Genomic DNA, 41,476 nt, shown 5'->3' on the forward strand with positions numbered 1-41,476 from the left:
AAGGCTAAAACAAGGGAATTAACATCAAGGGAATTGTTAACCAACAAAGACCGAAAAGACCTTCTGTACCATTTTGTCGCCACGACCAATATCCCCGCAGCCGTACTACAATACAAATATTTGCAGCAAAGCCCTGATGTTTTCACTACTGAAATGGATCGCTATGTGAGCGATTTTCTGAAAAAGAGACTCTCGGGCAATAATGAATATTTTTCACTGGCGGTTCCCTTGGCCTTTAAAAAGAAACTCAATACAATAGAGCCCATAGACAATATGCAGGATATGGCGTTGCTTTCCAAATACTACCCTTCCTTTGTTACAGATTTTAAAACCCATCCTGAAATTATAGAAAAGGTGATGAATTCTGAAGTATTAAAGAAAAGCGATTCACTCACCAAAGAGGCCGTAGCGAGCAATGATCTTTCAAAGCTCTATGAATTCTTGAACAGTGAGGAGTATATGGAAGAAGACTATGATGCGCAATGGAAAATATGGTTTGAGACAAATTTTCCTTCAAAGTCGGATATGGCAAGATATTCTCTGTGGGAAATGAGGAATTTACAGATTTCAGCAAATATTATGGACGTGGTAGCAAGATACCCCAATAAGCGAATCTTGGTAATAATAGGCTCCTCCCATAAAAGTTTCTTGGAGAAATACCTCAAGCAGATAGAAAGTCTGAATTTGCTTAGTTATTGAAATAGTACACAAAGCACAAATGGGTTAAAAATATTTGTGCAGAGGATATTTTAACTTACTCATACAGCAAATACTTGCTGCGCATTTTTTTATAGTCTTTCAATCCGTTTTGCCAGGTTTTCCGTATCTCGCGGTAGGTGTAACCCTCTTCAATTTGTTGTTGTAGTTTTTTGGTCCCAGCCAGTTTGGTAAAGAATGGGTTAAAAAAATCTTTCTTTTTTCCGTTGGCAACATAGGCCTCTATAAGCCAATCTAGGTTTAACTGCTCCATTTTCGGAAAGTTGCGCAGGTCCTTCCCGTTACAAGTCTCACCTTTAAATTTAGGATGTTTTGCCCCCTCATTGGCTTGCGGTGTAAATTTAAAGCCATAGAAACGTTCCGGTAGTGAAGGTGCTCCAAAAACTTGGAACTGCATATCTGTACCTCGTCCGGCACTTACAAACGTCCCTTCAAAAAAACAAAGGCTGGGATAGAGGGAGATCGCAACATCGTTGGGAAGATTTGGAGAGGGTTTAATGGGTAGGGAGTAATCTGCGGTATGGGTATACCCTTCATTCTTAACGATGCTAATGGTACATTTCACACCATTGGACAACCATTTTTCACCATTGATCATTTGTGCGTATTCCCCAATGGTCATCCCATGCACCACGGGAATGGGGTGCATCCCCACAAAACTTTTATGTTCGGGTTCCAAGATTGGACCATCTACATAGTGTCCGTTGGGATTGGGACGATCCAGAATAAGGAGCGGAATGTCTTGTTCTGCACAAGCCTCCATTACGTAATGAAGGGTTGATATGTACGTATAAAACCGTGCCCCAACATCCTGAATGTCAAAAACCATCATGTCAATCCCCTGCAATTGGGCTTTCGAGGGTTTTTTGTTATTGCCGTATAACGAAATAATTGGGATGCCCGTTTTGGTGTCCACGCCGTCCTTTACCAATTCCCCAGCATCTGCAGTGCCTCGAAAGCCGTGTTCGGGCGCAAACACCTTTGTTACCTGTATGGCATTGTCTCGTAAAAAGTCTACAAGGTGAATCTCGGTTTCAGTCTTGTCTGGTGTTGCAGTGAGCACGCTGGTCTGGTTGGCAACTACTCCCACATTTTTGTTTGCTAACTGTGTAAGGTATTGGTCGGGTCGTTCGGCTCCTGTAACAATTTTATTGTTTGCATTTCCTACTTCTTCAAGAGAACCCACCTGCATTTGTGTGGTGTTGTTTTCTTCGGCTCTGTCTTTATCGCGTTGGGCGTCGGCAGTAATGGCTTCTCCGGCTTGTATGAGATTGTTCAGGGAGCCGTCGTCGGGTTCGTTCTTCTCGTTGTTGGTACTTCCGCAGGAAAAAACAGCGAGGGAAAGGATTAATATGGTATTTTTGAAAAGTACAAACCGCATAATATTCTTTGTGAATTTCGAATTTTTCATCGCCAAGCGCATTATTGCTGCCAAGGATTATAAAAGTAGTATTTCAGGGCCAATAATAAAAATTGCCATCACTGCAATTGCATTGGGTATTATTATGATGCTGGTGAGCGTGGCCACGAGTATGGGGCTGCAAAAAAAGATTCGTGAAAAAGTTTCAGCCTTTAATGGTGATGTAATTATAACCAACTACGATACCAACCAAAGCAACGACTCCCAGATTCCCATAAGCAAAGAACAGGACTTTTACCCAGATTTCAATCAAGTAGAAGGTATTAAGCACATACAGATTACTGCAGCCAAGGGAGCCGTGATACGTACCCAAGATGACTTTGAAGGTATAGTGGTAAAAGGCGTGGGAACCGATTACAACTGGCAATATTTCAAGGATTTCTTGCGCCAGGGACGCCTTCCAAAGTATACTGAAGACAACTTGAACGAAGAGGTGCTCATCTCAGAATACCTCGCCAAGCGTCTAGGACTAAAACTGAACGACAAAGTAGTGACCTTTTTCCTCCAAGAGGGCAAGAACCAAAAGGCCCGTAGTCGTGGGTTTGATATCGTGGGAATCTACAACAGTGGATTCCAGCAATTTGACGAACAATACCTCATTGCCGATATTCGGCACATTCAGTTCCTGAACAAATGGGAGGACGACCAGATTGGCGCCTTCGAGGTTTTCGTGGACGATTTTGATAGTATCGATGCCGTAGGAGCGCAGGTATACCAAACCATTGGTAGCGACCTGGATGCTGTGACCATTAGGCAAAAATACGGTTCCATTTTTGAGTGGATCGATCTGTTCGATTTTAACACCTATCTCATCATTGGCATTATGATCCTGGTGGCGGGCATTAATATGATCACTGCCCTGCTGGTGCTTATTTTAGAACGCACACAAATGATAGGGATCCTAAAAGCCATGGGGAGTAGCGATTGGAGTGTGCGCAAAGTGTTTTTGTACAACGCTATGTATCTAATTTTGGTAGGCTTGTTTTGGGGAAATGTAATAGGCCTGGGACTGCTCTTGGCACAAAAGTATTTTAAGCTCTTTCCGTTAAATCCAGACACCTACTATGTTACCGAAGCCCCAGTATTTTTGGATATTGGCTATATCTTGGCGCTTAACATAGGCACTTTTGTACTATGCCTTGTTATGCTCATTGTACCCAGTTATATCATTTCAAAGATTTCTCCAGTGAAGGCGATTCGGTTTGAGTAAAACCCTTGTACTTCCACAAGGTTAGTTGTACCTTTGCGCCCTATGAAATACGCAAAAAATATCTTAGAGACCATAGGGGATACGCCCTTAGTGAAAATAAATAAGTTGGCCGAAGACATCCCCGCCCTCGTCCTTGCCAAGTATGAAACCTTTAACCCAGGGAACTCGGTAAAGGACCGCATGGCCGTACAGATGATCGAGGATGCCGAAGCAGACGGCCGTCTTAAACCTGGTGGAACCATTATTGAAGGTACTTCCGGAAATACAGGGATGGGATTGGCACTTGCGGCAATCGTGAAAGGCTACAAAATGGTATGCGTAATAAGCGACAAGCAGAGCAAGGAAAAAATAGATGTTTTAAAGGCCGTGGGTAGCAAGGTGATTGTTTGTCCTACAAATGTAGCGCCCGAAGATCCACGTAGTTATTACTCAACTTCCAAGCGCTTGGCAGAAGAGACCCCCAACAGTTGGTATGTAAACCAGTATGACAACCCCAGCAATGCCAAGGCACACTACTTGAGTACAGGTCCTGAAATTTGGGAACAGACCAATGGTAAGGTAACCCACTTTGTAGTAGGCGTTGGTACCGGAGGCACCATTAGCGGGGTAGGGAAGTACCTAAAAGAACAAAACCCCGACGTAAAAGTTTGGGGAATAGATACCTACGGGAGCGTATTTAAAAAATATCACGAAACGGGTATTTTCGACGAGAACGAGATCTACCCCTACATCACCGAAGGGATTGGTGAGGATATCCTTCCCAAAAATGTAGATTTCTCGGTGATCGATGGTTTTACCAAAGTGACCGATAAAGATGCGGCTATCTATACCCAAAAACTGTCCCGGGAAGAAGGGATGTTCTTGGGGAACTCTGCTGGAGCAGCGATGAAGGGAATCTTGCAGTTAAAGGAACATTTTAGCAAGGATGATGTGGTGGTGGTGCTTTTCCACGATCACGGAAGCCGCTATGTAGGTAAAATGTACAACGACGAGTGGATGCGCGAGCGCGGTTTTGTAGAGGACACGGTTACCGTTGCCAGCGACCTCATTAAAAACCATGCAGATAAGCCATTGGTTACCGTACGTACCGAAGAATTGGTAAGCCACGCCATTGAGCGCATGAAAACCTATAAAATCTCACAAATCCCCGTGGAAGATACCAACGGATTTGTAGGCGCCCTCGACGAAACCGATTTGCTGCGAAAGTACCTGGACAATAAAGACGTTGCAAACCTGCCCATAAAGGACGTAATGCATGAGCCATTTCCAATTGTACAAAAAAATACATCTATCGAAGAAGTCTCAAAACTCATCCACAAGCACAACAATGCTGTTTTGGTAGACTTGGGAGATGGAAAATACCACATTATCACCAAGCACGATGTGATAAGTGCATTGTAGGGTTTTACTATTTTGTTCTGAAATTTAAGCCTATAGCTAGAAGTGATGCCTTTTGTTTTTGGCTAATTTTTCTATATTTGAAGTGCTGGAAATCTTTCAGTTACAGCTCCCCGCTTTTTTGTTACTATGAAAGAAGACTTTCTACATTATGTATGGAAGTATCAAAAAATCGACACGCTACATTTGGCCACGGTAACCGGTGAAACAGTGCTCGTGATACATCCAGGGCAGCATAATTATAATTCGGGACCAGATTTTTTCAACGCACAGGTCAAGATAGATGGGCAGCTTTGGGCAGGCAATGTTGAGATTCATCTGAAATCCAGTGATTGGTACGCCCACGGCCACGAGGCAGACCCTGCCTATGACAATACCATCCTTCACGTGGTCTGGGAACACGATACCGAGGTGTATAGCAAAAATCAAAAGCCCATTGATACATTGGAGTTGAAGGATGTAGTGGACAATTCGGCATTAAAAAAATACAGATATCTTTTTTCAGCACAACAACGGTGGATAAATTGTGAGAGGCAATATAGCTCTGTAGATCCATTCGTTCTCCAAAACTGGCTGGAACGCCTATACTTGGAAAGGCTTCAGCAAAAATCCGAAGTTATCCTCAAACTTTTGGAACAGAACAACAACCATTGGGAAGCGGTGTTGTTTCAGATGCTCGCAAAAAATTTCGGTTTAAAGGTGAATGGCGAATCGTTCTTCAGCATTGCCAGTTCGGTACCCTTTTCAATAGTGCAAAAATGCAGGTATATCCTAGAGGACTTGGAAGCATTACTGTATGGACAAGCTGGTTTGTTGCCCGAACCCACTACCGATGCTTACGTAGCTAATCTTCAGCAAAAATATACGTATCTGGCACACAAGTTCAAGTTGGACAACAGTACCGTGATTGCCCCAAAATTTTTCAGGCTTCGGCCGCCCAACTTTCCTACCATTCGCTTATCGCAATTGGCAATGCTCTACCATGGGAATACACATTTATTTTCAGCAATTATAGAGGCAGGCACCAAAGAAACCTTTTACGGGATATTGCGATGCAAGGCGTCCAGCTATTGGGATACGCATTACAATTTTGGGGTGGAGGGTTCAAAAAGAGCAAAAAAACTCACCAACAATTTTATGGACCTGTTGCTCATAAACACCATCTTGCCGATTAAATTCTGCTATGCGCAGGGTATGGGGAAAGATATTTCAGAAACACTTCTACAGCTTACTGCTTCTGTACAAAAGGAAGAGAACACTATTGTGAAGCGGTTCAACAAACTGAAACCCATGGCCAACAATGCAATGGACAGCCAAGCCCTGTTACAGCTCAAAAAGTATTATTGTGACCAAAATAAATGCTTGGATTGTGCTGTGGGCAACTCCATCTTAAAAAATTGAATGTTCTTACTACACATAAATTGCTTAATTTGCAACTATGCTGAAGCTGGTCTATACATTAAGGCATTATTTTGAAAAACACGGATTTTACGTTTCCTCACGTCTGGCCGACAGGCTTGGGATGCGGGTGAAGAGCGTTCGGTTGTTTTTCATATATGTTTCTTTTGCAACCCTTGGAGTTTGGTTTGCCGTATACTTGACCCTTGCTTTTTGGCTAAAATTGAAAGATTTAATCTATACCAAAAGAACCTCGGTATTCGACTTATGAGAAGGATATTCAACTCAAAACTAACCTTTGCCCTTTTCCTGCTCATTGTGGTGTTTTCAATTGGGGTTTTCGGTTATAAGTTATTGTCTGGCTATACATGGGTGGATGCGTTCTATATGACGGTTATTACCATAACCACCGTGGGTTACGGAACACTGAAAGTACTTACCCCGGCTGAAAAGATTTTCACTTCTATATTGATACTTTCCAGTATTTTTATTGTGGGATATGCCATTAGCGTTATTACCGAATATTTATTGAGCAAGAACAACATAGGGAATTTTAAAAGAAAAAAAGTGAAACACGAAATAGACCTGATAAAAGATCACGTAATAGTGTGCGGCTATGGCCGAAACGGCAGGCAGGCCGTTTTAAAGTTGGAAGCTTACAATAAGGAATATGTGGTCATAGAATTGGATGAGGATGTTGTGGAGCACGAATTGGAAGACGGTAAGTTGTTTGTGGAAGGCAATGCAGTAGAGGACGAGGTTCTCCTGCAAGCAGGCCTTGAAAGAGCAAGTACATTGATTTGCGCACTGCCAAGCGATGCAGATAACCTCTTCGTGGTGCTCTCGGCAAGACAACTCAATAAGGGATTAAAGATAATAAGCCGTGCAACCGAGGAGACCAGTTTCCAAAAGCTGAAACTAGCGGGGGCCGATAACGTGATACTTCCTGATAAAATTGGGGGAGATCATATGGCAAATCTCGTAGTGACGCCGGACTTGGTGGAATTTTTGGATAACCTATCGGTTTCTGGAAATGCAGATAGTATAAATGTAGAGCAAATCCCTTTTGAGAAAGTATGCTCCAACGGGAAAGAACTGGCCATCCACCAATTGGATATCCGCAAAAAAACGGGTTGTAGTATTATTGGTTATAAAAAGCCCAATGGAGACTATGTTGTAAACCCCGAGCCCTCATTGGTAGTACGAAAAGATTCAAAATTGATATTGATAGGACGCCCGGAACAAATTGAAAGTCTCAAGAATTTATACGATGTTTAAGAAAAGGTTAACTTTTTAACGGCTAAAATTTGAAAGCTGCCATTTTTTTTAGCATCTTGCTCCTTTGTAAATTTTAAACTCATCAAAAACCAAATTATGAAGAAATTTCTTCTCTGCCTATTTACAATTCTAACCCCCTTATTAACATTTGCACAAGAGACCGAAGAAGTAGGTCTCGATCAAAAGATAGACCAGGCATTTGCGCCTATTTCAGATTTTTTCTCTGCCATAATATTTTTTGAGGTAGCTCCCAATACGCCTTTTGTGATCGTTTTGCTGGTAGGAAGTGCCGCGTTTTTTACCCTGTATTTTGGTTTTCCCAACATCCGTTTTTTCGGAAAAGCCATTAATACCGTTCGTGGAAAATATGAGGATATTGAGAAGTATGGAGCAAAAGAGCTTTATGGAGAGGGCGGTATTGCCCAAGGACAGGATATGACAAAGGTGGACAGTTTAGATAAACACCTTGAAACAGTTGACGAATTAGCAGTAGATGGCGATATAGTAGACACCATTCGAGACGAAAGTAGCGACGGGGAAGTGTCCCACTTCCAGGCGTTAGCTACAGCGGTATCTGGAACGGTAGGTAATGGAAATATTGCAGGAGTCGCCTTGGCTATTGCATTGGGAGGTCCCGGAGCCACTTTCTGGATGATTGTGTGTGGCTTGTTAGGGATGAGTACAAAATTCGTGGAGTGTACCCTTGGAGTCCAATATAGAGATGTAGGGCCCGACGGAACCGTGTACGGAGGTCCTATGTACTATTTAAGCAAGGGTCTCAAAGAAAGAGGTTTTAAGACACTCGGTAAAATTGCAGCAGCACTCTTTGCTGTTTTTTGTATTGGAGGTTCTTTTGGTGGAGGTAACGCAGCCCAAAGTAACCAAGCAACAATCGTGATCAAAGAAATGTTTAACTGGGAAAGTACAGCTGCAGGAGCTATTGTAGGTGTGGTGCTGGCTATCTTGGTTGGAATAATCATTATTGGTGGTATTAAGCGTATTGCTTCTGTAACCGAAAAGGTAGTGCCACTTATGGCAGTATTATACATTCTTTGTTGTTTGTTTATCATATTCAGCAATTTTTCATTGATAGATGATGCAATAGGTCTTATCGTACAAGAAGCCTTTAACCCAACCGCAATTGGTGTTGGTAGTGTAATAGGTGTTTTATTGGTAGGGTTTAAAAGAGCAGCGTTTTCCAACGAGGCAGGGGCAGGTTCGGCATCTATTGCCCACTCTGCAGTAAAAACCAAATATTCAGCCTCTGAAGGATTAGTTGCACTGTTGGAGCCTTTTATCGATACCGTAGTGATTTGTACAATGACGGCCCTTGTAATTATTATATTCAACTTTGGAGGGTATTTCAATTACGGTGGCGATGGTACTGGTGCCGTGTTTATCGATGGAATGTCCTATGAAGGTGCAGGTATCACTTCCATGGCATTTGCAAAATACATCCCATACTCAGATGTGTTTCTTACCATTGCGGTAGTATTGTTCGCAGTATCTACTATGATTTCTTGGTCCTATTACGGCCTACAGTCGTGGAAATATCTATTTGGGAGAGGGAAAGCGGCTGATATGACGTATAAACTATTGTTCCTAACATTTGTTGTAATTGGTGCTGCAGCGAGTATGAAATCTATTTGGGACTTTTCGGATGCAATGATATTTGCTATGGTATTCCCTAATATGATTGGATTGTACTTCCTCTTCCCGGTTGTGAAAAAGCAATTGAACCGTTACTTGGACGCCATAAAAATGAAACGTAACGCTGTAGAGGAATAAGCGAAAAAACTAACTCCCCTTTTATTAAATTTTAAAAGGAGAGATATGTTTAAAAATAACCTAAAGAAATCCTACCTAAACATTGCCAAGAGCGATCAGGGTGGGATTTTACTTTTAACAGCGCTCATACTACTATTGCTGGGAGTGTATTTTTTTGTTGAAATTGAGACTGAAGAGCATCTGGATATTTCCTCAACCGAAATACTACTGGGACAACGACAAATAGTTTCCCTCCAACAAGCCGAAATAGAGCGAAGAAAACCGAAACTATACCCCTTCAACCCAAATTTCATAACCGATTACAAATCCTATACCCTCGGGATGCCTACCGAAGCTTACGATAAGCTGAAAGCATTTAGGGAAAAGGACAAGTGGATAAACAGTGTTTCAGATTTCCAAAGAGTAACCGGTGTTTCAGATGTTTGGCTGGATAGTATTTCGCCCTATTTTAAATTCCCGGAATGGGTAACGAACCCAAAGCCAAAATTCAGTAAAAATTCAAATTATATAGATTTCAATAAGGAGAGGCCCTATGCCCAAAAAATAGACCTGAATACTGCAACACCTGAACAACTCCAAAAAGTATCTGGGATAGGGGAGGCATTGAGCCAGCGTATCGTTAACTATAGGGGCAAGCTGGGCGGTTTTACCAGCGATGTGCAACTGGGCGAGGTTTATGGGCTCTCCTCACAAGTGGTGGAAAGGACCAAAAATCTTTTCACGGTAAAAACACCCAAGCATATCGACAAGATCAACATAAATACCGCAACCGCATCAGATTTGTCCACCATTCCTGGGATTGGTTTTGAGATGGCAAAAAAGATATGGGAATTCGTAAAACTACGCGAGGGGATAGCCGCTCTTTCCGAACTGGAAAAAATTGACGGAATCTCAGCCAACAAAATAAAGCGATTTCAACTATATTTGTCTGTTGAATAATTCTATTCCTTAACAAGTAACGCTAACCTAAGCCATAGTTCTAGGATTATTTTACTTTAAAATATAAACAAACGTAACCTAGCTTCACATGTTTGGGCAGGTTATAATATCCCAAATAGCACAATGAGCGTATATTTTACCGAAGAGCACGATTTTTTCAGAAAGAGTTTTCAGGATTTCCTTCAAAAGGAAGTGGTTCCCCATATCGAAAAGTGGGAAGAGACTGGCCATATAGAACGTTTTATATGGGAAAAATTTGGTGAGATGGGCTATTTTGGTATCAACTACCCAGAGCAATACGGTGGGATGGACCTGGATTTATTTTATACCGTTATCTTTTTGGAAGAACTCCAAAAGGTACAGTCCGGTGGATTTGCAGCCGCAATGTGGGCCCACGCATACCTTGCAATGACACACCTTAACAAAGAAGGCAACCATGAACAAAAGGAAAAATACCTTGCACCCAGCATCACCGGTGAGAAAATAGGATGCCTTTGCATCACCGAACCCTTTGGGGGAAGCGATGTCTCTGGGATGCGAAGTACTGCAGTAAAAAAAGGTGACAAGTATATTATCAATGGATCCAAAACATTTATCACAAACGGCGTGTACAGTGACTATTTAATAGTGGCCGCCAAGACCGCCCCAGAGCTCGGGAACAAAGGAATAAGTATTTTTGTTATAGATAGGGATGCTCCCGGTGTTTCTGCCACTAAGCTGGATAAATTAGGATGGAGGGCAAGCGATACGGGTGAGATCGCTTTTGATAATGTAGAAATCCCAGCCGAAAATCTAATGGGCGAAGAAAACAAAGGCTTTCCCTACATCATGCAACACTTCGCCCTGGAACGGCTCATTATGGGCATTAATGCCCACGCCCGAAGCGAATGGGCGTTGGACTACACTATCGAGTATATGAAAGAGCGTGTAGCCTTTGGTAAATCAATTTCAAAATTCCAGGCATTGAGACACAAGGTAGCCCAAATGGCTGCTGAAGTAGAAGTGTGCAAAACTTTCAATTACGTAACGGCACAACGCCTGGATCAAGGCGAATATGTAGTGAAAGAAGCTACCATGTCCAAATTGATCTCTACCAAAATGGCCGATGAGGTAGCCTATGACTGCCTTCAAATGTTGGGAGGTTATGGTTACATGGAAGAATACCCACTAGCTCGTAACTTGCGTGATAGCAGGTTGGGTCCCATAGGTGGCGGAACTTCAGAAATACTGCGAGAGATTATCGCCAAGATGGTCATTGAGGGGAAAAACTATAAGCCCGCAACCTAGTAGGGGAAGTCTTAACCTGGCTCGATTCATGCATTAACTTTGTACATAAAAGTAGCGATTCTATGAAATTTCAATATTTTAAATTTTTCTGTATAGCAAGTATTGTATTGTTTGTTAACAGTGTTTCCGCCCAAACAGAAATCACCAATACTGTGGTCGATTTTTCTACACAAATGCCCATTGAGAGTGCCAGTGTGTATATTGAGAACACTACCATAGGTACGGTAACCAATACCGATGGTAAGTTCTTGCTCTCGGTACCGGACGAGCATATTAATGATACACTTGTTATATCCTCTATCGGGTACAAAAGCTTCAGGACACCAATCAATAATTTTGATGAAAGTTTCAGCATTTACTTGGAAGAAGACGTTGCCTCGCTCGACGAAGTATTGATTGTTGCAGAGACACGTCCCAAAACGGGAAATGAAATAGTAGTACGTGCCTTAGAGGAACTGGAGGACAACCTGCCCAACAATGCATACCTCCAAAAAGGTTTTTTGCGCCACAAGGAACGCAACAAAAAGGAATACAAATGGCTCATAGAAAGTGCCATAACCTTATACGATTCCAGTTATGCCACCAAGGCTGAGGAATTCCTGAAAGTAAACGTAGACGAAAACCGAAAAAGCTACGACCTGCGCGATGTAGACAGTGTGTTTACATACTATTCCTATTTAAAGAACAACAACCGAAACTTTAAGATGAAGTCTAGCGACCTTCGTAAACAGGACATTAAGACCGAGTCCTTAATAAAGGCCATTAAATGGAACGACGAACGGATAAATGGCTTAGAAAACCTGTTCAAGACTAGGCTGAACCTGGTGCGTAACTCTAACACCGTGGGTGCGCTCTTCGGGAAAAATGTTTTGGAGAAACATCAGTTTAAGTTGGATACCGTGTTAGTGGATGATGGCCGAAAGATTTACAAAATTGAGATAGACAAAGGGGAGGATTTTGTTGGTTTGAATACGCCGGGAGTTTACAACGAAGGCTTTGCCCCCAAGGGATGGATTTATATTTATTGGGACAATTTTGCCATAAAGAAGGTTGAGTACGAACTGGTAGCGGCCTCTGACGTACAGAAAAAAAGGAGCAAGAGCCTCTTTGGTACTACTTTAAACCATAAACTGGTACTCACCTACAAAGAGTTTCAGGATGAGATGTACCCTAGCTATATTTACTACGAAACGCCCAAGCTGGTAAATGTGGGCGATAGGTCTTCAGATAAACTATACAAGGACAGCGACAAGGTGAAAGAGGAAGAGGAAGAGCAGTTTTATTATACCACACAGGAGATCCTCTTTACTGAAATTATCCAGGAACCACAACTCGTCCAAGAAGAATTAAAAACCTCCCAGTGGTCCGAGGATATCTTTCTGCCAAGGCCCTACAACAAGGAATTCTGGAAAAATTACAACGTCCTGCTGGAAAGTGAAGAAGAGGAAAAACTTATCATGGATTTAAGCCAGCGAGCAGAATTGTTTAAACAGTAGCTTGGATTTATGATATACGATTTTAGGGGTACGATGTGAGAGCAAAGCAATTGGACTTTGATCTTTCAGCACGACAAACAGGTTCATTATTTTTTTTATTACGTACTTCGTAATTCTAAATTTAATATTATATTTGCCGTCCAAAAGAGAGGAGGTTAAGACACTATGTTAATAATACCAGTAAAAGACGGAGAAAATATAGATAGGGCATTGAAGCGTTTCAAACGTAAGTTCGATCGTACAGGAACTATGCGCCAGCTACGTGCACGTCAGGCATTTACAAAGCCATCTGTTGCCAGAAGAAAAGAAATCCAGAAAGCACAGTACATCCAGAATCTTAGAGATCAAGAAGAGATATAGACATTTCTTTATTCAGATATTGTTACATCCGTTGGACATCACGTTCAACGGATTTTTTTGTTTACTCCAGTTTTCTGCGTTCAAAAAATATTTAACTATCTTACATTTTGTAACACGTACTTCAGCACATGTCTTTTGTCCCTTTCATAGACTATCTTTCACTCGAGAAAAAATATTCCCAACATACGGTCACTGCCTATAAAAAGGATTTGGAAGACTTTCAAATGTTTGCGCAGGAAGCGTTTGGCTACAAGGAAATTTCCGGGGCAAACTATTCTGTGATACGTAGCTGGATAGTATCCATGGTAGATTCGGGCATTGCAAACAGGAGTATCAATAGGAAAGTCTCATCATTGAAAACCTACTATAAATTTCTGCTGAAAACAAAACAGATCGAGGCCACGCCCCTAGCACAGCACAAAGCTCTAAAAACAGCCAAAAAGGTACAGGTCCCCTTTTCAGAAAAAGAAATACAGGAAGCACTGCAATTGCTCAACGAAGAAGGAGAAGGTTTTGAGCCGGCAAGGAACAAGTTAATAGTAGAACTGTTCTATGCAACAGGTATGCGTAGGGCGGAGCTGGTAAGCCTAAGGCTGAAGGATGTTTCCATGCAGAACAAAACTTTGAAAGTGCTGGGGAAGCGAAACAAGGAGCGGGTCATTCCGTTACTGGATTCGGTAGTGGTAACCCTAAGTACATATTTACAGGAGAGAGAGAGAATTGATGTGGTAGATAATGAATTTTTGCTGCTCACGAACAAAGGCGTTAAAATTTATGAAACCCTTGTTTATAGAATTGTAAATAGCTATTTTAGTAAAGCATCTGTAAAGGTTAAAAAGAGCCCGCACATATTGCGCCACTCTTTTGCAACCCACCTCTTAAATGAAGGAGCAGACCTGAACGCGGTAAAAGAACTGCTGGGGCACGCTAGTTTGGCATCCACACAAGTGTATACGCACAATAGCATAGCACAATTAAAAAAGGTATACCATAACGCCCACCCCAGGAATTCAAAATAGTACTAATATAAAACCAGAGCCTATGAAAGTAAATGTGCAAGCCCCTAATTTTGCGGTAAAAGAACCTTTGTTGGATTTCATCGAAAAGCGACTGCAAAAACTCGAACAGTTTTACGATAAAATAGTAGCGGCCGATGTTTTTTTAAAGATCCAAAAAACAAGTGAAAAGGAGAATAAAATCACTGAAATCTTATTGAGCGTTCCCGGTAGTGACCTCATTTGCAAGAAAGAAAGCAAGACGTTCGAGGCAGCCGTGGATGAATGTGTACAGTCGCTCCAGAGACAACTAAAAAAACGCAAACAGAAACAACGTGTATTTGCATGAAAATTTTTTAAAAAAAGTTTTGCAGAAATAATAAATCGTATATCTTTGCAGTCCGTTAGAAATAGCGGACTTTTTTATGCTGAAATTTCAACATAAAAAATGCTAAAAGCCGATGTAGCTCAGCTGGCTAGAGCAGCTGATTTGTAATCAGCAGGTCGTGGGTTCGAGTCCCTCCATCGGCTCAAAAGAAGAGATGGATTTTGTTTCTTTTTTAAAAGAAAATAGAGTGCGGTACACTGAGCGTAGTCGAAGTGCCATCGGCTCTTGAAATATTGAAAGTTTAATGTTGGAATTGGAATTATTGATGTTCTAAATTCCAATGGTCAAGGGGAGATACTCAAGCGGCCAACGAGGGCAGACTGTAAATCTGCTGACTATGTCTTCGCAGGTTCGAATCCTGCTCTCCCCACTATAATTTGTAAATAAGCAAGCGTCAAAAGCTCGCTTTTGTAAGGTTGTGTTTTACAAATTATGTGAAGGGTCCCCCTTCACGGATCACGAGCGACAGCGAGTAATCCAATAAGGTCATTAAAATGTAAACTATACCAAGCAAGCGTCAAAAGCTCGCTTTTGTAAGGTTGTGTTTTACAAATTATGTGAAGGGTCCCCCCTTCACGGATCACGAGCGACAGCGAGTAATCCAAACGTTCTCTGAATGAAGAATGTATTTAAGATTTAAAAAGGTCCTCTTCTGTAAGAGCTCTTTTTTAAATCCTAGTTCGGGGCCGCCCTCAAATGGTGGTCTAAACAAATCGCAAAGAGCGCTATGTTTTCAGAAAAGAATTCATTATCTTTGCACCCCGATTTCGAGCGGTAAATCTTGAAAAAATTGAAATAGTGATTTGTTCCTTGTTTTAAACGTTCCTTTTCGGGATTTGTTTTAATCTGGAATCTAATAAATAAGCGGGAGTAGCTCAGTTGGTAGAGCGTCAGCCTTCCAAGCTGAATGTCGCCAGTTCGAACCTGGTCTCCCGCTCTAAAGTTTCCCTGCGAAGGCAGGTTCTTTTTCTTTTAAATGTAATGCCTCTTTGAGGCTTTTGGGGGTTAAAGAAATAAACACTTTACGCCGGTGTAGCTCAGGGGTAGAGCGTTTCCTTGGTAAGGAAGAGGTCACGAGTTCAAATCTCGTCATTGGCTCAATATAGTATACAATTGAACACTAATATATAACTAAGAATTAAATTAATACAAAATGGCAAAAGAAACATATGATCGTTCGAAACCCCACTTAAATGTAGGTACTATTGGACACGTAGATCACGGTAAAACAACTTTAACTGCTGCGATTACTAAAGTATTGGCAGATGCAGGTTATTCAGAAGCTTCTGCTTTTGATCAAATTGATAACGCTCCTGAAGAAAAGGAAAGAGGTATTACAATTAACTCTTCTCACGTAGAGTACGCAACAGCAAACCGTCACTACGCACACGTTGACTGTCCGGGTCACGCCGATTACGTAAAGAACATGGTAACTGGTGCTGCGCAAATGGACGGTGCTATCTTGGTGGTAGCCGCTACAGATGGTCCAATGCCACAAACTCGTGAGCACATCCTTTTGGGACGTCAGGTAGGTATTCCGCGTATCGTTGTATTTATGAACAAAGTAGATATGGTGGACGATGAGGAGTTACTTGAGTTGGTAGAAATGGAAATTAGAGATCTACTTTCTTTCTACGAGTACGATGGTGACAATGGTCCTGTAATCGCTGGTTCTGCACTTGGTGCTTTGAACGGTGAGCAAAAATGGGTTGACACAGTTCTTGAATTGATGGAAGCTGTAGATACTTGGATCGAAGAGCCACAGCGTGAGATCGATAAGCCTTTCTTGATGCCAATCGAGGACGTATTCTCAATTACAGGTCGTGGAACTGTTGCAACAGGACGTATTGAAACAGGTATCGCAAACACTGGGGATCCAGTTGAGATCATCGGTATGGGAGCTGAGAAATTGACTTCTACTATTACAGGTATCGAGATGTTCCGTCAAATCCTTGACAGGGGTGAGGCTGGAGATAACGCAGGTATCCTATTAAGAGGTATCGAGAAAACCCAAATCTCTAGAGGTATGGTTATCACGAAGCCTGGTTCTGTAACGCCACACGCTAAGTTTAAAGCTGAGGTTTACGTTCTTAAAAAAGAAGAAGGTGGTCGTCACACACCATTCCACAATAACTACCGTCCGCAGTTCTACGTTCGTACAACTGACGTAACAGGAAACATTAACCTTCCTGATGGTGTTGAAATGGTAATGCCTGGAGATAACCTTACAATTACTGTAGACCTTATCCAACCAATCGCATTGAACGTTGGATTACGTTTTGCGATCCGTGAGGGTGGTAGAACAGTAGGTGCAGGTCAGGTTACTGAAATCCTAGACTAATTCAAGCATATAAATACAAGGAAAAGGTGTTCCGTTTTAACGGGACGCCTTGCCTTTTATAACGGGTAAGCATAGTAAATACTATAAAAACCCACAAACGGGTTTAGCTCAGTTGGTAGAGCACTGGTCTCCAAAACCAGGTGTCGTGAGTTCGAGTCTCGCAACCCGTGCAAAACGAAACAAATGTGTGGCTTCGAGACGAGAAGTTTATGCTGAGTAGGTTTTCTTTTTCTGAAAACCATATCGAAGTAAGTCTCTCAACCCGTGCAAAACTCTGGAATACAAATTTCTAGAAAAAGATATAAAACCCATTACAATGGTAAACTATATTAAAGAATCCTATAACGAATTGACAAAACACGTGTCTTGGACACCGTGGGGCGAAGCGCAAAAACTTACGGTAATAGTAGCTGTTTTTTCAGTAGTCTTGGCTTTGGCAGTATTTGGTGTAGACCAAGTATTCAGTAGTGTTATAGAGCAATATTTTAAATGGATTAAGTCGTAAGCATGACTGAAACAACAAGTGCAAAAAGGTGGTATGTGGTCCGTTCGGTCAGTGGCCAGGAAAACAAGATAAAATCTGCAATAGACAGGGAGATTACCCGTCTCGAGCTACAGGATTATATCGAGCAAGTTCTGGTTCCAACCGAAAAAGTGATTCAAATTCGCAATGGGAAGAAAACCAATAAAGAACGTGTTTATTTCCCAGGGTATATCATGATCCAGGCCAGTTTGGCAGGAGAGGTGCCGCACATCATAAAATCGATTAATGGAGTGATTGGCTTCTTGGGTGAGACAAAAGGTGGTGACCCAGTTCCATTACGACAGTCTGAGGTAAATAGAATGCTAGGTAAGGTCGATGAGCTTTCGGTTCAAGACGAGAACGTAAACATTCCATTTACTATTGGTGAAACTATCAAAGTAATTGATGGTCCGTTCAACGGTTTCAACGGGACTGTTGAAAAAATTAACGAAGAAAAGCGTAAGCTAGAGGTGATGGTAAAGATTTTCGGAAGAAAAACCCCATTGGAACTAAGCTATATGCAAGTTGAAAAAGTATAATTGTTACACGCTATAAATAGGTTTTTCTTAGGCTTCCACTGTAGAAAAATCAAATTTTTAAACTAAAACAATGGCAAAAGAAGTAGATAAAGTAGTAAAACTGCAAGTTCGCGGAGGAGCGGCAAACCCGTCTCCACCAGTTGGACCAGCATTGGGTGCTGCCGGTGTGAATATCATGGAGTTCTGTAAGCAATTTAACGGAAGAACCCAAGATAAGCAAGGAAAAGTATTGCCTGTACAGATTACGGTGTATAAAGATAAATCTTTCGAGTTTGTTATCAAGACACCTCCTGCAGCAGTACAGATCCTCGAGGCTGCCAAGGCCAAAAAAGGCTCTGGCGAACCTCACATCAACAAAGTGGCAACCATTACTTGGGACCAAGTAAAAGCTATTGCAGAAGACAAAATGCCAGATCTTAATGCATTTACCGTAGAGTCTGCCATGAAAATGGTAGCCGGAACTGCAAGATCTATGGGAGTTAAAGTAAAAGGAGCAGCTCCTTTTTAATCCAAAAAAAGAATCTATAACATGGCAAGATTAACAAAAAAGCAAAAAGAAGCGCTTCAAAAGGTGGAGGACAAGACCTACACTGTTGCTGAAGCCTCTGCTTTAATAAAAGAGATCACCAACGTAAATTTTGATGCCTCTGTAGACCTTGCGGTACGCCTTAACGTGGATCCACGTAAAGCGAACCAAATGGTACGTGGTGTTGTTACCCTTCCACACGGTACGGGTAAGGATGTAAAGGTGTTGGCATTGGTTACTCCAGACAAGGAGGCCGAAGCTAAAGAAGCCGGAGCAGACTACGTAGGACTAGACGAGTACCTCGACAAGATAAAAGGAGGTTGGACAGATGTTGACGTAATTGTAACAATGCCTAGCGTAATGGGTAAATTAGGTCCCTTAGGACGTGTTTTAGGTCCCCGAGGCCTAATGCCTAACCCAAAGACAGGTACGGTAACAATGGACGTTGCTAAAGCAGTTTCAGACGTGAAAGCTGGTAAAATCGACTTTAAAGTTGACAAGACCGGTATCATCCACGCAGCAATAGGAAAAGCATCTTTCGATGCTGAGAAAATTGCAGGAAACGCAAGAGAATTATTAACCACATTGGTAAAGTTGAAGCCTCAAGCAGCTAAGGGAGTTTACATACAGAGCATTTATATGTCCTCTACAATGTCCCCTTCGGTTGAAATTGATACTAAAAGATTTACTGAGCAGTAATTATTTAAGATATGACTAGAGAAGAAAAATCACAAGTAATTGAAACATTGACTGCACAGTTATCTGAAAACACAAATATCTATTTAGCTGATATTTCAGGTCTTGATGCAGGAACTACCTCAAATCTTCGTCGTGCGTGCTTTAAAGCAGGCGTGAAGTTGAACGTGGTAAAAAATACATTGCTCGCAAAAGCAATGGAAGCTTCAGAAAAAGATTTTGGAGAATTAAACAATGTACTTAAAGGAAACACATCCTTGATGGTTTCTGAAACAGGTAACGCACCTGCAAAAGTTATTAAAGAATTCAGAAAAAAATCTGATAGACCTCTATTGAAGGGAGCTTTTATTGAAGAAGCAATTTTTGTGGGAGACGATAAGCTAGAAACACTTGTAGACATCAAGTCTAGAGAAGAGCTTATTGGAGAAATCGTTGGATTACTTCAATCTCCTGCCAAAAATGTTATCTCTGCACTTAAGAGTAGCGGCGGTACCATAGCGGGCATCGTAAAAACCCTTTCTGAAAGAGAAGGATAAAATTAAGCACTAATTACAAACAATAAATACAATTTTTAAAAACGATAGAAAATGGCAGATTTAAAAGATTTCGCAGAACAATTAGTTAACTTAACCGTAAAAGAGGTTAATGAATTAGCTACTATATTAAAAGATGAGTACGGTATCGAGCCTGCTGCTGCAGCTGTAGCTGTTGCTGCTGGTGGAGGTGCTGGTGGCGGAGAAGCCGCTGAAGAGCAATCAGAATTCGACGTAATTCTTAAAGCTCCAGGAGGATCTAAGCTTGCAGTAGTAAAACTTGTAAAAGAACTTACTGGATTAGGTCTTAAGGATGCTAAAGGATTAGTAGATGGTGCACCATCTCCAATCAAGGAAGGTGTAGCAAAAGATGAAGCCGAGGCTCTTAAATCTCAATTAGAAGAAGCTGGAGCAGAGGTTGAGCTTAAGTAAGCCAACCACATATCCAAACCTTTAGGTTTAGGTCTTCCCGCAAGCCGGGAAAGACCTAAACCATTTTGCGTATATAAAGGTTATCATAAAAAAGTATACGCAAACACTGTTTTTTTAATTAAAATTCCGTCCATAGATGTCAGCAACGCAAACTGAAAGATTGAATTTTTCCTCTGTACAGAACAAGCCGGACTATCCGGACTTTTTGGACATACAGATCAAATCCTTCCAGGATTTTTTCCAGTTGGAAACCAAGTCAGAAGAAAGAGGTCAAGAAGGGTTATACAAGACCTTCCTAGAAAATTTCCCGATTACAGATACCCGTAATCAATTTGTATTAGAATTTTTAGATTATTTCGTAGATCCGCCAAGATACTCCATCCAGGAATGTATCGAGCGTGGTCTTACCTACAGCGTGCCCTTAAAGGCTAGACTCAAGCTGTATTGTACAGACGACGAGCACGAAGATTTCGAAACCATCGTTCAGGATGTGTACCTAGGTACCATTCCTTACATGACACCTTCTGGAACCTTCTGTATCAATGGTGCAGAACGTGTGGTAGTGTCTCAGTTACACCGTTCACCTGGTGTGTTCTTTGGACAATCCTTCCACGCAAACGGAACCAAATTATATTCAGCTCGTGTCATTCCTTTCAAGGGATCGTGGATTGAATTTGCTACCGATATCAACAGCGTTATGTACGCGTATATCGATAGAAAGAAAAAATTACCTGTTACAACGCTTTTCCGTGCTATTGGTTTTGAGAGAGACAAGGATATCCTTGAAATCTTCGACCTTGCCGAAGAAATAAAAGCAACCAAGACAGGCCTCAAAAAACAATTGGGCCGTAAACTGGCTGCCCGTGTACTTAAAACCTGGCACGAGGATTTTGTTGATGAAGACACCGGAGAGGTGGTTTCTATTGAGCGTAACGAGATCGTTCTAGACCGTGATACCGTGCTGGAAAAAGAGCATATCGAGGAAATTTTGGACTCAGGTTCAAAAACTATCTTGTTGCACAAGGAGGATAATCAACAAGCAGATTATGCGATTATCCACAACACATTACAAAAAGATCCTACCAATTCAGAAAAAGAAGCGGTAGAACATATCTATAGACAATTACGTAACGCCGAACCGCCAGACGAGGAAACTGCTCGTGGTATCATCAACAAGTTGTTCTTCTCGGACCAACGATACAACCTGGGTGAGGTAGGACGTTACCGTATGAACAAAAAATTAGGTCTTGATATCGAGATGGACAAGCAGGTCTTGACCAAGCAGGATATCATTACCATTGTCAAGTACTTGATCGAGCTTATCAACTCCAAAGCGGAGATTGATGATATTGACCACCTTAGTAACCGTCGTGTACGTACCGTAGGTGAGCAGTTGTCATCTCAGTTTGGTGTAGGGCTTGCCCGTATGGCGCGTACCATCCGTGAGCGTATGAACGTTCGTGACAACGAGGTGTTTACCCCAATAGATTTGATTAATGCGAAGACGTTGTCTTCAGTAATCAACTCTTTCTTTGGTACCAACCAGCTGTCTCAATTTATGGACCAGACCAACCCGCTGGCCGAGATTACGCACAAGCGTCGTCTTTCGGCATTGGGACCAGGAGGTCTGTCACGAGAAAGAGCAGGATTCGAGGTTCGTGATGTTCACTACACACACTATGGAAGGTTATGTCCTATTGAAACCCCTGAGGGACCAAACATTGGTCTTATCTCCTCACTTTCGGTATATGCCAAGGTGAACAACCTAGGATTCATTGAGACGCCTTATAGAAAAGTTGAAGATGGTAAAATCGACTTCAAGAATGAAGCACAGTACCTTTCAGCTGAAGAAGAAGAAGGACAATTAATTGCTCAGGCAAATATTCCTTTAACTGATAAAGGAAAAATCGATACAGATCGTGTGATTGCACGTATGGAAGGTGATTTCCCGGTAGTAGATCCAACAACGGTAAACTATGCCGATGTTGCTCCTAACCAGATTTCATCTATCTCTGCATCTTTGATTCCGTTCTTGGAGCATGATGATGCAAACCGTGCCCTGATGGGAAGTAATATGATGCGCCAGGCAGTACCATTGTTGCGCGCAGACTCTCCAATCGTAGGAACAGGTCTAGAGCGCCAAGTAGCCAGTGACTCCCGTGTATTGATCAATGCCGAAGGAGACGGAGTTGTGGAATATGTAGACGCAAACGAAATTACCATTAAGTACGACCGTACCGAAGAAGAGCGTATGGTAAGCTTTGATGGTGATAGTAAGACATATCAACTGGTAAAATTCAGAAAGACAAACCAAAGTACTTCCATCAACCTGAAACCTATCGTTAGCAAAGGCGATAGAGTTTCAAAAGGACAGGTACTGTGCCAAGGATACGCTACCGAAAAAGGTGAGCTGGCCCTTGGACGAAATATGAAGGTAGCCTTTATGCCTTGGAAAGGGTATAACTTTGAGGATGCAATCGTGATTTCTGAGAAAGTAGTTCGTGACGATATCTTCACCTCTATACATATAGATGAATATTCACTCGAAGTACGTGACACCAAGTTGGGTAACGAAGAATTGACCAACGATATCCCTAACGTTTCAGAAGAGGCCACAAAAGACCTTGACGAACACGGAATGATTCGCGTAGGTGCCGAAGTGAAGCCTGGAGATATCTTAATTGGTAAGATTACACCAAAAGGTGAAAGCGACCCAACACCAGAAGAAAAATTACTTCGCGCCATCTTTGGAGACAAAGCTGGTGATGTGAAGGATGCTTCATTAAAAGCATCTCCATCGTTACGCGGTGTGGTAATAAACAAAAAACTATTCGCTCGTGCCATTAAGGACAAGCGCAAGAGAGCAAAGGATAAAGAGGACATAGCAGCACTTGAGGTGCAATATGATGCTAAGTTTGATGCCCTTAAAGATGTGTTGGTTGAAAAACTATTCGCTATCGTAGGTGGAAAAACTGCACAAGGCGTTACCAACGATCTAGGTGAAGTAGTATTCCCAAAAGGAAAGAAATACACCCTTAAGATGTTGAACGCTGTGGACGACTATACACACTTGGTAGGTGGAACTTGGACCACAGACGACGCTATAAACGCCATGGTTCGTGACCTATTGCACAATTACCGTATTAAGGAGAACGACCTGCAAGGTAACTTACGTCGTGAGAAGTTTACAATTTCTGTAGGAGATGAACTGCCTTCAGGAATCCTAAAACTTGCAAAAGTGTACATCGCTAAGAAACGTAAATTGAAAGTAGGGGATAAGATGGCGGGACGTCACGGTAACAAAGGTATTGTTGCCCGTATCGTTCGTGAAGAAGATATGCCTTTCTTGGATGATGGAACACCTGTTGATATCGTGCTGAACCCACTGGGAGTACCATCGCGTATGAACATTGGGCAGATTTACGAAACAGTATTGGGATGGGCCGGACAGAAACTGGGCAGAAAATATGCAACCCCAATTTTTGACGGAGCCAGCATTGACCAGATAAACGAACTGACAGACGAGGCAGGCATCCCACGCTACGGACATACCTATTTGTATGATGGTGGTACAGGACAGCGTTTTGACCAGCCAGCAACCGTAGGTGTTATCTATATGCTGAAATTAGGACATATGGTGGACGATAAGATGCACGCACGTTCTATTGGACCATACTCATTGATTACACAACAACCATTGGGTGGTAAAGCCCAGTTTGGTGGTCAGCGTTTTGGTGAGATGGAGGTTTGGGCACTCGAGGCTTATGGAGCTTCAAGCACCCTACGAGAAATATTGACGGTAAAGTCTGATGATGTTATTGGTAGAGCAAAAACCTACGAGAGTATCGTAAAAGGTGAAACGATGCCAGAACCAGGACTGCCAGAATCCTTTAACGTACTGATGCACGAATTGAAAGGTCTGGGTCTGGACATTAGATTAGAAGAGTAATAGTGAGTGGGCCCCTGCTAAGGTGGGGGCTGTCATTCCGAAGCACAGCGAGGAATCACACAACTAGCTCTAGGGGTTTTTTTAAAATGAAGCCCCATTTCAAACAACAACAAGATTATTATACAGCATTATGGCAAGAAATAATAACGAACAACAACAAAAGAAATTTAATAAGATTTCTATCGGTTTGGCATCGCCAGAATCAATTTTGGCCGAGTCTCGTGGAGAGGTGCTCAAACCCGAAACTATAAACTACCGTACACACAAACCAGAGCGTGACGGTTTGTTCTGCGAGCGTATCTTTGGTCCTGTAAAGGATTATGAGTGTGCCTGTGGAAAATACAAGCGTATCCGTTATAAAGGTATCGTGTGTGACCGTTGTGGAGTAGAGGTAACTGAAAAGAAAGTACGCCGTGACCGTGTGGGGCACATCAACTTGGTGGTTCCCGTTGCACACATTTGGTACTTCCGTAGCTTACCTAACAAAATAGGATACCTTCTTGGATTACCTTCTAAGAAGTTGGATATGATTATTTACTACGAGCGTTATGTAGTAATCCAACCAGGTATCGCGAAGAACGAAGAAGGAGAGCCCGTACAAAAAATGGACTTCCTTACTGAAGAAGAATACCTTAATATCCTGGACAGCCTTCCACAGGAAAATTTATACTTGGACGATAGCGACCCTAACAAGTTTATCGCCAAGATGGGAGCAGAGTGTTTGATAGAGTTGCTACAACGTATCAATTTGGATGAATTGTCCTTTGAACTACGTCACAAAGCAAACAACGAAACCTCTAAACAACGTAAAACTGAAGCCTTAAAACGCCTTCAAGTAGTGGAAGCGTTACGTGATGCAAACAAGAACCGCGAGAACAACCCAGAGTGGATGATTATGAAAGTGGTACCGGTAATTCCACCAGAATTACGCCCATTGGTACCGTTGGATGGTGGTCGTTTCGCAACTTCAGATCTTAATGACCTGTACCGTCGTGTGATTATTCGCAACAACCGTCTCAAGCGCTTGATGGAGATCAAGGCACCGGAGGTGATCCTGCGTAACGAAAAGCGTATGTTACAGGAATCAGTAGATTCATTGTTCGATAACACGCGTAAATCGTCAGCAGTAAAAACCGATAGCAACCGTCCATTGAAGTCACTTTCAGATTCATTGAAAGGAAAGCAAGGACGTTTCCGCCAGAACTTACTTGGTAAACGTGTGGATTATTCAGCACGTTCGGTAATCGTTGTAGGACCAGAACTGAAACTATATGAGTGTGGTCTTCCGAAGGATATGGCAGCAGAGCTGTACAAACCTTTCGTAATCAGAAAACTGATTGAAAGAGGGATTGTAAAAACAGTAAAATCTGCAAAGAAGATTATAGATAAGAAAGAACCTGTGGTTTGGGATATCCTGGAAAATGTCCTTAAAGGACACCCAGTATTACTGAACCGTGCTCCTACATTGCACCGTTTGGGTATACAAGCCTTCCAGCCTAAGTTGATAGAGGGTAAGGCAATCCAGTTACACCCATTGGTGTGTACGGCATTTAACGCCGATTTTGATGGTGACCAGATGGCGGTGCACCTTCCTTTGGGGCCCGAGGCAATTTTGGAAGCACAATTGTTAATGTTGGCATCGCACAACATCTTGAACCCTGCAAACGGTAGCCCGGTAGCGGTACCATCGCAAGATATGGTTTTGGGTCTTTACTATATGACCAAACTCCGTAAGACAGACGAACAATACACCGTAAAAGGAGAAGGCTTAACCTTCTACTCGGCTGAAGAGGCGATCATCGCTTATAACGAGAAGAGAGTAGACCTTAATGCCGAAATCAAGATACGCACAAAAGATTTTAACGAAGAAGGCGAGCTTGTAAACCAAATTATTACAACCACGCTAGGCCGTGTGATCTTTAACGAGCAAGTGCCAGAGAAAGCAGGTTATATCAATGAAGTATTGACCAAAAAATCGCTTCGTGATATTATTGGAAATATATTGGCAGTAACAAGCGTACCCGTTACAGCAGCATTCCTTGACGAGATTAAAAGTCTTGGATACAAGTTTGCATTCGAGGGTGGTCTGTCCTTTAGCTTAGGGGATATTATTATTCCTGCAGAAAAGCAAAGCATGATAGACGATGCCAATACACAGGTAGACGCTATTGTAGGAAACTATAATATGGGTCTTATTACCAACAACGAGCGCTACAACCAGGTAATTGATATATGGACGGCAACCAACGCAGAGTTGACCGAACTGTCTATGAAACGTATCCGTGAGGACCAGCAAGGGTTCAACTCGGTATATATGATGCTTGATTCTGGAGCACGTGGATCTAAAGAACAGATCCGCCAGCTTACAGGTATGCGTGGTTTGATGGCAAAGCCGAAAAAATCGAACAGTGGTGGAGGCGAGATTATTGAAAACCCAATTCTTTCGAACTTTAAAGAAGGACTTTCAATTTTAGAATACTTTATCTCTACCCACGGTGCCCGTAAAGGACTTGCAGATACCGCCCTTAAAACGGCCGATGCAGGGTATTTAACACGTAGATTGGTAGATGTATCGCAAGATGTGATCATCAATACCGAAGATTGTGGAACCTTACGTGGTATTGAAGTTTCAGCATTGAAGAAAAACGAAGAAGTGGTGGAGAATCTTGGTTCTCGTATTGTGGGACGTACCTCGTTGAACGACGTTATAAACCCGCTCACTAAAGAAGTACTCGTAAATGCTGGAGACCATATTACCGAAGCTATTGCAAAAACAATAGATTCTTCACCGGTTGAGACTATCGAAGTACGTTCGGCGCTTACCTGTGAAGCCAAGAAAGGAATTTGTGCACAATGTTACGGCCGTAACCTAGCGACCAACAAAATGGTACAGCGTGGTGAGGCGGTAGGAGTTGTGGCAGCACAATCTATTGGAGAGCCCGGAACACAGTTAACCTTGCGTACCTTCCACGTGGGTGGTATTGCAGGTAACATTTCAGAAGACAATAAACTTACCGTTAAGTTTGATGGTAAGGCCGAAATTGAAGATCTGAAAACCGTTAAGGGTGAAGATTCAGAAGGTAACACGGTAGATATCGTGATTTCACGTACTTCGGAACTGAAGTTAGTAGACGAAAAAACAGGAATTACCTTAAGTACCAATGTAATCCCTTATGGTTCTACCATCTTTGTGAAAGACGGACAGAAACTGAAGAAAGGCGATGTAGTTTGCCAGTGGGATCCTTATAACGGTGTGATCATTTCAGAATTTGCTGGAAAAATTAAATACGAGAACATCGTACAAGGTGTAACCTATGCTGTTGAGATAGATGAGCAAACAGGTTTCCAAGAAAAAGTAATTACAGAGTCTAGAGATAAGAAGAAAATACCAACGCTTCAAATCCTAGGTAAGAAAGACGAAGTAATTCGTTCTTACAACTTACCGGTAGGAGCATTGCTCTCGGTAGACGATGGCGAGAAGATCAAGATAGGTAAAGTACTGGTTAAGATACCGCGTAAATCTGCCAAAGCAGGTGATATTACGGGAGGTCTTCCCCGTGTTACCGAATTGTTCGAGGCACGTAACCCATCCAACCCAGCTGTTGTAAGTGAGATAGATGGTGTAGTTTCCTTCGGAAAGATAAAGCGTGGTAACCGTGAGATAATCGTAGAGTCTAAGCTTGGCGAGATCAAGAAATACTTGGTGAAGTTGAGCAACCAGATCTTGGTACAGGAGAACGATTACGTTCGCGCAGGTATGCCACTGTCCGATGGTTCAACAACACCAGAGGATATCCTGCGTATCAAAGGCCCATCTGCAGTACAGCAATACTTGGTGAACGAAGTTCAGGAAGTATACCGTTTGCAAGGGGTTAAGATTAACGACAAGCACTTCGAGGTAGTTGTGAGACAGATGATGCGTAAGGTGCGAATTGTGGATCCGGGAGATACTACATTCCTAGAGAACCAATTGGTACACAAGGATGACTTTATCGAGGAGAACGATAAGATTTTTGGGATGAAAGTGGTTGAAAACGCTGGAGATTCTGAAAACTTAAAAGAAGGACAGATCATCTCACCACGTGACCTACGTGATGAAAACTCTATCCTACGTCGTGCCGATAAAACCTTGGTAGAAGCCCGTGAAGCAGTTAATGCTACTGCTACACCTATTTTACAGGGTATTACAAGAGCGTCGTTACAAACCAAGTCGTTCATATCTGCGGCATCGTTCCAAGAGACCACTAAGGTATTGAATGAAGCTGCCGTGAGCGGTAAGGTAGATACCCTTGAAGGATTGAAAGAGAACGTTATTGTAGGACATAAAATCCCTGCCGGTACAGGTATGAGAAATTATGATACAATTATCGTGGGCTCTAAAGAAGAATTCGAGGAGATGACGAAAGAAAAACAAGAAGTAAACTATAACTAATCGGGTTTTTGAATGTAAACAAATATCTGGGTATTCCTTGCCTTATTACTAGGGAAGGATAGTTGAAACCTTATATGAATGTGAAAAATCCCGTGACACTGTTGCGGGATTTTGTTTTTTAATATGTAAATTGATAGAATATAAAAAGCATAAGATGCTTAAAAAAATAAACTATGGCAGAAGATAACAAACAAAAACAAGGACAGATAAATATTGAGTTGGACCAAGAGACCGCTCAGGGAATCTATAGCAATTTGGCGATCATCAATCATTCACAAAGTGAGTTCGTGGTAGATTTTGTATGTATAATGCCCGGCGTGCCAAAAAGTAAGGTAAAGTCTAGGATTGTTTTAACGCCCCAGCATGCAAAACGTTTCCTAAAAGCAATGCACGACAATGTTGCAAGATTTGAAAAGCAACACGGTGAAATTAAAGATTATAAGCAGCCTCCAATTCCTATTAACTTTGGCCCAACTGGAGAAGCCTAAAATTATAAAACTCGCTAAAAGCGAGTTTTTTTTGTAATAAAGTGTATGCTTTAAAGTATGTATAGGGATACTTCAGGATTTAAATGACGCCCTAATAAGAATCAGATTTAGATTAAATACTATTCATCACAATTAAAAATTTGTAAGTAAAATTGCTATAAAATGCAGTTGAACGATTATATGTAATATTTCAACGAATATATTATAAAGCCTTGTAGGAAAACACTTTATGTCCCATATATTTGAAGTGTCTTTTAAAGATAGCCCCAAGTAACGCGAGTTATTATCTTATAAAGACTACCCAAATTGAACTTATGGAACTAACTATACCTACTAAGTGCAAAACATCGGTATTGATGTTTTCAATATTACTGTCCCTACTAGCATTCTATACTGGTGTAGGGCAAACCCAAGCCCCATCTGTACAAACAGGTGTTACCTTTCAATGGGCGGACGTTCAGGTGAACAATAACGATCCGGCGACCCTCAACTCTATTACCATTGATGGTGAGGTTTTTCAATCTATCGCCGCTCCTACTTCGTATACACTTACGCGCTTAGGTCCTCAGGGCCATAGCAGAAACACTATCATCCAAAATGGTACTACCGTAAATAATAATAGCTCCAACCCAGATTGGAACGCAGATGCACTAGCTGCTTTCCAGGATAAAAACCTAAACCACTATTTTGAGTCTAACCACAACGGACGGAATATCTGCAATAATTTCAGTGCTGTAGCAACAACAACGGCACAGATTCAATCTCTTAATTACAGTCCGGGAATACCTTCCAATGAAGGTGGGATAGTGGCCATTACAGAGCGAAATGCCAACAACTGCTATTATGTTTCAGTATATGGAATTCCGGCAGGAGGAGGCCCTGAGCAATTTTTGGGAGATACCTTTGTACGTTCCAATACTACACAAACGGGACCACAGTTCAATCCTCCTCCTGCAGGTGTAGATTACTGGAACTCTGGTAGGGTGGTAGAAAACAATGGAACCATAGGAATTGCGATTTTTGTTCTGGATAACCTCGCCCCGGTAGGTTCAGTAATTACTAGAGTAGATTTATTGGGAGCTACCAACGACCACGGAGATGGTAAGTTTTTTATCCTCCAACGCTATGCGGTGCCCAAAACCGAGAAAAGCTGTATGAATGTTCCCTTCAATGGAACTGTGGATGGAGATAATGTCCCGACTGGGTCAACTTTTACACTGGTAAGTGGTCCAACCCCAGAAGGAGAAGCCTTCACTTTTAATGCAGATGGTAGTTATAGCTACACTCCAAGTGTAGGGTATACAGGCGATGTGACCTTTGAATATAACGTTTGCTTACCATTCCCGAATATTTTCACCTGCGACTCTTCTACCGTAACCATTACGTATGAAAGAGGAGCCGATGTAGGCTGTGAGTGCAACTCTGGAAATGCAAATGCCCCGTTGCTTCAAAATTAAATGTAGAAAACACAATAAAACAACAGTACAACCCCATTAAATTACTACTTATGAAAAATATAATTACAACTTTCATTCTTTCCCTTGTTGCGGTAGGCGCAATTAAAGCACAAGTGGGAGTAGGAACAACAAGTCCACAAGAAGCCTTGCATATTGCGGGAACTGGAAGCACAGTTAGAATTGATGGATTGAACAGTTCACAAAACACAAATAATTTAGGTGGCTCCTCTACCTACAATGTGGTAGCAGATAAGGATGGGACTTTAACCCTTGGGAAACTTTCAGGAGAAATATCTTCAGAATCAAACATCCCATCACCAGTTGTGGTACAAACACAGTCTAACTCTGCTCTCAACTCGGCAGAATTGTACCAAAAAAACTTTACACTTACCCAAAGAGCCATGGTAGTGATTACCTATTATGTTGCTTTGGATTTTTCGACCTATGATGGTACAGCCAAGATTGACGATGGTAGGGCCAAAGTAGCACATAACTACTTTTACTTAGGAAATGGTTCTACAGCAAACACTTCAAAATCTTACGGGATGACAAGTGTTGTATATACTAATATAAACTGCGATACAGCCACGGGCTTGGTATACAATTCACGATCTACCACCATAGCACTCGATGCCGGCAACTATAGCGTACACTTACAGGGAGCTGTATTTGGTGGTGGGCTAACCGATGATGCCGCCTTTAGGGTAGAATTTGGTAATGGTGACAGATTGGATATACAAGCTATCTATCTATAAGAACTGAAATCAATTTTCTTGCTTTTCAAATTCGCTCACAAAATGTAAGGTTACGTTAGGGTACTTGCTCTGTGTCATCTGTAGTGTAAAGGCACTATCCGCCAAAAATACCAATTGGCCACGTTTGTCTTTTGCAAGAAACTTAGACTTTACCCGTTTGAAATCCTTGAACTCATCACTCTTGGGATCCTTGGGCTCTACCCAGCAGGCTTTATGAACATTCAAGTTTTCATAGGTACATTTAGCACCGTATTCATGTTCTAACCTATATTGGATTACTTCAAATTGTAATGCACCTACGGTTCCTATTACTTTCCGTCCGTTAAGTTCTAAAATAAAAAGCTGCGCTACTCCTTCGTCCATTAATTGGTCTATCCCTTTTTCAAGCTGTTTGCTCTTCATGGGATCTGCGTTGTTAATGTATTTAAAGAATTCTGGAGAAAAGCTTGGGATGCCCTTGTATTGCATTTCTTCTCCTTCGGTGAGCGTATCGCCAATTTTAAAGTTACCGGTATCGTGCAAGCCCACGATATCGCCAGGGTAGGAAACATCTACAATTTGTTTCTTTTCAGCAAAAAAGGCATTGGGGCTGGAAAATTTCAATTTTTTACCGTTACGCACATGAAGGTATGGTTTATTACGCTCAAACTTGCCCGAAACAATTTTCACAAAGGCCAAACGGTCACGGTGCTTGGGATCCATATTTGCGTGTATCTTGAAGACAAACCCACTAAAGTCCTTCTCTTCAGGCTTTACCATGCGGGTGTCACTGGATTTTGGTTGGGGTTTTGGTGCAATTTCAACAAAGCAGTCCAACAATTCGCGAACGCCAAAATTATTTAAGGCAGATCCAAAAAATACGGGTTGCAATTTACTTTCGAGGTATTCTTCCCTATTAAAGTCCGGGTATACTTCGTACACCAGCTCCAGCTCTTCCCTCAATTCGTTTGCGGCATCTTCACCCACGAGGGTATCAAGTTCGGGATTGGCAACATCTTCAATCTCTATGGTTTCTTCAATATTCTTACGGCTATCGCCACTAAAGAGGTTTACATTTTTTTCCCAAATGTTGTAGATGCCCTTAAAATCGTACCCCATACCAATAGGAAAGGAGAGGGGTGTAACGCGCAGGTTGAGTTTTTGTTCAATTTCATCCAAGAGCTCAAAGGCGTCTTTTCCCTCACGGTCCAATTTGTTAATGAACACGATCATGGGGATGTTGCGCATACGGCAAACCTCGACAAGTTTTTCGGTTTGCTCCTCCACACCCTTAGCTACGTCTATTACAACAATTACGCTGTCTACCGCGGTGAGGGTTCTAAAAGTATCTTCGGCAAAGTCCTTGTGGCCAGGAGTATCCAAGATGTTTATTTTTGTCCCGCCATATTCAAAAGCCAACACAGAGGTTGCGACGGATATCCCACGCTGGCGCTCAATTTCCATAAAGTCGCTCGTTGCACCTTTTTTTATCTTATTGCTCTTAACGGCGCCGGCTTCCTGTATGGCACCACCAAATAGGAGTAGCTTTTCGGTCAATGTAGTTTTACCGGCATCTGGATGTGAGATGATGCCGAATGTTTTGCGTCTATCTATTTCTTTTTGAAGCATATTTTTAAGAAAAAGGCAAAGATAACAACTGCTGTGGCCATTTTACCCAAATTATTACCAAAAATAGCAACTTGATATTTGTGGTTGAATGGATATTTTTGATGAATTAGAGAATATTCAGAGAATATTATAAGAAATTAAAAGAGATACTGAATGCACTTTGTCTGTTAAAAAATGTTTTTTATCGTAATTTATAGGATTTCTTATTAAAGAATGTTACTAAAATAGGGGTGTCGATTTTATATAAATTTTAGTAGGAAATTAACATAGTTTAAAAAACCTACACTGCTCTTTTCTCGTAATTAGTAGCGTTGAAATAGTATAATTTCAGATTTACTCTTCCTACTTATAAGCAACTCACAATCACCATTAAAATAAGGGTCTACGTGTAAATACGTATAGCTATTTCCTACAAAAAAAATAGATTTTTTTAAACAATTTGGGTACTTCATCGACTTTATTGTGCAATTCAGCTAAAAGTACTTTCATTGTAAGAATTTATGCTTGTATTGATTATATCTTTGTATAAGTTGTATAAAAATTACACACCCTGAATGTTCTCAAATTTTTAACATTCATAACCGTGTTCGAAATAAATAGTAGTACTATGATATCAAAAACTACCCATCAAAATTTTGCATTCAAATTTTTGGTAAGCAAAGCTTCCCGAAGAATTTTGTTGTTGCTCTTTCTATGTATAACTAATATCGCGTTATCCCAGATAGGTTCACAATCTCCTTCAATAGACTCTGGTGTTACTTTCCAGTGGGAGGATACGCAAAATGGAAACAATGACAACCCTGCGACCATTGAGTCTATAACCATCAATGGAGAGGTGTATCCCACATTTGCGGTACCTTCGGGATACCAGCTAACCCGTTTGGGAAGAGGTCCTGGGAACCATTCTGAAAACCATGTAATGTTAAATGGTACACAAACCATTGGTACAAGTGCAACGGCTACGATGGATATCACAGATTCTACTCCTTGGGATGATGAGGCTAAAGCGGCTTTCCAGAGTAAAAACTTAAACTACTATTTTGAGTCCAACCCTACTGGAAGAAGTATATGTCTAGATTTTGATAAAGCAAATGGTATAAACGGTGAGCAAGAAACCGACTCCCAAATGCAAACACTTTTTTATAATCCGCCCATTCCTTCAAACGATGGTGGAATTTTAGCGGTTACTGAAAGAGGGGGGAACAACTGTTTATATGTTCGCTTTTTTGGTATTCCTGCAGGCGGTGGTCCTGAACAACCCTTAGGTGATACATTTGTTAGAACAAGTGGAAATTTAACTGGAGGGGGTTTTAGCGCTCCAGCTAGTGGTTCGGACTATTGGGGTTCAGGAAGAGAGCAAGATAACGGGCAAACTATTGCTATTGGCCTTTTTCACCTAAACAGTGTTGCTCCTACTGGATCGCTTATTACGAAAGTTCGCTTTCTTGCAGCTTCCAATGACCATGGAGATGGAAAGGTTTTTATCCTGCAAAAATATGCTGTAGACCAAACTGGAATGGGGTGTGTTGATGAACCTATAAATGGCAATCTCAACGATGGGAACAATGTTCCCGCAAACTCAACATATACACTTTCCGGTCCACCGCCTGCAGGGCAATCTTTTACCTTAAATACAGATGGGACTTATACCTATGTGCCAAATCCAGGATTTACAGGAACTGTAGCATTTGATTATGAGGTTTGCTTACCAGCACCAAATCAAGCTATTTGCGGAACGGCAACAGTTACACTTACCGTTAATCCAAATCCAGATGAGGCTACTGCCGAATTTACTTGTGGCAATACACCTAATTCTGGTGTGTTAAATATAACTGCACCTACAGGTGGGCAGTACAAATACGCTTTGGACAATGGTAACTTCCAGTCGTCTACTCAGTTTAACAATATAGGAGCGGGAACTTACATTATTAAAGTAAAAAATACGAACACCAACTGTATCAGTGAAGTGTCGTATATAGTTGAAGATGATGATAATGATGCTCCTGTAGCCTTCGGCGAAGAATTTTCTACCGGTATCAATCAGTCAATAACATTCAATGTATTGGATGATAATGGGAACGGAGTTGATTTTGACCCCGATGGAGACCCTTTCACTATTATCTCAAATACCCAACCTGGAAATGGTAGTATTGTAAACAATGGTAATGGAAGCTTTACGTTCACTCCAAGTACTGGTTTTGTAGGAAGTACATTCTTTACTTATACAATAGAAGATGACCCTTTTCCTTGTGAAAATTTAGAAGAAACAGATACTGCTACAGTTACAATACAGGTAGTGTCGGACCCAGAGCCAAGAGATTGTAATTGTTCTCCGCTTTACAAAAATTCAAATTTTGTGAACCCTCAATTAATTTCAGGTCAGGCCTTAGAGGTAGGGGCGGTATATCGTTTTGCAGACGTATTCCCTTCAAACCCGCACGGAACTACCTTAGATGCACTTGTAAGGATTGAAGAATTTGCAGGAGGCGCATCGCTTTTAGAAATAGATGTTACCTCTTCTGGACTCCCAGAAGCGTTCCAGCCAAGAATTAATAGTACTAATAACAACGATCAAAGTGTGCTTTTCAGCATAACGTTTGTTGAATCTGGGGGTAACTATGGTAATGAAGTTGAAATCTCATTCTATGGAACCCCGTTGGATATAGATGGGGATAATGTAAGTACTCGTGAGTATGCTGAATTAAGCCTTCCAGATGCTTATTTTGTAAGCAACAATACATTTCTGGATATAACACAAACAGCTACCGAAATTCGTGGCGAATCTACTACAATTAATGTAGCTCCCGGTGACGATGTGTCCCTGGACCCTCGTTATACATATAGCAACTACTGGCAAACAAAATCTTCTCTAACGTACCGAATTGGAAAGTTAGATGGAAACAGTGACCGATACTATTCATTTAATGTGAGCTGTGCAGATTATGATGATCCAGATGCAGTATTCATTACAAACCCAGTTATTTGTGGTAATGTTAGTGATGAGCAAGGGAACCCTCTGGCGAATGTAACAATAGATATCACTGGTTCAGACGGAAGTTCTGAAACTGTAACTACCGATGCCAATGGTGACTATAAGAAAGAAGTTGTTATTCCGGACCCATTGTCTGAAGTTGTATTTGAAATCGTTGAAAACGATCTTCCGGGGTATATCTCAATTTCCGACGTAGATGGTGCAAATGATAACTTAATTACACGAACAATTTCACTAGAATCTTCTTGTGGTAATGATTTTGTAGATGGATTTGAAGTTGTCCTAGAGCTTGATAATAAGACAGATATACTTTGTAATGGGGATAATACAGGTTCTATTACAGTAACCGCTTCTGGAGGTGTGCCTCCATATACCTATACACTAAATGGCGGGACTCCTCAAGCTTCAGCAACATTTGATAACCTGGTCGCTGGCAACTATACAATAGAGGTAACAGATTCTCTTGGGAACACCGATTCCTTAGTAGTTAATTTAACGCAGCCAGAACCTATTAATATTGAAATTACCAAAACTAATGCTGCAGCTACATCTTTATGTAACAATGGAACAGCAACAGCAACAGCTTCTGGAGGTGTAGGACCATATACCTATCAATGGAACGATCCAAATAACCAAACAACTGCTACCGCAACTGGTCTGTATGGAGATCCAATTGGCGGCACCCAATACACAGTAACGATAACAGACGAAAATGGTTGTACCTCACAACAAAGTGTCGTGATTAACTGTGTTCAGGATTGTGATGCTGTTATTTCAGTAGATGATATAACCGATGTATTGTGTAAAGGAGATGATACAGGTAGTGCTACTGTAAGCGCAAGCTCTCAGGCCAATCCAAACGCTACGTTTACCTTTACCTGGAATACTGTACCACCACAAGTTGATACAGGGGTAACCTCCAGTACTCTTAGTGATTTAACTACAGGCGTATATACCGTAAGTGTAACAATAGATGGAACACTTTGTGCTCCTGTTGAAGAAAGTATAACAATTAACGAACCATCAACCGCAGTTTCTGTAACAGCAACTTCTACAGACGAAAGTGGGCCAACTACTGGAGATGGTACCGCAACAGCAAACCCAAGTGGCGGGACACCCCCGTATACCTATTCTTGGAGTCCGGGTGGTGAGATCACACAAACTATTACCGGATTAAGTGCTGGAGATTATACGGTAACCGTTACAGATGCCAATGGATGTATGGCTACAGCTACTACAACCGTGAATCCTGGTACCTGTCAAAACCTAGCAATTCAAGCAAGTTCTACACCAGTGACTTGTAATGGAGACGCAGATGGAACAGCTACAGCAAACGTAACAGGTGGTTCAGGAAATTTCTCTTATGCTTGGAGCCCAGGAGGCGAAACAACACAGTCTATTTCAAACCTTACAGCAGGAACATATACTGTAACCGTTACAGATAATGTTACCCTATGTACAGCAACAGCTTCCACAACCGTAAATCAGCCTGCAGCGCTAAGTACAGGTATTGCGGTGACAGATGTAAGTTGTTTCGGAGAGAATACAGGATCTTTGGACCTTACCGTAAATGGAGGGACACAGCCTTATACCTTTGCTTGGAGTAACGGTGCTACTACCGAGGATATAACCAACCTTCCTGCTGGAACATATTCTGTTACAGTGACCGATGCGAATGGTTGTACTATTTCAGATAGTGCTACTATCGATCAGCCCGCTGAAGCCGTTGCATTGCAAATTACAACTCAGACAGATATAGTTTGTACTGGTTTAGGAAGCGTAACTGTAGATGCTTCAGGTGGTACCGCACCATATGCATACAGTTTGGACGGAGGTACCGCACAGGCAAGTGGAACTTTCGATAATCTTGATGCTGGAACCTATACTATAAGTGTAAGCGACGCAAATCTTTGTACTGAAAGTATCCAGGTAACCATCCTTGAAAATTGTACCGATGCCATCCCAGATATTAATGATACTCCTATCGATACAGCCGTTAGCGGAAATGTGTTGACCAATGATGAAGATTACGAAGGAGATAACCAAACGGTAACTACTACCGGAACATTCACTACTGCTCAAGGCGGAACTGTTCAAATTAATGCAGACGGAAGTTATACGTATACCCCACCTGCAGGTTTTGTGGGCGAGGACACTTTCGACTATAGTATTGAAGACGATGGAAATCCACAAGCAACAGATAGCACAACTGTAACTATCGAGGTGATTTCTGTACAGAACAACTCAACCATTGCAAACAACGATACAGCTTCAACCGAAATCAATACTAACGTACAAGGAAATGTGCTTGTAAACGATTTTGATCCTGAAAACGATACTATTACCGTTACTACAACAGGAAGTATCACTACCGATCAAGGAGGAACTATTGTGTTCAATGCTGATGGATCTTTTGACTATACACCACCAACCGATTTTGTGGGTGAAGACACCGTTACCTATTCAATTACCGATGATAATACAAACCCAGCAACTGATAGTGCTGTGTTAACGATCACCGTACTTGATGATCCAGCCGAAAACTACACCTTTGCAAATGACGATGCATACTTCGGAAACGCTGGAGCTACAATCAATGGGAATGTATTGGATAACGACTCAGATCCAGAAGGAGACATTCAGGCTGTAAACACCACACCGGTAACAGGGCCTACCAATGGAACTGTTACCTTGAACAGTGATGGTACTTTCGAATATGTACCAAATGATCCAGCATTCCAAGGAACTGATTCATTTGTATATAGCGTATGTGATAATGGAACACCTCAAGCTTGTGATGAAGCAACTGTTTACATTACCTTATTTAACGAGAATACTACCGATGCCATAGACGATATCAACGACACCTTGGTGGACATGGACGTGAGCGGCAACGTGCTTACGAACGATGAGGACCTACAGGGCGACAACCAGGTGGTTACCACCACCGGTACGATCACAACGGCCCAGGGAGGGAGCGTGGTCCTTAACGCAGACGGTAGCTATACCTATTCGCCACCCGCTGGCTTCACGGGTACCGATACCTTCGAGTACAGCATTGAGGACGACGGGAACCCTGTCGCCACAGATACTGCCACTGTAACCATAGAGGTTCGTGACGGTAACGGCGGCAACACGACCATAGCCAACAACGATACTGCCACCACAAGCGTTGGTGAGCCGGTAGACGGCAATGTGCTCGTGAACGACATTGACCTGGAGGGCGACGCACAGGTTGTGACAACGGTGGGCACCTTCACCACGGACCAGGGCGGTAGCATCACCATAGACTCGGACGGTAACTTCACCTACACGCCACCGGCTGGCTTCACGGGCGAGGACACCTTCACCTACAGTATTGAGGACAACGGTACTCCCGTTGCGACGGACGATGCGGTGCTCACTATCACTGTGAACCCGGTCGGTCTTCCCAACACCACCGACGCCAACGACGATGCGTACTCTGGCAACCAGGGCGCTACCATCACGGGCAACGTGCTGGACAACGACAACGACCAGCAGGGTGACCTGCAACAGGTAGATACGGCAGTGACGCCTGTAAGCGGTCCATCCAACGGGACGCTCACCATAAATGCGGACGGTACGTTCACCTATGTCCCGAACGATCCTAACTTCCAGGGGACCGACCAGTTCGTGTACGAGATATTCGATGACGGAACCCCAGAGGCACGTGACCAGGCGACGGTGTTGATCACCATCTTCGGACAGAACACTACCGATGCCATAGACGACATCAACGACACGCTCGTGGATGTTCCAGTGGCCGGTAACGTGCTTACCAACGACGAGGACGCGCAGGGAGATGCCCAGACCGTGACAACCACTGGCACCTATGCTACGGTTGAGGGCGGTAGCGTTACGATGGCGGCCGACGGTAGCTACACGTATACACCACCTGCCGGTTTCACCGGTACGGACAGCTTCGAGTACACGATCGTGGACGACGGCAACCCGCAGGCCACGGACACCGCCACGGTAACCATAGAGGTTCGTGACGGTAACGGCGACAACACGACCATAGCAAACAATGACATAGCTGGTACTGAGGTAGACACCCCGGTAGACGGCAACGTGCTCGTGAACGACATCGACCTGGAGGGTGATGCCCAGCAGGTTACTACGGTAGGCACTTTTACCACGGATCAGGGTGGTAACATCACCATAGATGCGGACGGTAACTTTACCTACACGCCACCCGCTGGCTTTACAGGCGAGGACACCTTCACCTATAGTATCGTAGATGACAATGCAAATCCTGCTACAGACAGTGCGGTACTTACAATTACTGTGGATGGCAACCCAGGTAACAACCAGACGTATGCCAACGATGATGCCTATGCCGGCAACGCCGGTGGTACGATCACTGGGAACGTATCGGATAACGATTCTGACCCAGAGGGTGACACCCAGACGGTGAACACAACCCCTGTGAGTGGTCCTTCCAACGGTACGGTTACTTTGAATCCCGACGGTAGCTTCAGCTACGTTCCGAATGACCCGACCTACCAAGGCCCGGACCAGTTCGTGTACGAGGTGTGCGACGACGGAACTCCTCAGGCCTGCGATCAGGCAACGGTATACATTACCATCTTCGGTGAGAACACTACCGATGCCATAGACGATATCAACGACACCTTGGTGGACATGGACGTGAGCGGCAACGTGCTTACGAACGATGAGGACCTACAGGGCGACAACCAGGTGGTTACCACCACCGGTACGATCACAACGGCCCAGGGAGGGAGCGTGGTCCTTAACGCAGACGGTAGCTATACCTATTCGCCACCCGCTGGCTTTACGGGTACCGATACCTTCGAGTACAGCATTGAGGACGACGGGAACCCTGTCGCCACAGATACTGCCACTGTAACCATAGAGGTTCGTGACGGTAACGGCGGCAACACGACCATAGCCAACAACGATACTGCCACCACAAGCGTTGGTGAGCCGGTAGACGGCAATGTGCTCGTGAACGACATTGACCTGGAGGGCGACGCACAGGTTGTGACAACGGTGGGCACCTTCACCACGGACCAGGGCGGTAGCATCACCATAGACTCGGACGGTAACTTCACCTACACGCCACCGGCTGGCTTCACGGGCGAGGACACCTTCACCTACAGTATTGAGGACAACGGTGCTCCCGTTGCGACGGACGATGCGGTGCTCACTATCACTGTGAACCCGGTCGGTCTTCCCAACACCACCGACGCCAACGACGATGCGTACTCTGGCAACCAGGGCGCTACCATCACGGGCAACGTGCTGGACAACGACAACGACCAGCAGGGTGACCTGCAACAGGTAGATACGGCAGTGACGCCTGTAAGCGGTCCATCCAACGGGACGCTCACCATAAATGCGGACGGTACGTTCACCTATGTCCCGAACGATCCTAACTTCCAGGGGACCGACCAGTTCGTGTACGAGATATTCGATGACGGAACCCCAGAGGCACGTGACCAGGCGACGGTGTTGATCACCATCTTCGGACAGAACACTACCGATGC

28 protein-coding genes and 5 tRNA genes (1 of these 33 running past the window's edge) are annotated in these 41,476 nt (G+C 42.7%); 31 read left to right on the forward strand and 2 right to left on the reverse strand.

From position 1 onward, the window contains the following. A protein-coding gene (locus C8D94_RS12380) for a DUF5694 domain-containing protein (RefSeq protein WP_115124269.1) crosses the window boundary here: on the forward strand, positions 1–699 show its 3' portion. It extends 351 nt beyond the left edge of the window; the window shows 699 of its 1,050 coding nt (coding positions 352–1,050); the start codon falls outside the window, past its left edge; its stop codon occupies positions 697–699. A gap of 55 nt (positions 700–754) precedes the next feature. On the opposite strand, the gene C8D94_RS12385 is transcribed toward C8D94_RS12380, so the two are convergent. Continuing rightward, the gene (locus C8D94_RS12385) at positions 755–2,128 is read right to left on the reverse strand and encodes an exo-beta-N-acetylmuramidase NamZ family protein (protein ID WP_245946311.1); all 1,374 of its coding nucleotides are present in this window, start codon (positions 2,126–2,128) and stop codon (positions 755–757) included. On the opposite strand from C8D94_RS12385, the gene C8D94_RS12390 reads away from it, so the two are divergent. The 29 genes from C8D94_RS12390 to C8D94_RS12530 all read left to right on the forward strand — a co-directional run bounded on the left by C8D94_RS12390 (position 2,109) and on the right by C8D94_RS12530 (position 31,345). Continuing rightward, a complete protein-coding gene (locus C8D94_RS12390) occupies positions 2,109–3,347 on the forward strand; it encodes an ABC transporter permease (RefSeq protein WP_115124270.1) in 1,239 nt (412 codons plus the stop codon). The two genes, C8D94_RS12385 and C8D94_RS12390, sit on opposite strands and share 20 nt — an antisense overlap. 42 nt (positions 3,348–3,389) lie before the next feature. Beyond that, the gene (locus C8D94_RS12395) at positions 3,390–4,748 is read left to right on the forward strand and encodes a pyridoxal-phosphate dependent enzyme (protein WP_115124271.1); all 1,359 of its coding nucleotides are present in this window, start codon (positions 3,390–3,392) and stop codon (positions 4,746–4,748) included. A 126-nt stretch (positions 4,749–4,874) separates the two neighbouring features. Then, on the forward strand, positions 4,875–6,146 hold the full coding sequence (locus C8D94_RS12400) for a DUF2851 family protein (protein WP_115124272.1): 1,272 nt from the start codon (positions 4,875–4,877) through the stop codon (positions 6,144–6,146). A gap of 37 nt (positions 6,147–6,183) precedes the next feature. Then, complete coding sequence (locus tag C8D94_RS12405) at positions 6,184–6,414, forward strand: PspC domain-containing protein (RefSeq protein WP_115124273.1); 231 nt, start codon at positions 6,184–6,186, stop codon at positions 6,412–6,414. Continuing rightward, positions 6,411–7,421 carry a potassium channel family protein gene (locus C8D94_RS12410; protein WP_115124274.1) on the forward strand — a complete coding sequence of 337 codons (1,011 nt, stop codon included), beginning with the start codon at positions 6,411–6,413 and terminating at the stop codon, positions 7,419–7,421. Before C8D94_RS12405 ends, C8D94_RS12410 begins: the two co-directional genes overlap by 4 nt. Positions 7,422–7,517: 96 nt before the next feature. Then, positions 7,518–9,209: an alanine/glycine:cation symporter family protein gene (locus C8D94_RS12415; protein ID WP_115124275.1), complete on the forward strand. Its 1,692-nt coding sequence runs from the start codon at positions 7,518–7,520 to the stop codon at positions 9,207–9,209. A gap of 45 nt (positions 9,210–9,254) precedes the next feature. After that, positions 9,255–10,148, forward strand: coding sequence for a ComEA family DNA-binding protein (locus C8D94_RS12420; RefSeq protein ID WP_115124276.1), 894 nt, complete (start codon positions 9,255–9,257; stop codon positions 10,146–10,148). Between the two features lie 123 nt (positions 10,149–10,271). Next, positions 10,272–11,435 carry an acyl-CoA dehydrogenase family protein gene (locus tag C8D94_RS12425; RefSeq protein WP_115124277.1) on the forward strand — a complete coding sequence of 388 codons (1,164 nt, stop codon included), beginning with the start codon at positions 10,272–10,274 and terminating at the stop codon, positions 11,433–11,435. A gap of 62 nt (positions 11,436–11,497) precedes the next feature. After that, on the forward strand, positions 11,498–12,931 hold the full coding sequence (locus C8D94_RS12430; RefSeq protein ID WP_115124278.1) for a carboxypeptidase-like regulatory domain-containing protein: 1,434 nt from the start codon (positions 11,498–11,500) through the stop codon (positions 12,929–12,931). A 165-nt stretch (positions 12,932–13,096) separates the two neighbouring features. After that, positions 13,097–13,291 carry a 30S ribosomal protein S21 gene (gene rpsU, locus C8D94_RS12435; RefSeq protein WP_115124279.1) on the forward strand — a complete coding sequence of 65 codons (195 nt, stop codon included), beginning with the start codon at positions 13,097–13,099 and terminating at the stop codon, positions 13,289–13,291. Between the two features lie 128 nt (positions 13,292–13,419). Beyond that, complete coding sequence (locus C8D94_RS12440; RefSeq protein WP_115124280.1) at positions 13,420–14,310, forward strand: tyrosine-type recombinase/integrase; 891 nt, start codon at positions 13,420–13,422, stop codon at positions 14,308–14,310. Positions 14,311–14,332: 22 nt separating this feature from the next. Then, the gene (gene hpf / locus C8D94_RS12445; protein ID WP_115124281.1) at positions 14,333–14,635 is read left to right on the forward strand and encodes a ribosome hibernation-promoting factor, HPF/YfiA family; all 303 of its coding nucleotides are present in this window, start codon (positions 14,333–14,335) and stop codon (positions 14,633–14,635) included. 108 nt (positions 14,636–14,743) lie between these two features. Continuing rightward, positions 14,744–14,817 (forward strand) — tRNA-Thr (locus tag C8D94_RS12450). A 145-nt stretch (positions 14,818–14,962) separates the two neighbouring features. Further along, positions 14,963–15,044 (forward strand) — tRNA-Tyr (locus C8D94_RS12455). A gap of 494 nt (positions 15,045–15,538) precedes the next feature. Beyond that, positions 15,539–15,611, forward strand: a tRNA-Gly gene (locus C8D94_RS12460). An 89-nt stretch (positions 15,612–15,700) separates the two neighbouring features. Then, positions 15,701–15,772 (forward strand) — tRNA-Thr (locus tag C8D94_RS12465). 55 nt (positions 15,773–15,827) lie between these two features. Continuing rightward, positions 15,828–17,015, forward strand: coding sequence for an elongation factor Tu (gene tuf / locus C8D94_RS12470; protein ID WP_115124282.1), 1,188 nt, complete (start codon positions 15,828–15,830; stop codon positions 17,013–17,015). A gap of 97 nt (positions 17,016–17,112) precedes the next feature. Beyond that, positions 17,113–17,185: transfer RNA gene (locus C8D94_RS12475), tRNA-Trp, on the forward strand. 146 nt (positions 17,186–17,331) lie between these two features. Continuing rightward, entirely contained in the window at positions 17,332–17,520 is a 189-nt protein-coding gene (gene secE, locus C8D94_RS12480) for a preprotein translocase subunit SecE (protein ID WP_115124283.1), read from the forward strand. A gap of 2 nt (positions 17,521–17,522) precedes the next feature. Next, positions 17,523–18,077 (forward strand): transcription termination/antitermination protein NusG, encoded by a 555-nt coding sequence (gene nusG, locus C8D94_RS12485; RefSeq protein WP_115124284.1) that lies wholly within the window; start codon positions 17,523–17,525, stop codon positions 18,075–18,077. Between the two features lie 70 nt (positions 18,078–18,147). Continuing rightward, positions 18,148–18,585, forward strand: coding sequence for a 50S ribosomal protein L11 (gene rplK, locus C8D94_RS12490; protein WP_115124285.1), 438 nt, complete (start codon positions 18,148–18,150; stop codon positions 18,583–18,585). 21 nt (positions 18,586–18,606) lie between these two features. Further along, complete coding sequence (gene rplA / locus C8D94_RS12495) at positions 18,607–19,302, forward strand: 50S ribosomal protein L1 (protein ID WP_115124286.1); 696 nt, start codon at positions 18,607–18,609, stop codon at positions 19,300–19,302. An 11-nt stretch (positions 19,303–19,313) separates the two neighbouring features. Beyond that, positions 19,314–19,835 (forward strand): 50S ribosomal protein L10, encoded by a 522-nt coding sequence (gene rplJ / locus C8D94_RS12500; RefSeq protein WP_115124287.1) that lies wholly within the window; start codon positions 19,314–19,316, stop codon positions 19,833–19,835. 51 nt (positions 19,836–19,886) lie between these two features. After that, positions 19,887–20,264: a 50S ribosomal protein L7/L12 gene (rplL, locus tag C8D94_RS12505; RefSeq protein WP_115124288.1), complete on the forward strand. Its 378-nt coding sequence runs from the start codon at positions 19,887–19,889 to the stop codon at positions 20,262–20,264. A 136-nt stretch (positions 20,265–20,400) separates the two neighbouring features. Next, positions 20,401–24,213 (forward strand): DNA-directed RNA polymerase subunit beta, encoded by a 3,813-nt coding sequence (rpoB, locus tag C8D94_RS12510; protein ID WP_115124289.1) that lies wholly within the window; start codon positions 20,401–20,403, stop codon positions 24,211–24,213. A gap of 130 nt (positions 24,214–24,343) precedes the next feature. Then, complete coding sequence (gene rpoC, locus C8D94_RS12515; RefSeq protein WP_115124290.1) at positions 24,344–28,645, forward strand: DNA-directed RNA polymerase subunit beta'; 4,302 nt, start codon at positions 24,344–24,346, stop codon at positions 28,643–28,645. A gap of 173 nt (positions 28,646–28,818) precedes the next feature. Then, entirely contained in the window at positions 28,819–29,133 is a 315-nt protein-coding gene (locus C8D94_RS12520) for a DUF3467 domain-containing protein (RefSeq protein WP_115124291.1), read from the forward strand. Positions 29,134–29,447: 314 nt separating this feature from the next. Continuing rightward, entirely contained in the window at positions 29,448–30,590 is a 1,143-nt protein-coding gene (locus tag C8D94_RS12525; RefSeq protein ID WP_147278551.1) for an Ig-like domain-containing protein, read from the forward strand. 50 nt (positions 30,591–30,640) lie between these two features. After that, positions 30,641–31,345, forward strand: coding sequence for a hypothetical protein (locus C8D94_RS12530; protein WP_147278552.1), 705 nt, complete (start codon positions 30,641–30,643; stop codon positions 31,343–31,345). Between the two features lie 9 nt (positions 31,346–31,354). On the opposite strand, the gene C8D94_RS12535 is transcribed toward C8D94_RS12530, so the two are convergent. Continuing rightward, complete coding sequence (locus C8D94_RS12535; protein WP_115124294.1) at positions 31,355–32,953, reverse strand: peptide chain release factor 3; 1,599 nt, start codon at positions 32,951–32,953, stop codon at positions 31,355–31,357. Positions 32,954–33,560: 607 nt separating this feature from the next. On the opposite strand from C8D94_RS12535, the gene C8D94_RS15340 reads away from it, so the two are divergent. Beyond that, positions 33,561–41,476: Ig-like domain-containing protein (locus tag C8D94_RS15340; protein ID WP_115124295.1), on the forward strand; the 7,916-nt coding region annotated here is incomplete at its 3' end.

Source organism: Marinirhabdus gelatinilytica (assembly GCF_003353425.1).
Taxonomy (GTDB): domain Bacteria; phylum Bacteroidota; class Bacteroidia; order Flavobacteriales; family Flavobacteriaceae; genus Marinirhabdus; species Marinirhabdus gelatinilytica.

Bases quoted from the DNA above. Each gene is read 5' to 3' on its own strand.
- rpsU (WP_115124279.1), top strand. From the start codon at position 13,097: ATGTTAATAATACCAGTAAAAGACGGAGAAAATATAGATAGGGCATTG.
- C8D94_RS12425 (WP_115124277.1), top strand. From the start codon at position 10,272: ATGAGCGTATATTTTACCGAAGAGCACGATTTTTTCAGAAAGAGTTTT.
- nusG (WP_115124284.1), top strand. From the start codon at position 17,523: ATGACTGAAACAACAAGTGCAAAAAGGTGGTATGTGGTCCGTTCGGTC.
- C8D94_RS12420 (WP_115124276.1), top strand. From the start codon at position 9,255: ATGTTTAAAAATAACCTAAAGAAATCCTACCTAAACATTGCCAAGAGC.
- rplA (WP_115124286.1), top strand. From the start codon at position 18,607: ATGGCAAGATTAACAAAAAAGCAAAAAGAAGCGCTTCAAAAGGTGGAG.
- rpoC (WP_115124290.1), top strand. From the start codon at position 24,344: ATGGCAAGAAATAATAACGAACAACAACAAAAGAAATTTAATAAGATT.
- C8D94_RS12405 (WP_115124273.1), top strand. From the start codon at position 6,184: ATGCTGAAGCTGGTCTATACATTAAGGCATTATTTTGAAAAACACGGA.
- rplL (WP_115124288.1), top strand. From the start codon at position 19,887: ATGGCAGATTTAAAAGATTTCGCAGAACAATTAGTTAACTTAACCGTA.
- C8D94_RS12440 (WP_115124280.1), top strand. From the start codon at position 13,420: ATGTCTTTTGTCCCTTTCATAGACTATCTTTCACTCGAGAAAAAATAT.
- C8D94_RS12400 (WP_115124272.1), top strand. From the start codon at position 4,875: ATGAAAGAAGACTTTCTACATTATGTATGGAAGTATCAAAAAATCGAC.
- tuf (WP_115124282.1), top strand. From the start codon at position 15,828: ATGGCAAAAGAAACATATGATCGTTCGAAACCCCACTTAAATGTAGGT.
- hpf (WP_115124281.1), top strand. From the start codon at position 14,333: ATGAAAGTAAATGTGCAAGCCCCTAATTTTGCGGTAAAAGAACCTTTG.
- C8D94_RS12410 (WP_115124274.1), top strand. From the start codon at position 6,411: ATGAGAAGGATATTCAACTCAAAACTAACCTTTGCCCTTTTCCTGCTC.
- C8D94_RS12385 (WP_245946311.1), bottom strand. From the start codon at position 2,128: ATGAAAAATTCGAAATTCACAAAGAATATTATGCGGTTTGTACTTTTC.
- C8D94_RS12525 (WP_147278551.1), top strand. From the start codon at position 29,448: ATGGAACTAACTATACCTACTAAGTGCAAAACATCGGTATTGATGTTT.
- rplK (WP_115124285.1), top strand. From the start codon at position 18,148: ATGGCAAAAGAAGTAGATAAAGTAGTAAAACTGCAAGTTCGCGGAGGA.
- C8D94_RS12535 (WP_115124294.1), bottom strand. From the start codon at position 32,953: ATGCTTCAAAAAGAAATAGATAGACGCAAAACATTCGGCATCATCTCA.
- C8D94_RS12415 (WP_115124275.1), top strand. From the start codon at position 7,518: ATGAAGAAATTTCTTCTCTGCCTATTTACAATTCTAACCCCCTTATTA.
- C8D94_RS12395 (WP_115124271.1), top strand. From the start codon at position 3,390: ATGAAATACGCAAAAAATATCTTAGAGACCATAGGGGATACGCCCTTA.
- secE (WP_115124283.1), top strand. From the start codon at position 17,332: ATGGTAAACTATATTAAAGAATCCTATAACGAATTGACAAAACACGTG.
- C8D94_RS12430 (WP_115124278.1), top strand. From the start codon at position 11,498: ATGAAATTTCAATATTTTAAATTTTTCTGTATAGCAAGTATTGTATTG.
- C8D94_RS12520 (WP_115124291.1), top strand. From the start codon at position 28,819: ATGGCAGAAGATAACAAACAAAAACAAGGACAGATAAATATTGAGTTG.
- rplJ (WP_115124287.1), top strand. From the start codon at position 19,314: ATGACTAGAGAAGAAAAATCACAAGTAATTGAAACATTGACTGCACAG.
- rpoB (WP_115124289.1), top strand. From the start codon at position 20,401: ATGTCAGCAACGCAAACTGAAAGATTGAATTTTTCCTCTGTACAGAAC.
- C8D94_RS12530 (WP_147278552.1), top strand. From the start codon at position 30,641: ATGAAAAATATAATTACAACTTTCATTCTTTCCCTTGTTGCGGTAGGC.